The sequence below is a fragment of the Pseudomonas sp. NPDC086566 genome (genome assembly GCF_050280885.1).
In the GTDB taxonomy this organism is placed as follows: Bacteria; Pseudomonadota; Gammaproteobacteria; order Pseudomonadales; family Pseudomonadaceae; genus Aquipseudomonas; species Aquipseudomonas vlassakiae.
The window spans coordinates 1-41,041 of the sequence record NZ_JBNNWD010000017.1 but is presented as its reverse complement, the minus strand read 5'-3'; the positions used below and the strand labels follow the sequence as shown (position 1 = coordinate 41,041).

Annotated in this window: 41 protein-coding genes and 1 pseudogene; 16 read left to right on the top strand and 26 right to left on the bottom strand. The window is 63.4% G+C overall.

The features are described 5' to 3' along the window. Window positions 1-111: 111 nt before the first annotated feature. Entirely contained in the window at window positions 112-975 is an 864-nt protein-coding gene (locus ACQKPS_RS26290; protein ID WP_254484723.1) for a universal stress protein, read from the bottom strand. Between the two features lie 154 nt (window positions 976-1,129). Here ACQKPS_RS26290 and ACQKPS_RS26285 point away from each other — a divergent pair, with 154 nt between their 5' ends. Beyond that, window positions 1,130-1,747: a tRNA-(ms[2]io[6]A)-hydroxylase gene (locus tag ACQKPS_RS26285; RefSeq protein ID WP_254484725.1), complete on the top strand. Its 618-nt coding sequence runs from the start codon at window positions 1,130-1,132 to the stop codon at window positions 1,745-1,747. 3 nt (window positions 1,748-1,750) lie between these two features. On the opposite strand, the gene ACQKPS_RS26280 is transcribed toward ACQKPS_RS26285, so the two are convergent. Next, window positions 1,751-2,071 (bottom strand): DUF883 family protein, encoded by a 321-nt coding sequence (locus ACQKPS_RS26280; protein WP_254484727.1) that lies wholly within the window; start codon window positions 2,069-2,071, stop codon window positions 1,751-1,753. A gap of 129 nt (window positions 2,072-2,200) precedes the next feature. Between ACQKPS_RS26280 and ACQKPS_RS26275 the strand changes: the two genes are divergently transcribed. Beyond that, window positions 2,201-2,464 (top strand): hypothetical protein, encoded by a 264-nt coding sequence (locus tag ACQKPS_RS26275; protein WP_254484729.1) that lies wholly within the window; start codon window positions 2,201-2,203, stop codon window positions 2,462-2,464. Window positions 2,465-2,473: 9 nt separating this feature from the next. Here the strand turns inward: ACQKPS_RS26275 and ACQKPS_RS26270 are convergent, their stop codons facing one another. After that, entirely contained in the window at window positions 2,474-2,962 is a 489-nt protein-coding gene (locus ACQKPS_RS26270; protein ID WP_313201970.1) for an LEA type 2 family protein, read from the bottom strand. Between the two features lie 133 nt (window positions 2,963-3,095). Between ACQKPS_RS26270 and ACQKPS_RS26265 the strand changes: the two are divergent. From ACQKPS_RS26265 to ACQKPS_RS26255, 3 genes and pseudogenes are all read left to right on the top strand, one after another. Next, a pseudogene (locus ACQKPS_RS26265) lies at window positions 3,096-3,602 on the top strand (RNA polymerase sigma factor); the annotation flags it as partial. 4 nt (window positions 3,603-3,606) lie between these two features. Then, window positions 3,607-4,482 (top strand): FecR family protein, encoded by an 876-nt coding sequence (locus ACQKPS_RS26260; RefSeq protein WP_427606172.1) that lies wholly within the window; start codon window positions 3,607-3,609, stop codon window positions 4,480-4,482. A gap of 129 nt (window positions 4,483-4,611) precedes the next feature. Then, a complete protein-coding gene (locus tag ACQKPS_RS26255) occupies window positions 4,612-7,035 on the top strand; it encodes a TonB-dependent receptor (protein WP_427606176.1) in 2,424 nt (807 codons plus the stop codon). Window positions 7,036-7,148: 113 nt separating this feature from the next. Here the strand turns inward: ACQKPS_RS26255 and ACQKPS_RS26250 are convergent, their stop codons facing one another. After that, window positions 7,149-8,039, bottom strand: coding sequence for a LysR family transcriptional regulator (locus tag ACQKPS_RS26250; RefSeq protein ID WP_254484735.1), 891 nt, complete (start codon window positions 8,037-8,039; stop codon window positions 7,149-7,151). 102 nt (window positions 8,040-8,141) lie between these two features. On the opposite strand from ACQKPS_RS26250, the gene ACQKPS_RS26245 reads away from it, so the two are divergent. The 6 genes from ACQKPS_RS26245 (at window position 8,142) to ACQKPS_RS26220 (ending at window position 13,622) form a co-directional block, all read left to right on the top strand. Then, on the top strand, window positions 8,142-9,221 hold the full coding sequence (locus ACQKPS_RS26245) for a polyamine ABC transporter substrate-binding protein (RefSeq protein ID WP_254484737.1): 1,080 nt from the start codon (window positions 8,142-8,144) through the stop codon (window positions 9,219-9,221). A gap of 23 nt (window positions 9,222-9,244) precedes the next feature. Beyond that, window positions 9,245-10,207, top strand: coding sequence for an agmatinase (speB, locus tag ACQKPS_RS26240; RefSeq protein ID WP_254484739.1), 963 nt, complete (start codon window positions 9,245-9,247; stop codon window positions 10,205-10,207). Between the two features lie 136 nt (window positions 10,208-10,343). Beyond that, window positions 10,344-10,661 carry a hypothetical protein gene (locus tag ACQKPS_RS26235; RefSeq protein WP_254484741.1) on the top strand — a complete coding sequence of 106 codons (318 nt, stop codon included), beginning with the start codon at window positions 10,344-10,346 and terminating at the stop codon, window positions 10,659-10,661. Between the two features lie 32 nt (window positions 10,662-10,693). Further along, window positions 10,694-11,842 (top strand): PQQ-dependent sugar dehydrogenase, encoded by a 1,149-nt coding sequence (locus ACQKPS_RS26230; protein WP_427606169.1) that lies wholly within the window; start codon window positions 10,694-10,696, stop codon window positions 11,840-11,842. A gap of 76 nt (window positions 11,843-11,918) precedes the next feature. After that, window positions 11,919-13,028 carry a cell division protein ZapE gene (gene zapE / locus ACQKPS_RS26225; RefSeq protein ID WP_427606167.1) on the top strand — a complete coding sequence of 370 codons (1,110 nt, stop codon included), beginning with the start codon at window positions 11,919-11,921 and terminating at the stop codon, window positions 13,026-13,028. A 12-nt stretch (window positions 13,029-13,040) separates the two neighbouring features. Beyond that, complete coding sequence (locus ACQKPS_RS26220) at window positions 13,041-13,622, top strand: DinB family protein (RefSeq protein WP_254484747.1); 582 nt, start codon at window positions 13,041-13,043, stop codon at window positions 13,620-13,622. Here ACQKPS_RS26220 and ACQKPS_RS26215 read toward each other — a convergent pair. The 6 genes from ACQKPS_RS26215 to yegQ all read right to left on the bottom strand — a co-directional run bounded on the left by ACQKPS_RS26215 (window position 13,619) and on the right by yegQ (window position 19,413). Next, window positions 13,619-14,617, bottom strand: coding sequence for an alpha/beta fold hydrolase (locus ACQKPS_RS26215; RefSeq protein ID WP_427606164.1), 999 nt, complete (start codon window positions 14,615-14,617; stop codon window positions 13,619-13,621). The genes ACQKPS_RS26220 and ACQKPS_RS26215 overlap by 4 nt on opposite strands. A gap of 75 nt (window positions 14,618-14,692) precedes the next feature. After that, a complete protein-coding gene (locus ACQKPS_RS26210; protein WP_427606162.1) occupies window positions 14,693-15,130 on the bottom strand; it encodes a YqaA family protein in 438 nt (145 codons plus the stop codon). Then, on the bottom strand, window positions 15,130-15,558 hold the full coding sequence (locus ACQKPS_RS26205) for a DUF411 domain-containing protein (protein WP_254484753.1): 429 nt from the start codon (window positions 15,556-15,558) through the stop codon (window positions 15,130-15,132). Before ACQKPS_RS26205 ends, ACQKPS_RS26210 begins: the two co-directional genes overlap by 1 nt. 14 nt (window positions 15,559-15,572) lie before the next feature. Next, window positions 15,573-16,316: a copper resistance protein B gene (locus ACQKPS_RS26200; protein WP_427606160.1), complete on the bottom strand. Its 744-nt coding sequence runs from the start codon at window positions 16,314-16,316 to the stop codon at window positions 15,573-15,575. Further along, window positions 16,309-18,000: a copper resistance system multicopper oxidase gene (locus ACQKPS_RS26195; RefSeq protein WP_427606158.1), complete on the bottom strand. Its 1,692-nt coding sequence runs from the start codon at window positions 17,998-18,000 to the stop codon at window positions 16,309-16,311. Before ACQKPS_RS26195 ends, ACQKPS_RS26200 begins: the two co-directional genes overlap by 8 nt. Window positions 18,001-18,078: 78 nt before the next feature. Further along, a complete protein-coding gene (gene yegQ, locus ACQKPS_RS26190) occupies window positions 18,079-19,413 on the bottom strand; it encodes a tRNA 5-hydroxyuridine modification protein YegQ (protein WP_427606156.1) in 1,335 nt (444 codons plus the stop codon). A 129-nt stretch (window positions 19,414-19,542) separates the two neighbouring features. Here yegQ and ACQKPS_RS26185 point away from each other — a divergent pair, with 129 nt between their 5' ends. Continuing rightward, window positions 19,543-20,607: an AI-2E family transporter gene (locus ACQKPS_RS26185; RefSeq protein WP_427606154.1), complete on the top strand. Its 1,065-nt coding sequence runs from the start codon at window positions 19,543-19,545 to the stop codon at window positions 20,605-20,607. Window positions 20,608-20,614: 7 nt separating this feature from the next. On the opposite strand, the gene ACQKPS_RS26180 is transcribed toward ACQKPS_RS26185, so the two are convergent. After that, window positions 20,615-22,675, bottom strand: coding sequence for a TonB-dependent receptor family protein (locus ACQKPS_RS26180; protein ID WP_427606152.1), 2,061 nt, complete (start codon window positions 22,673-22,675; stop codon window positions 20,615-20,617). Between the two features lie 230 nt (window positions 22,676-22,905). Between ACQKPS_RS26180 and ACQKPS_RS26175 the strand changes: the two genes are divergently transcribed. The 3 genes from ACQKPS_RS26175 to ACQKPS_RS26165 are packed head-to-tail and all read left to right on the top strand — an operon-like array spanning window position 22,906 to window position 23,889. After that, a complete protein-coding gene (locus ACQKPS_RS26175) occupies window positions 22,906-23,154 on the top strand; it encodes a response regulator transcription factor (RefSeq protein ID WP_283724415.1) in 249 nt (82 codons plus the stop codon). Between the two features lie 8 nt (window positions 23,155-23,162). Beyond that, window positions 23,163-23,534: a head completion/stabilization protein gene (locus ACQKPS_RS26170; protein ID WP_254484767.1), complete on the top strand. Its 372-nt coding sequence runs from the start codon at window positions 23,163-23,165 to the stop codon at window positions 23,532-23,534. Continuing rightward, on the top strand, window positions 23,527-23,889 hold the full coding sequence (locus tag ACQKPS_RS26165; protein ID WP_254484769.1) for a hypothetical protein: 363 nt from the start codon (window positions 23,527-23,529) through the stop codon (window positions 23,887-23,889). The genes ACQKPS_RS26170 and ACQKPS_RS26165 overlap by 8 nt, the downstream gene beginning before the upstream one ends. A 2-nt stretch (window positions 23,890-23,891) precedes the next feature. Here ACQKPS_RS26165 and ACQKPS_RS26160 read toward each other — a convergent pair whose 3' ends face one another. After that, the gene (locus tag ACQKPS_RS26160) at window positions 23,892-24,278 is read right to left on the bottom strand and encodes a helix-turn-helix domain-containing protein (RefSeq protein WP_254484771.1); all 387 of its coding nucleotides are present in this window, start codon (window positions 24,276-24,278) and stop codon (window positions 23,892-23,894) included. A 201-nt stretch (window positions 24,279-24,479) separates the two neighbouring features. Here ACQKPS_RS26160 and ACQKPS_RS26155 point away from each other — a divergent pair, with 201 nt between their 5' ends. Next, window positions 24,480-24,785 carry an ogr/Delta-like zinc finger family protein gene (locus tag ACQKPS_RS26155; RefSeq protein ID WP_254484773.1) on the top strand — a complete coding sequence of 102 codons (306 nt, stop codon included), beginning with the start codon at window positions 24,480-24,482 and terminating at the stop codon, window positions 24,783-24,785. Window positions 24,786-24,828: 43 nt separating this feature from the next. Here ACQKPS_RS26155 and nuoN read toward each other — a convergent pair whose 3' ends face one another. From nuoN to ACQKPS_RS26085, 14 genes are all read right to left on the bottom strand, one after another. After that, window positions 24,829-26,298, bottom strand: a complete 1,470-nt coding sequence (gene nuoN / locus ACQKPS_RS26150; protein ID WP_427606148.1) for an NADH-quinone oxidoreductase subunit NuoN — start codon at window positions 26,296-26,298, stop codon at window positions 24,829-24,831. Between the two features lie 7 nt (window positions 26,299-26,305). Then, on the bottom strand, window positions 26,306-27,838 hold the full coding sequence (gene nuoM / locus ACQKPS_RS26145) for an NADH-quinone oxidoreductase subunit M (RefSeq protein ID WP_186603536.1): 1,533 nt from the start codon (window positions 27,836-27,838) through the stop codon (window positions 26,306-26,308). A 49-nt stretch (window positions 27,839-27,887) separates the two neighbouring features. Next, on the bottom strand, window positions 27,888-29,741 hold the full coding sequence (gene nuoL, locus ACQKPS_RS26140; protein WP_099815219.1) for an NADH-quinone oxidoreductase subunit L: 1,854 nt from the start codon (window positions 29,739-29,741) through the stop codon (window positions 27,888-27,890). Then, on the bottom strand, window positions 29,738-30,046 hold the full coding sequence (gene nuoK / locus ACQKPS_RS26135) for an NADH-quinone oxidoreductase subunit NuoK (protein WP_008096201.1): 309 nt from the start codon (window positions 30,044-30,046) through the stop codon (window positions 29,738-29,740). Before nuoK ends, nuoL begins: the two co-directional genes overlap by 4 nt. A gap of 3 nt (window positions 30,047-30,049) precedes the next feature. After that, window positions 30,050-30,550 (bottom strand): NADH-quinone oxidoreductase subunit J, encoded by a 501-nt coding sequence (nuoJ, locus tag ACQKPS_RS26130; RefSeq protein ID WP_254484777.1) that lies wholly within the window; start codon window positions 30,548-30,550, stop codon window positions 30,050-30,052. A 10-nt stretch (window positions 30,551-30,560) separates the two neighbouring features. Beyond that, on the bottom strand, window positions 30,561-31,109 hold the full coding sequence (gene nuoI / locus ACQKPS_RS26125; RefSeq protein WP_016488223.1) for an NADH-quinone oxidoreductase subunit NuoI: 549 nt from the start codon (window positions 31,107-31,109) through the stop codon (window positions 30,561-30,563). A gap of 11 nt (window positions 31,110-31,120) precedes the next feature. Beyond that, window positions 31,121-32,128, bottom strand: a complete 1,008-nt coding sequence (gene nuoH / locus ACQKPS_RS26120) for an NADH-quinone oxidoreductase subunit NuoH (protein ID WP_054884882.1) — start codon at window positions 32,126-32,128, stop codon at window positions 31,121-31,123. Then, window positions 32,125-34,839: an NADH-quinone oxidoreductase subunit NuoG gene (nuoG, locus tag ACQKPS_RS26115; RefSeq protein ID WP_427606145.1), complete on the bottom strand. Its 2,715-nt coding sequence runs from the start codon at window positions 34,837-34,839 to the stop codon at window positions 32,125-32,127. The genes nuoH and nuoG overlap by 4 nt, the downstream gene beginning before the upstream one ends. Window positions 34,840-34,973: 134 nt before the next feature. Continuing rightward, a complete protein-coding gene (gene nuoF / locus ACQKPS_RS26110) occupies window positions 34,974-36,338 on the bottom strand; it encodes an NADH-quinone oxidoreductase subunit NuoF (protein ID WP_152957151.1) in 1,365 nt (454 codons plus the stop codon). After that, on the bottom strand, window positions 36,335-36,832 hold the full coding sequence (gene nuoE / locus ACQKPS_RS26105) for an NADH-quinone oxidoreductase subunit NuoE (protein ID WP_003251433.1): 498 nt from the start codon (window positions 36,830-36,832) through the stop codon (window positions 36,335-36,337). The genes nuoF and nuoE overlap by 4 nt, the downstream gene beginning before the upstream one ends. A 2-nt stretch (window positions 36,833-36,834) precedes the next feature. Then, window positions 36,835-38,616: an NADH-quinone oxidoreductase subunit C/D gene (gene nuoC, locus ACQKPS_RS26100; protein ID WP_054884885.1), complete on the bottom strand. Its 1,782-nt coding sequence runs from the start codon at window positions 38,614-38,616 to the stop codon at window positions 36,835-36,837. A gap of 79 nt (window positions 38,617-38,695) precedes the next feature. Further along, window positions 38,696-39,373, bottom strand: coding sequence for a NuoB/complex I 20 kDa subunit family protein (locus ACQKPS_RS26095; RefSeq protein ID WP_027920598.1), 678 nt, complete (start codon window positions 39,371-39,373; stop codon window positions 38,696-38,698). A 10-nt stretch (window positions 39,374-39,383) separates the two neighbouring features. After that, the gene (locus ACQKPS_RS26090) at window positions 39,384-39,797 is read right to left on the bottom strand and encodes an NADH-quinone oxidoreductase subunit A (protein WP_011534614.1); all 414 of its coding nucleotides are present in this window, start codon (window positions 39,795-39,797) and stop codon (window positions 39,384-39,386) included. Window positions 39,798-40,178: 381 nt separating this feature from the next. Continuing rightward, complete coding sequence (locus tag ACQKPS_RS26085; protein WP_254484781.1) at window positions 40,179-40,841, bottom strand: lysoplasmalogenase; 663 nt, start codon at window positions 40,839-40,841, stop codon at window positions 40,179-40,181. Between the last annotated feature and the right edge of the window lie 200 nt (window positions 40,842-41,041).

The following is a 41,041-nucleotide window of genomic DNA, read 5'->3' as shown; positions in this document are numbered from 1 at the left end:
TGGTAGTGTGGGGTTTCCCCATGTGAGAGTAGGTCATCGTCAAGATTCATTTCGCAAAACCCCTATCTGCGCATGCAGGTAGGGGTTTTGTCTTTTTCGCCCAGTAAACCTTCAGCCCCGGGCCAGTTCCGCCAGGTGTGCCGTCGCTTCTTCGCTCTTGAGCACCAGCACATCGCTTTCCAGCGAATCGAGCACTACTTCAGCGGTATTGCCGATAAGGGCCCCGGAAATCCCTGTGCGTGCAACAGTGCCGATCACTGTGACCACCGCAGTGAGCTGCTTCTGCAAATGGGGAATCAACACGTCAGCTGGCCCTTCCGCGACATGCAGGCGGTCTTCACTGATATCGTATTCGGCCTGGAACGCACTGCAGGCCTCGCGATAGCGCTTCTCGATGGTTTCACTCAGCTGATAAACCGGGTCTGACGCCGACAGCATGGGGGAGGGGTGCGCACTGACGACATGCAGGTCGCCCTTGGCCAACCCGGCAATCGCATAACCGTGGTCGATAATGCTGGCATGCAGGCGGCGATGATCCTCGTCCTGGTTGCCGACATCCACCGCTGCCAGAATCACGCCACCGGTCCAGGGCCGTTCGCTCTTGACCATCAGTACCGCACAGGGGCACTGGCGCAACAGCTTCCAGTCGGTAGGCGTCAGCAGGGCTCTTTTCAGCGGGCTGTCCGGCCGGTGCTCTTTGATCACCAGCTCGCAACCCTCGGCCTGCTGCACGGCGATGATCGATTCATGCAAGCTCTCGTGCCAGTTCTGCTCATGGCTGACATTGTCATAGCCATCATCATGCAGTTGGCTGCTGAGCAAGCTGAGCAACGCACTGTGGTCATGCTTCTTGTCACACATCAGCAGGTGCAGGCGAGCACCGGTTACGCTGGCGATCAGCTTGGCCCGGGTCAGTGCACGGCTATGGGCATGTTCGGGGTCGAGGACAACGAGGATGCTGCGGACCGCTTGCATGGGTGTGAACTCCGTTCAAAGGTTGCAACCAATGCCTGACTATAGTCGGCGCTTCCCGCGTCGCCGTTTGATGTACATCAAGCATAGTCACTGGTGATACCCGCCGCCCTCGGTATAATCGCCGGTCTTGCCTGTCCAGTGTGGTTGCTCGCTTATGTCGCTGATCCCCGAAATCGATGCCTTTCTCGGCTGCCCGACCCCAGATGCCTGGATCGAAGCGGCACTCGCCGACCAGGAAACCCTGCTGATCGATCATAAGAATTGCGAGTTCAAGGCGGCCAGCACTGCCCTGAGCCTGATCGCCAAGTACAACACCCACCTGGACCTGATCAACATGATGTCGCGCCTTGCCCGTGAAGAGCTGGTGCATCACGAACAGGTACTGCGGTTGATGAAGCGTCGTGGTGTGCCACTACGGCCGGTCTCGGCAGGGCGCTATGCGTCTGGCCTGCGCCGCCTGGTGCGCGCCCACGAGCCGGTCAAGCTGGTGGATACGCTGGTGGTCGGGGCATTCATCGAGGCCCGTAGTTGCGAGCGCTTTGCCGCCTTGGTGCCGCACCTCGATGAAGAGCTCGGCACCTTCTATCACGGCTTGCTGAAAAGCGAAGCCCGCCACTATCAGGGATACCTGAAACTGGCCCACCAGTACGGTGACGAGGCGGACATAGCCCGGCGCGTCGCCCTGGTGCGTGAAGCCGAAGCCGAACTGATCCTGTCACCGGACCAGGAGCTACGTTTTCACAGTGGCATCCCGATGGCGCTAGCGGCCTGACACTCAGTAGCGGCGCCCCAGCAGCAGGCCGACCACCAGCCCAACGCCTGCGGACACGGCCACGGTCTGCCAGGGATGGCCACCGATATAATCCTGGGTGGCGTCCACCACTGGTTGCGCCTTGGCGCGCACCTGGCCGGCGGCCTGGCGAGCCTGGCGCAGTTTCAGGCTGACCTGCGCTCGCAGCGTTTCGGCTTCTTCGCCAACCAGTGCGGCGCTATCGTTAAGCAGTTTTTCCGATTCTTCGATCAATGCTTGCAGTTCACTGAACACTTGGTCCTTGATCTGATCGCTGTCTGCCAGTGCGGCGGTTTTACGGGCCATGAACACGTCCTCGTCGATGGGATTGTTAGAACAATGGATGCCTGCGCGCCGGGAAAGTTGCCAAGGCTTTGCCGAAGATCCGGCGCCAGGGTGTAAGATAGCGGCCATTTTCAGCAGGCAGGTACCTTCATGACTTTCAATCTGGCCAACATGAGCTTCGAGGAACGGGCACAGATCGAGGCGGAAAAGGCCCGGCTGTTCGAGCTGTGGCAAAACAACCTGGGCAAGGCCAAGGGTGAAGCTGCGCGACTGATCGCCGAAAAACCACGCCGCAAAGGCAAGTGGGCTGAGTGGGTGCGTGCCGAGCTGGACGCGATGTCGCCGCCAGAATTCGCCAGCATGGTCCGCAGCGAGGTCAACAAGATGATGGCTGCCGCCAGCGCCAGTCGCTGATCCCTCGCCCTACCAATACAGGCTGCCTTCCTTGGGCAGGTCCAGCTTGCCCTCGTCGGTGAAGCGCACGGTGCCAAACGGCCCGCCGGCCAGCTTGCCACGCAGCTTGTAAGGCATCCCTTGCAGTGAATCGAGCTTGCCCAGGCCATAGGCCTGGCGCAGGAAGGCGAACGCCGTGATGCTCACCGGCACCACGATCACGGCTTCGTCGTACCGGCCGATACGCCCTTGCTGATCACTGACCCCAGACGCCAACGGCTGGCCGTTCACCTCCAGGTTCAATGCAATGCCGCTGTAGTCGATGGCCGACTCGTTGGGGTTCTGCACTCTCATTTTCACCGCCATGCGCATTTCCAGCTCCTGCCCCGGCAGCGGCTCGATGCCGATCACGCTGATAGTGAGCGGGTCGCGCGCCTGGAACAGTGCGCAGGCGCTGAGCCCGCCGGCCAGCATCAGCACCAGCAGCAGGCGAAGGGAACGGCACAAATGGGCAGCCATGGAAGGTCCTTACCGGCGAAAGAGTGCCTTCAGTGTGGCAAAAGCACGGCAGCGTTGAAAGCACAGGGCGTTATGAAAGATACTGTTTCTCATTAACGCCCGATAATTTCTCCTACTGGCAGTGCTTTACCCCATGCTGACGTCTCCCGTGTCCGGTCTGCTGGCAAGTTTCCAGGAGCACTACGACGACCTGCTGCAGTTTCTCACCCGGCGCATGAGCGATCGGCAGCGTGCCGCCGACGTGGCGCAGGAGACTTACCTGAAACTGGTCAAGATCGACCAGCAGGCGGTGCCGGTGTTGCATGCGCGCAGCTTCATCTTCCGTGTGGCTGGCAACTTGGCCATTGATGCGCTGCGCCGCGAACAGCGTATCGCCGCCAGTCATGAGGGTAGCGATGGCGCAGGGGAGGTGGCCTGCCCGGCGCCGGCTCCGGAGGCGACGCTGCTGGCGCGGGAGCGCCTGCAGCTACTCGACGAAGCACTGCTGCAGTTATCCAGCAATGCTCGCCAGGCACTGCTGCTGAACCGTGTCGAAGGCCTGACCCAGGCCCAGATCGCACAACGGTTGGGCGTTTCCGAGAGCATGGTGGCAAAATACATCGGCCAGGCCCTGCGCCATTGCCGTGACTGGCTCAAGCACAACCATGACTGAAACTTCGACCATGCACGCTCCGCAGCCGATCAGTGACTTGTCCGACGATGCCCTCGACTGGCAGGTATTGCTGCACTCGGGCCAGGCCAGTGCGACCGATCGGGCACGCTATCGGCGCTGGTGCCAGCTCAGCCCGGCGCATGCCGAGGCGGCCCATGAGGCCGAAACGCTGTGGCAGGACCTGGGGCATACACAGGCTGCCCAAGCGTTCGAAGCCGCGCCCGCGCCCCGCAGCAAGCGCCACTGGGCGACAGGCATCGCTGCCTCGCTGGTGTTGCTGGTGGCAGGTTACAGCAGCTGGCAACAAGTGCCGGTGTGGCTGGCGGACTATCACACGGGCATGGGCGAGCGGCAGAGCGTCACCCTCGCAGACGGTTCGCGGGTACTGCTCAACAGCGCCAGCGCCCTCAATGTGGCCTTCAGCGCCAACGAACGCCGGGTGACGCTGCAAGCTGGCGAGGCATTGTTCGAAACCACCGATGACCCACGCCCCTTCGTCGTCGAAACCGCCGGTGAGGCCGTGCAGGGCAGTGCGGCCACCTTCAGTGTGCGCCGTGACGGCCATGTGGTGCTGGCCAAGGGCGCAGCCAGGCTCGGTGATCGCAACCTGGCCATCGCCGTCGACGCCAGCGCTCAGACGGCCTGGCAGCGTGGCAAGCTGATTTTCAATGGCAAACCGCTTGGGCAGGTACTGGCCGAACTCGAGCGCTACCAGCACGGCCGCATTCTGCTCTCTGACCCCACGCTCTCGGCGCTCGAGGTCAGCGGTGTGTTTGATTTGGACGCGCCGCAGGCCCTGCTGCGCACCCTGGAGCAGCGTTATGGCCTGAAGGTCACCTATCTGCCGTGGCTGGCGGTAGTGCACTGAGCCTGTAAAAAATAATCGGAATTTTTTTCATTTGGCGCTGCAAGTTCGTGCAACCCAGAACGTCGTAGTGGGACTGATCAGCCACCCATTCTCATTCACGACTTGTCTGGAAGCTCATTCGTGCCTCTCTTGCCCAAGCCCAACCACCGTCGCGGCGGTCGCCTTCACCATGCCCTGATGTCCTGCAGTGCCCTGGCCATGTTCGCCGGCCCCTTGCAGGCGTGGGCCGCCACAGACGTTGCAGCACAACTTCAGGCGCGCCAGGTTCAACTGGACCTGCCGGCGCAAACGCTGGATCAAGCCCTGACCGCATTCGCCGACCAGGCTGGCCTGCACCTGTTGTACACCACCGGGGATGTGGCAGGCTTGAACAGCCCGGCGCTGCAGGGCAGCTACGGTATCGAGCAGGCGCTACAGCTGCTGCTGGCAGGCAGTGACATGGCCTGGCAATTCAACGATGTCGGCACGGTCACCCTGCGCAAGACGGCGCCCGCCCCGCAGGCGATCAACCTCAAGCCCATCGAAGTCAGCGTTGCCTCGCGCACCAGCACCGCCATCAGCGAAATCCCCGGCACGGTGTGGGTGGTTGACCAACAGCAGTTGCGTGAACAGATCGACAGCGGCGTCAGCCTCAAGGAGGCCATCGGCAAGCTGGTCCCGGGCCTGGACCTGGCGCCCGAAGGGCGCACCAACTACGGCCAGAACATGCGTGGGCGCAATGTGCTGGTGATGATCGACGGTGTCAGCCAGAACAGCTCGCGCGGCCTGTCGCGCCAGTTCGACAGCATTTCGCCGTTCAACGTCGAACGCGTCGAGGTGCTGTCTGGCGCCAGCGCCATCTACGGCGGTGGCGCCACGGGTGGCATCATCAATATCGTCACCAAAAAGGGTGAAGCGGGCCCGGCACGCTTCGAGACCCAGCTCGGTGTCAGCAGCGGCTTCAACAACAGTGACGACCTGGCCACTCGTTTCGCCCAGTCGATCAGTGGCGGCAACGACCGGGTCAACGCGCGGCTGGGGATCTCCGGCGAACAGAACGAAGCCTTCTACGATGGCGCGGGCGAGCAGATTTTCATCGACAACACCCAGACCGACCTGCAGTACAACCGCACCCTCGATGTGCTGGGTACCCTCGGCCTGAAACTCACCGATGAACAAAGCCTCGACCTGCTGGCCCAGTACTACGATTCCGGCAACCACGGCAATACCGGCATCTACTTCCCCAATCTCGACTACAACGCCCCCTCGGACCTGGAGGACGCCGAACTGCGCAGTGGTTATTCCTCGGACCTTGAGCCACGCACCCGGCGCCTGTTGCTCAACGCCAACTACCACCACACCGACGTGCTGGGCCAGGACTTTTACTTGCAGGCCTCGTACCGCAAGGAAGACGACAATTTCTATCCGTTCCCGTACTACAACCGTGCCACGCCGAGCGGGTCGCGTGGCGTGTACTTCGCTGCCTCGCAGCAGAACTTCGAAGTCACCAGCCTCAAGGGGCTGTTCGCCAAGCAGTGGGACACGCTCAAGCTGACCTATGGCGTCGACCTGGATCGCGAGCGTTTCAACGCCGACCAGACCACGTTCGATGCGCTGACGTCCTCCGAGAGCGGTGGACTGGACCTCGATAAGCAAAGCAAGGCCGAGCGCTACCCCAGCTATCGGGTCGATGGCGTTTCGGTCTACGCCCAGCTCGACTGGCATGCCAGCGACAACCTGACCTTGTCCGGCGGCGCCCGGCGCCAGCAGATGGATGTGGATGTCAGCGACTTCAAGGGCGTACCCGGTGGCAGTAACGACTATGAGGTCAACCTGTACAATGTCGGCGCCATCTACGACTTCAAAAACGGTCATCAGGTGTGGACCAACTATGGTGAAGGTTTCGACCTGCCAGACCCGGCCAAGTACTACGGCAAGCCAGGCCTGAGCGTGGCGGACAACCCGCTGGCCGGCATCAAGAGCCGCCAGGTCGAGCTGGGCTGGCGCTATGCCGACCTCGACTGGGACGCGCAGGCCGCGCTGTACTACATCTGGTCGGACAAGATCATCAACGTCGACTCGCAGACGCTGACCATCGACGTCGAGGATCAGAAAAGCCGCGATTTCGGCTTTGAGGGTGCATTGACCCGGCACTTCCAGACAGGCTGGGAGGCGGGTGGAACCCTGCACCTGACACGTTCCGAGGAAGAAGATGCCGACGGCGACTGGATCAAGCGCGATGCCCGCTATGCCTCGCTGTCCAAGGCCACCGCGTTCGTCGGCTGGAAGGGCGATGGCCGCAGTGCGCGGCTGCAGGCCAACCACGCCTTCAGTCTGAAGGACGATGCCGATCATGAAATCGACGGCTACACAACCTTCGACTTGCTGGCCAGCCAGGACAGCGGTTTCGGCACTTTCAGCGCGGGGATCCAGAACCTGCTGGACAAGCAGTACAGCACGGTGTGGGGGCAGCGGGCGACGCTGTTCTACTCGCCGACCTACGGGCCGGCCTATCTCTATGACTATCAGGGCCGGGGCCGCACCTACACCCTGACCTGGAGCATGGCTTACTGATGGTCGTTGCCTGAGCCGGCCTCTTCGCGGGCACGCCCGCCCCCACAGATCATCACAGCCTTCAAGCCTTGTGCTGTACTTGTGGGAGCGGGTTTACCCGCGAAGAGGCCATGTCAGGAGAACGCTACCAGCAGATCCTCCACAAATGCCGCCTGCGCCTCCCCAGGCACCTGTGCCCGATGCCGAGCCAGGGTGAACGGCACCACGAAATCCAGCCCCGAATCCAGCGCCCGCAACATTCCCTGGTCTTCCCAGCTTGCCGCGCAGTGACAGGGCAGGTAGCCAATATGCCGCCCCGACAAAATGAATGTCAGCACGCTCTCGATCTGTTCCGCTACCGCCATGCTGCGCCGGCTCTGGAACGGCTCGCCGCCTTTGAGAAAACGGTACGGGTGGCGCACCTGGTCCGCCTCCAGCAACTGCTCGTGCGTCACCTCTGCCTTGTCGAACAGCACATGCCCCTTGCCGCAGTACAAGCGCTGGCGCTCTTCGAACAACGGCTGATAGTCGAACGCCGCCTGGTTGCCGGAAAAATAGCTGATGGCAAGGTCCAGCCGTTGCTCCAGCAGCAGTCTCTCAAGCTCCGCCGGTGGTGCGCTGATCAGCTCCAGCTGCACGGCTTCTTCGCGCCCGCGAAAGCGTGAGATGGCCGTGGCCAGGCGCAGGCTAACGGCCGCATCCTGGTTCTCGGCCATGCCCACCCGCACTGTCCCCAGCAAGCGCCCGGCGACGCCGTTGGCCTGCTGGCGGAACAACTCGACGTTCAGCAACAGCCCGCGTGCCGCCTCCAGCAGCAGCTCGCCCTTGTCGGTCAGACGAAAACCGCCTTTGCCGCGGCTGCACAGGCGGTAACCCAGGCGCGTTTCCAGCTGCGCCATGCGCTGGCTGATGGTGGGCTGACTCAGGCCCAGTACGCCTTGGGCGGCACTGAAGCCGCCGGCCTCTACTACAGTGACGAACAGCCGCAGCAGGTGCAGGTCGGGGTCGTGCAGTTGTCCGAGCATCACATTGCTCCTGAAGAATGTCAGCTTTACTAACTTGCCATTCTTGCAATGTTACCCGGATGGCATGCTGGCGGCATTCACCCACTTGCCGAGGTGCCCGTCATGCGTCCATCGCTGTGCCTGTTGTGTTTGATCCAGGCCCTGCCGCTGCAGGCCGAAGAAAAGGTCCTCAACCTCTACAGCTGGGCCGATTACGTCGCTCCGCAAACCCTTCAGCGCTTCGAAAAGGAAACCGGCTACAAGGTGCGTTACGACACCTTTGACACCACCGAAGTCCTCGAAACCAAGCTGCTCACTGGCGGCAGCGGCTACGACGTGGTGGTGCCGTCAGCCACCGTGCTGGCCCGGGCGCTGAAGGCCAATGCCCTGCAACCGCTCGATGCGCAAGGCATGCCCGGCTACGGCAACCTCGACAAGGACCTGCTGGCCAAGCTGGCCGAGACCGACCCCGGCAACCGCTACGCGGTGCCCTACACCTGGGGCACCTTGGGCCTGGGGGTGAATGTCGAGGCGGTGCGCCAGCGCCTGGGCGATGTACCGCTGGATAGCCTCGACCTGCTGTTCAAGCCCGAGTACGCCAGCCGCCTCAAGGCGTGTGGCATTGCCATGCCAGACTCGCCACAGGAAGTGATCGGTGTCGCTCTCAACTACCTCGGCAAGGACCCTTACAGCCAGGACAAGGCCGACCTCGCGGCGGCGCAGGACCTGCTCAACCAGTTGCAGCCGTCGATCAGCTACGTCGCCAATGGCCGGCAGATCAGTGACCTGGCCAACGGCAGCGTGTGCCTGGCGCTGACCTACAACGGCGACGCGGCCATGGCCGCCGACCAGGCGCGCCGCGCCGGCAAGCCGTTCGAGCTGATCTACCGCATCCCCCGTGAAGGCACGCTGGTGTGGCAGGACAACCTGGTCATCCCCAAAGACGCCCCGCACCCGGAAGCTGCCCGGGCGTTCATCGCGTTCATGTTGAAACCGGAATCGGTGGCTGCGCTCACCAATACGCTGTTCTTTGCCAATGCCAACCAGGCCGCGACGGCGCTGGTCGATGACGCCGTGCGCAATGACCCGGATATCTATCCGCCTGCCGAGGTGCGTGAGCGCTTGTATGCCGACCGCAGCATGGCGCTGTCCGACCTGCGTCAGCGCAACCGGCTGTGGACGGCCTTCCGCAGCCGCCAATGACCGATCAACAAAGGAGCCCAACCGTGGAACAAGCCCAGAACAACGACCAGGCCATGACCCGTGACAGCCTGTACGGTACTGCAGCGGAAAGTACCTACGCCGGTATTACCAGTTTCTCCCGTCGTCGCTACAGCCGCGACCTGCGCGGGGTGGACGTGGTGGTCAGCGGTGTGCCGTTCGACACCGCCACCAGCAACCGCCCCGGGGCGCGTTTCGGGCCGCGCGCAATCCGTGCCGCCTCGGTGCAGCAGGCCTGGGCGCGCCACTGGCCCTGGGCCTTCGACCCGTTCGACCACTTGGCAGTGATCGACTATGGCGACTGCGCTTTCGACAGCGGCACCCCGCAGTCGGTCCCGGCGAGTATCCAGGCCCACGCCGAGCACATACTTGAAGCCGGTTGCGCCATGCTTACCCTGGGCGGTGACCATTTCATCAGCTACCCGCTGCTCAAGGCCCATGCCCGCCGCCACGGCCCGCTGGCGCTGATCCATTTCGATGCGCACAGCGACACCTGGCCGGACGAAGAGGGCCGCATCGACCATGGCACCATGTTCTGGCATGCCGCCCGCGAGGGCCTGGTCGATCCGTCCTGTTCGGTGCAGGTCGGCCTGCGCACCACCAATGACGACAGCCAGGGCTTCGCCATCCTCGATGCCCGGCAGGTTCACCGCCAAGGCACCGAAGCGATCATCGCGGCGATCCGTCAGCGGGTCGGCGACCGGCCGGTGTATCTGACCTTCGACATCGATTGCCTTGACCCGGCCTATGCACCAGGCACCGGCACCCCGGTGTGCGGTGGTTTGAGCACGTTGCAGGCGCTGGAGATCCTCGCTGGCCTGCGCGGCATCAACCTGGTGGGGATGGACCTGGTGGAAGTGGCGCCGGCCTATGACCACGCCGATATCACTGCACTGGCCGGGGCCACCCTGGCCATGGAGATGCTGTGCCTCTACGCGGCACGGCACAAGGTCGATGCCGCCCGGTGATCGGCGGGCCTGATGCACCGTGCCACCAGGCCCATACTGAAACATCAGGAATCGCATTCACACTTTTGCCGCGAACCCTTCGCGCCTTAGGCTATCCAAACCCACATGGCGCGCTTTTTCGTACAGGAGGTGAAGCATGAAACTCAGGGTGCCAGCCTTGTTCTTCGGCTTGACGCTGGGCCTGTCGGTGCAGGCAGCGCCTGCGCATCCATTGCAGCTCGCCGCCAGTAACAACAACCCCTACAACAGCCCGATCCAGCGTGCCAACCCCAACAGCCGCCAGGGCAGCATGCCGGCCACACCGCCCGTTCGCGGCCCGTCCACCCAGCCAATCTACCGCACGCCAAGCCTGGACAACCGCGGTATCGGCAATGGCGACAACCTGCGCCGCCAGCAGCAAGCCCCCAAACCGGAGCCGACGCGGCCAGCGCGTGACAGCCAGCGTGTGCCCTGATCCATTGCCTGACCCACAGAAAGGAATCCTGCATGACCCGAATCAACTGGCTGACCATCTTGACCGCTGCTGCGCTGTTGCCACTGCTGGCCCACGCCGCCCCTGAGCAGCAATTTCCCAGCGAAGAGGGGCAACTTACCGTCAGCACCGTGGCCGATGGCTTGCGTAACCCTTGGGCGCTGGCTTTCCTGCCGGGTGGCAAGGACATGCTGGTCACCGAGCGCCCCGGCAACCTGCGGGTGGTAAGCGCCGAGGGCAAGGTCGGCCCAGCCATCAGCGGCGTGCCCAAGGTCTGGGCCGAAGGCCAGGGTGGCCTGCTAGATGTGGTGCTGTCGCCCGAGTTTGCCAAGGACCGCACGGTGTACCTGTCGTATGCCGAGGAGGGCAGTGATGGCAAGGCCGGCACGGCAGTGGGCCGTGGCCAGCTGTCCGAGGACCGTGCACGGCTGGAGAATTTCAGCGTGATCTTCCGCCAGCAACCCAAGCTCTCCGAAGGCAATCACTTTGGCTCGCGGCTGGTCTTCGACCGCGACGGCTTCCTGTTCATCGCCCTGGGCGAGAACAATCAGCGCCCGACAGCCCAGGACCTGGACAAGCTGCAGGGCAAGGTCGTGCGGATCCTGCCGGACGGCGAAGTGCCGAAGGATAATCCCTTCGTCGGCAAGCAGGATGTGCGCCCGGAAATCTGGTCGTTTGGCCACCGTAACCAGCAGGGCGCAGCGCTCAACCCGTGGACCGGCAAACTCTGGACCCATGAGCACGGCCCGCGTGGCGGCGACGAGATCAACATCCCGGTGCCAGGCAAGAATTATGGCTGGCCGATCGCTACGCACGGTATCAACTATTCGCTCATGCCGATCCCCGAAGCCAAGGGCAAGCATGTCGATGGCATGGTCGACCCGCACCACGTCTGGGAGAAGTCGCCCGGCATCAGCGGCATGGCCTTCTATGACAGCCCGACCTTCAAGGCCTGGGATCACAACCTGTTCATCGGCGCGCTGGCGACCCAGGAATTGATCCGCCTGCAGCTCGACGGCGACAAGATCGTCCACGAAGAGCGCTTGCTGGGAGCGTTGAAGGCGCGCATTCGTGACGTGCGGGTGGGGCCGGACGGCTACCTGTACGTGCTCACCGATGCCAAGGATGGGGCACTGCTGAAGGTCGGACTGAGCGAGGGCTGAACCCGCTTTTATCCTGCACTTGCCCGCGAAGGGGCCAGTGCAGACAATAGAGCGCTAACTGCCCAAGCCACCGACCATGCCCCTCGATCCGCAGTCTCTCTATCTCCAGGCACTCGCTGAGCAAGGCTTCGCCCATGACCCTGCTCAGGCCCAGGCTGTCACGGCCCTGCAAGCCTGTTTCGACGCCTTGGAAACTGGCTATACCACCAAGGGGCTCTACCTCTGGGGCCCGGTCGGCCGCGGCAAGACCTGGCTCATGGACCTGTTCCACCGCTGCCTCAGCGTCCCGTCCCGGCGCCAGCACTTCCACCACTTCATGGCCTGGGTCCACCAGCGCCTGTTCCAGCTCAACGGCACTGCCGACCCCTTGAAGGCGCTGGCACGGGAGCTGGCCGGGCAGATCCGTGTGTTGTGCTTCGACGAGCTGTTCGTCAGCGACATCGGCGATGCGATCATTCTCGGCCGGCTGTTCCAGGTGCTGTTCGACCACGGCGTGGTGGTGGTAGCCACCTCCAACCAGCCGCCGCAACAGCTGTACCGCGACGGTTTCAATCGCGAGCGCTTCCTGCCGGCCATCAGCGCCATCGAGCGGCACATGCAGGTGCTGCCGGTGGCCGGCGAACAGGACCATCGCCTGCACCCGGACATACAGTGCCAGCGTTACTGGGTGGCTGAAGCGGGGAGCAAAGGCGGCGCGCTGGAAGCTGTTTTCCTCCAGCTCAGCGCAGGTGAGCCCGGCAGCACTGCGCCTTTGCTGATTGGCTCGCGGCAGGTCGAGGTGATCCGGCGCAGCAACCAGGCCGTCTGGTGCCACTTCACCGAACTCTGCGAACGGCCCTTGGCCGCCATGGAGTTCATGGCCTTGTGCGATCAATTTCCGGCGATCCTGGTCGAGGGTATCCCGGCCCTGGGCGGTGAGCAGCGGGCCGGACGTATCGCCCGCGGCACCGAAGATGGCGCAGCGCGGGTCGTGGCAGGCGATCGGGAATTGCCGATGCTCTCACCCAAGGATGACGCCGTGCGCCGTTTCATTGCCTTGGTCGACGAATGCTACGATCGCCGTGTGGCCCTGTACCTGGAGGCGCAGGTGCCGCTCGATGCGCTCTACACTCAAGGGTATCTGGCGTTCCCGTACCAACGCACCCTGAGCCGGTTACGGGAGATGCAACTGCAACGCTTCGCCTGAAGGAGCCGAATCATGCAGCCGCTGTCGCATCATCTGCTGACCCAGGCCTACAACAATGGCTGGGCCAACCACCGCCTGTACAAGGCCTGCCTGCAACTGACACACGACGAGTTCGTCGCCCCCCGTTGCAGCTTCTTCCCGTCGATCAAGGCCACCCTCAACCACCTGCTGACGGTGGACTGGTTCTATCTGGACATGCTCGAGTGCGAGCAGCGAGGTGAAACGCCGAACCCTGACGGCGAGCGCTTTTTCGAGCCGGAGCAACCGTTTGCCACCTGTACCGACCTGCATGCCGAGCAGGCCCAGGCCGACCACCGGCTGATTTCCTATTGCAGGCAGTTACAGGACGATCAGCTGGCGCGCTACGTGAGCATCGTGCGGCCCGGGCGGATCCAGCGCGAACAGCGGTTGCGCCTGCTGGCGCATGTGTTCGAGCACCAGATCCATCACCGGGGGCAAGTGCATGCAATGCTCAGTGACACAGCGGTGCGGCCGCCGCAGCTGGATGAGTTTTTCTGTGAAGAGGAGGCCGACCTGCGCGCCCTGGACTTCGCCGAACTCGGCTGGAGCGAAGCGCAGGTCTGGAAGGGTTAGCGCCCTAGCCACTCCACCAGTGTCCGGTTGAAGCGCCGCGGCTCCTCGATCTGCGGCGCGTGCCCCATGCCCTCGAAGGTCACCAGTTCGCCTTGCGGAATCAGCTTGGCCACGTGCGGCCCGAGTTCCTTGTACTTGCCCAGCTTGGCCTTCACTTCAGGCGGGGCGATGTCGCTGCCGATCGCCGTGGTGTCCTGGTCGCCGATCAGCAGCAGGGTCGGCATCTTCAGGTCCTTGAACTCGTGATACACCGGCTGGGTGAAGATCATGTCGTAGATCAGCGCCGAGTTCCACGCCACCGCCTCGTGTCCAGGCCCCTTGTTGAGGCCCACCAGCATCTGTACCCAGCGCTCGTATTCAGGCTTCCAGCGCCCGGCGTAGTAGGTCTTGCGTTCGTACTCGCGCACGCCTTCGGCATCGAGCTTGAGCTCGCGGGCATACCACTGGTCCACCGTGCGGTAGGGCACACCGAGGGCTTTCCAGTCCTCCAGGCCGATCGGGTTGACCATCGCCAGGCGCGTGACCTGCTGCGGATACATCAGCGCATAGCGAGTGGCGAGCATGCCCCCGGTGGAATGGCCGAGCACGATAGCCTGCTTGACGCCCAGCTGTTCGAGCAGCGCATGGGTGTTCACCGCCAGTTGCTGGAAACTGTACTGGTAATGCGCCGGCTTGCTCGAGGTGCAAAAGCCGATCTGGTCCGGCGCGATGACCCGGTAGCCAGCCTGGCTCAAGGCGTCGATGGTGGTTTCCCAGGTGGCGGCGCAGAAGTTCTTGCCGTGCATCAGCACCACGCTGCGGCCATTGGCCTGGCCCTGGGCGGGCACATCCATGTAGCCCATCTGCAGGTGCTGGCCCTGGGACTGGAAGTCAAAATGCTTGAGTGGGTGAGGGTAGCTGAAGCCTTCGAGCTGTTTGCCGTAGGTTGGCGATTCGGCAGCGATGGCCGGGGCGCCGACGAGGCAGGCCAGGGCCAGGGCGGTTGCGCGCAGCATGGGGGCACTCCATGTAGGACCATGTAGGAATTGGCGACTGTAGCAGTCAGTGGACCACCTTAAACGTTAAAGGTGTTACCAGGCATGAAACCAGCCCAGGGTAATCATCGTCACGACGCCATAGCGCCCGCCCTTGGCCAGGGTCACCAGCAGCAGAAAACGCCACAACGGTTCACGCATGATGCCGGCAATCAGCGTCAGCGGATCGCCGATCACGGGCATCCAGCTCAGCAGCAGTGACCATTGCCCCCAACGCTGGTAGCGCCGCTGCGCGCTTTCCAGCTGGCTGGCGCTGAACGGGAACCAGCGCCGGTTGCGCAGGTGCTCGATGGCCCGGCCGATCAGCCAGTTGACCAGCGAACCGAGCACATTGCCCAGGGTGGCCACCAGCAGCAAGGTCATCCAGGCTTCAGGCTCACGCAGCAGCAGGCCGACCAGCACGGCCTCCGATTGCAGCGGCAGCAGGGTAGCGGCACCGAAGGCGCTGAGAAACAGCGCCCAGAGGCTCAGCATCAGTAGCTGGCGACCACGGTGTCCTGGCCATCCTGGGTCACGCCGATGACCTGGTAGGCATCCTTGTGGTCGCCCATTTCCATGCCGGGCGACCCCATGGGCATGCCCGGCACGGCCAGGCCCTTGAGGTCGTTACGCTTGGCCAGCAGGCGCACCTGTGCGGCGGGCACATGGCCTTCGACGAATTTGCCATCGATCACCCCGGTGTGGCACGACGCCAGGCGTGGTGCCACGCCCAGGCGCTGTTTGACGGCGCTCATGTTCGGCTCGACGTGGTCGTTGACGGTGAAGCCGTTGTCGCGCAGGTGGCTGATCCAGGCCTTGCAGCAGCCACAGTTGGGGTCGCGATAGACATCGATGGTTTCGGCGGCCTGGGCCAGGCCGGTGATGGCCAGCAGGCCGAAGGTGAACAGGTGTTTACGCAGCATGGTCGAACAACTCCTTAGAAACGCAGGCGAATGCCTGCCACCAGACGGGTCTGGCCGAGGTCTTCGCCGTCCTCGCGGGCCTGGCTGGCGCGGTTGCCGTGCAGGCGCTCGAAGCTTACCCCGACATAGGGCGCGAAGCCTCGGCTGATTTCGTAGCGCAGGCGCAGGCCCACTTCGCTGTCGGCAAGCCCCGCGCCCTGTTCGCGACCGGCATCGTTGCGGCCGTAGAAGTTGGCTTCCAGGTTCGGCTCGAGGATCCAGCGGTTGGTCAGCAGGATAGCGTAAGCGGCCTCCAGGCGCAGTGCGCTCTGTTGTCGCTCGCCGGCATAGGCGGTGGCTTCCAGCTCCAGGCCATACAGCGGGGTGCCCTGGATGCCGAAGGCGGCCCAGGTTTGCCCGCTGGCCGGCTTGAAGTCCTGTCGCAGGCCGCCGACCAACTCCCACCAGGGGCTGATCGCGTGGCCCCACAGCGCCTGCAGCTCTCCCTTGTGGGTATTGCCCTGTTGCCGTTCGCCCTCGGTGCGTAGCCACATGCGATCGATATCACCACCGATCCAGGCCGTGGCGTTCCACTTGAGAGCGCTGCTGCTTTCGAAGCTCTGGTACTCCAGCTGATCGACGATCACTGCCCAATTGACGGCGCGATCATGCACCTGATGGCCGGGCAGGGGCGAAGCAGCGGCCATGGCCCGTTCGCCTGCCAGCAGCGCGGCCAGGGCGACGCCCGTGACCAGGCGCCGGTTGCTGATCTCATTCATCGACCCGTACCTCGCGGAACATGCCGGTCTCCATGTGGTAGAGCAGGTGGCAGTGGTAGGCCCAGCGGCCCAGGGCGTCGGCGGTGACCCGGTAGCTGCGGCGGCTGCCAGGCGGCATGTCGACCGTATGCTTGCGCACCAGGAAGCGCCCGTGTTCGTCCTCCAGATCGCTCCACATGCCGTGCAGGTGGATGGGGTGGGTCATCATGGTGTCGTTGACCAGGGTGATGCGCACCCGCTCGCCGTAGGTAAGGCGCAACGGCGCGGCATCGCTGAACCTGACCCCGTCGAACGACCAGGCGAAGCGCTCCATGTGCCCGGTCAGGTGCAGCTCGATATCCCGTGAAGGTTCGCGGCCATCCGGGTCCGGGTAGGGGCTGCGCAGGTCGGCATAGGTCAGCACCCGGCGGCCGTTGTCACGCAGGCCGATGCCAGGGTCGGCCAGGTTGGCGCGCGGGGCCATGGTCTGCATGTCCACCAGCGGGTTACCGGCCTCAGTGGCGGGGTGGCCTTGCAGGCTGCTCATGCTGCCGTGGTCCATGCCGGCCATGTTGCCGTGATCCATCGCAGCCATGTTGCCGTGGCCCATGTCGGCCATGCTCAGCACGGGGCGCGGGTCAGGCTCCGGCACCGCTGCCTGCAGACCGTTGGCACGTGCCAGGGTGCCGCGGGCGTAGCCGCTGCGGTCCATGCTTTGGGCGAACAGGGTGTAGGCGGGCAGGTCGCCGACGGCCACCAGCACGTCGTAGGTTTCGGCCACCGCGATGCGCAGCTCGTCAACGGTCACCGGTGTCACCGGCAGGCCGTCGGCGGCGATCACGGTCAGCGTAAGGCCCGGGATGCGAAAGTCGAAGTAGCTCATGGCCGACGCATTGATCAGGCGCAGGCGCACGGTTTCGCCGGGCTGGAACAGGCAGGTGAAGTTGCCGTCCGGGGGTTGGCCGTTGAGCAGGTAGGTGTAGCTGGCGGCGCTGATGTCGGCCAGATCGGTCGGGGTCATGCGCATGCGCGCCCAGGCCAGGCGTTCGTCGACGGTAGCGCCCCAACCGTTGTCGGCAACATCGGTGACAAAGTCGCTGAGTGTGCGCTTGTGGTAGTTGAAGGCGTCGGACTGTTTCTTCAGGGTCGCCAGCAACGCTTCGGGTGCCTGGTCGGACCAGTCGCTGAACAGCAGCACATGGTCGCGCTGGTAGGCATGCGGCTCGGGCTCGCGTGGTTCGATGACGATCGCGCCATACACCCCGGCCTGTTCCTGCAGGCCGGAATGGCTGTGGTACCAGTAGGTGCCGCTCTGGCGCAGGGTGAACCGGTACAGGTAATCACCACCGGGTGCGATGCCGGCGAAGCTCAGGCCCGGTACGCCGTCCATGTCGGCCGGCAGGACGATGCCGTGCCAGTGGATCGAGGTGTCCTGGTCGAGGCGATTACGCACGCGCAGGGTCACGGTGTCGCCTTCGCGCCAGCGCAGCAGCGGGCCGGGCAGGCTGTCATTGATGGTCAGCGCGGTGCGTGGTTGGCCGGTAATGTTGACGGGCGTCTGGCCAATGAACAGCTCGAAGTGCTGGCCGGCCAGTTCGCGGCCATCGCTGGCCTGGGCCAGCGGCCGCCACAGGCCCAGGCCGGCCAGTGTGGTGGCAGCGCCCAGGCCTTTGACGAAGGTGCGGCGGGTAGGGTTGCGCAACATGGCGTGGTCTCGTGCGGGGGAGCCACGATCCTCGCCGGTTGTGCCTGTCAGCTGGCTGAGGCGCAGGTTACAGCCTTGTCAGGCAGCCTGTTCGGCATCGCCCAGGTCGCGCATCAGCAGGCCGTACTCCAGCGCAACCTGTTCGGGAATCGGCAGGTACACAACATGGCCGTCGCCTGGCGCGACCTCGATGGCGTGCTGTTGCCGGTCGAACAGGCGGTGCAAGTCGAAGTGGTAGTTGCCACGCGGGGTCATCAATTCCAGGTGGTCACCCAGGGCGAAGCGGTTCTTGACCTTGACTTCGGCCAGGCCATCGACGCGCAACCCCGTCAGCTCGCCGACGAACTGCTGGCGCTCCGAGAGCGAATTGCCACGCAGGTAGTTCTGGTATTCGTCGTGCACATGGCGGCGCAGGAAGCCTTCGGTATAGCCGCGCTGGGCCAGCGATTCGAGGTTGTCCATCAGGCCCATGTCGAACGGCCTCCCGGCTGCGGCGTCGTCGATGGCCTTGCGGTAGGACTGCACGGCCCGGGCGCAGTAGAAGTGACTCTTGGTCCGCCCTTCGATCTTCAGCGAGTGCACACCCATGGCCGCCAGGCGCTCGACGTGCTGGATGGCGCGCAGGTCCTTGGCATTCATGATGTAGGTGCCATGCTCGTCCTCGAAGGCGGGCATCTCGCTGCCTGGGCGATTGCTCTCCTGCAACAGGAATACCTGCTGGGTGGGCGCGCCCAGGCCCAGGGTCGGCTCGACCTCACGGACGATGTCGCCGGTGGCGTTTTCCGTGGCTGGGGTGGCCTGGTATTTCCAGCGGCAGGCATTGGTGCAAGTGCCCTGGTTGGCATCGCGCTTGTTCAGGTAACCCGACAGCAGGCAACGGCCGGAGTAAGCCATGCACAATGCGCCGTGAACGAACACTTCCAGCTCCATGGCCGGTACGTGCTGGCGGATCTCCTCGATCTCCTCCAGCGACAGTTCACGGGACAGGATCACCCGGCTCAGGCCTGTCTGCTGCCAGAACTGCACGCTGGCCCAGTTGACCGTATTGGCCTGCACCGACAGGTGCACAGGCATCTGCGGAAAATGCTGGCGCACCAGCATGATCAGCCCGGGGTCGGACATGATCAGCGCATCGGGTGCCATTTCGATCACCGGTGCCAGGTCCTTCAGGAAAGTCTTCAACTTGGCGTTGTGCGGCGCGATGTTGACCACCACGTAGAAGCGCTTGCCCAGGGCGTGCGCCTCGTTGATGCCCAGCGCCAGGTTGGCGTGGTCGAATTCGTTGTTGCGCACCCTCAGGCTGTATCGCGGCTGGCCGGCGTAGACCGCATCGGCACCGTAGGCAAAGGCATAGCGCATGGTCTTGAGGCTGCCGGCGGGGGCTAGCAGTTCGGGCTTGGCAGGTAGGGGCATGGGCGCACCGGGGCAAAGGCGCGGATGCTAGCGGCTGGCCGGGGCCATGGTATTGATTTGAATCAACATCAGGGTGGCACTTTTGCACAGGTGGCGTGCACTAATGACCATGACCCCTGAGGAGTTGCCATGAACCAAGACGCCCTGCAGAACAAAGCCCTGGCAGTACTCCTGACCCTGGTGACCATCGCCTTCGTGTGGATCCTGCTGCCGTATTACGGTGCCATCTTCTGGGCAGTGATTCTCGGCATCCTGTTCGCGCCGTTGCAGCGTCACCTGCTGATCCGCTTTGGCCGTCGACGCAACCTGGCGGCGGCCTGTACCGTGCTGGTGTGCCTGCTGGTGGCCGTGCTGCCGGTGATCATCACCAGTGCCTTGCTGGTGCAGGAAGGCGCCACGCTGTACCAGCGAATCGAGAGTGGGCAGCTGGACATCGCCGGCTACGTAGAGCGCGGCAAGGACATGCTCCCGGCCTTTGCCCAACACGGTCTGGACCGTATGGGCATGGGCAACCTGGACGGGCTGCGTGACAAGATCACCAAATGGGCGACCCAGGGTAGCCAGGTGCTGGCCAGCCAGGCGTTCAACTTTGGCCAGGGCACCTTCGAGTTCGTGGTGAGCTTCGGCATCATGATGTACCTGTTGTTCTTCTTCCTGCGCGAGGGGGCCGACGTGGCGCGCCGGGTGCGCCTGGCCGTGCCGTTGCCGGAACACCAGAAGCGCCGCCTGCAGTTGAAGTTCAACCGGGTGGTAAGGGCCACGGTCAAGGGCAATGTGCTGGTGGCCATCACCCAGGGTGCGCTGGGTGGTTTGATCTTCTGGGTGCTGGACATTCCCAGTGCGCTGGTCTGGGCGGTGCTGATGGCGTTCCTGTCGCTGCTGCCGGCGGTGGGGGCGGGGATCGTCTGGGCGCCGGTGGCGGCTTACTTCCTGCTGACCGGGGCGATTCTGCCAGGGGTGATCCTGACCGCGTTCGGCTTGCTGGTGATCGGCCTGGTGGACAACCTGCTGCGGCCGATCCTGGTCGGCAAGGACACGCGGATGCCCGATTACCTGATCCTGGTGTCCACCTTGGGCGGGCTGGCGGTATTCGGGCTCAATGGCTTCGTGATCGGGCCATTGATTGCGGCGTTGTTCGTTTCCAGCTGGGCGATCTTCGCTGCGACCAAGCCGCAGGTGCAGTTGCCGTCCTGAGGCGTTATCAGCGGAAGCTGTACGAAACCCCGGCGTACACGCCGAAGCCTTCGCCCGGTGTCGAGCGGGCAACGTCCTGGCCGGCATCGTTGTACCCCGGGGTCACGGTCGCTGCGTAGCGCTGGTTGGTCAGGTTGCGCAGGTCCAGCCAGGTCTGCCAGTCCTGCTTCGGCGAATCCCAGCCCAGCCGTGCGCCCAGCAGGGCGTAGGCGTCGGCGTGGTAGCTGTTGGCGTAGTCGACCTGCACCTTCGACGCCATCTGCGTGTTGACCCCGGCGTAGAACCCGCTCGGCCAGTCGTAGCGCAGTTCGGCCTGGTAGTAGTGCATGGGGATGCCGGGCAGGCGGTTGTCGCCGAATTTATCGTCGTCGCGGTAGTGAAAGTCGCTGAAGGTGTAGGCTTGGCGCAGGCTCAGCTTGCCCGTGCCGGGTTGCTCCCAGAGGAGGCTGTCCAGGCCGGCTTCGACGCCTTGGTGTACGGTGGGGCTGGCGTTGTATTCGCCAGTGATGCCTGGGGCCAGCTCCACTGCCAGCAGTTCGTGACGCACCTGGGCGTAGTACCAGGCCAGGTCCCAGCGACCAAGCAGTGATTCACCGCGGGCGCCGAACTCCAGCGTGGTTGCGGTCTGGTTCTGCATCTCGATTGGCTGGAACTTGGTGGGTGCGCTCCAGATCAGCGACCATGGGTGAGGCGGTTCGACCGAGCGGCTGAGATTGCCGTAAACCTGCAGGTCCGGGCGAATGTCGTAACGCAGGCCCACACGCGGGGCGTAATCCCAGTCATGCTGGCTGACTTTCCCGCCGTTGGCCGGGTAGGTCACATCGCTTTCACGGCGGGTATAGATCATCGCAAGGCCCGTGGTCAGCCACAGATTGGGCACCAGTTCCAGATCATTGCCAACGTGCAGCACGGTGTCCGAACCCTGGTAGGTGAAGTCACGCGTGCGCGCGCCGACCACGTCATTGACCCGTGAGAACTGCGAGGCGCCACTGTTGGGCAGATGCTTGGTGGTGCGCCAGCCAATGGTGGTCTTGCTCTCATGGCCGAGCAGGGTGTCACGCCGGAAGTAGTTCAGCGTGCCACTGACATCGGTGTAGGCCACCTTCAGGCGCATGGCGCCCTCGCGCAGGTCCATCGGGTAGTCGTGATAGACCAGCCCGGCTTCCAGGCGTGAGTCATCGTCGAGGAAGAAGGTGGTCTTGTTGCCTACCCAGGTGCTGCCGGGTTGCGGGCGGCTGTCGTTGCGCGACAGGTAACCTGGGTTGGCAGCGCGAGGATCATGCTTGATCTGGTCCTTGGTCAGGCGCCCGGCCAGTTCGTTTTCGGTTTCCCGATAACGCAGGTAGAAGCGGGTCTCCAGATTGGGGTTGAAGCGGTAGCCGACATTGGCGGCAATGCCTTTCGAGCTGCCGCTGCTGTGGTCCTGATAGCCGTCGTATTCCGAGTCGGTCAGGGCCACATAGTAGTCTAGGTCGCCCAGTACCTGCCCGGAACTGATCTGACGGTGCTGGTAGCCGCGGCTGCCCGCTTCATAGCGTACCTGCAGTGGCGCGGCGTCGTAGCCGGTGTGGGTCACGTAGTTGATGGCCCCGCCCAGGGCCAGCGAGCCTTGATCGAAACCGTTGGCCCCGCGCAGTACTTCTGCACGGCTCAGCCACAGGGGTTCGAACAGCTCGTAGGGCGTACCGCCCGGCCCCGTCAGCGGCAGGCCGTCGAACATCGTGTAGACCCCGGAACCATGGGCGCCGGGGGCACGATTGATGCCTGAACCGCGGACCGACAACTTGATGCCATCGTTACCCGCCGACTGCGCGAAGACGCCCGGCTGGTAGGCCAGCACATCCTGATTGCTGGCGACCCGGCCTTGCCCGACACGCTGCATGTCCACCAGGTTGCTGGCGCCTGGTACCGCTCGAAGGCGTTCGCGGGCGTCGTCCAGCTCGCTCTGTTCCTCATCGTTGATCAGCACCTGGCCCAGTTCGACGGCAGGCGCTGCCGTGGTGTGCTGGCTGACGGTAAAAAGGGCCAGCAGACCAAGGTAAGACGAGAGGGGTAAAACGGGACGCATCGTACAACTCCAGGCGATAGGCGGACGGACAACGGCGTTGTGACGCGCGAAAAGCCGATCGAAGCACGGCAATAGGGAATTTTCCTGTGTAGTTCGCTTAAGGCAGATGTGTAAGACGGTTCTTTACAAGTTGCAGCGCTGGAGCAGCCACGGCCTGCGTCCGTAAGGTGTTTGCACTGGCGGCAGCACTTCGCGCTGCCCATCCTGGCGACTACTTGGGGAACTCAGTAATGGAAACCAACCAGCGACGGATACCTGATTGCCATACCGAAGCGCCGATACACCTGACACCGCGCGAACAGCAAGTGCTGTTGTGGTGCGCCTATGGCAAGACCTCATGGGAAATCGGTCAGATCCTGCAGTGCAAAGAGTCGACGGTAAACTTTCACGTCTCCAACCTGCTGCGCAAATTCGATGTTCCCACGCGCGTCGCAGCCGTCATCAAAGCCATCCGTTATGGCATGTTGGCCGAGCAGTGAGGAACGACATGCGTGCCCAACCCATGACCCCGCAATCGCCAACCGAGCCGTCGTTCAATGCATGTCGGTTCCCTGATTGCCACGATCCCTTCTGGCCCCGCATCGAGCTGAGCGTGCTACGTATTCACCTGCAGTTGGGTGAGGAGGTCAGTGAAGCTCGCCTTGCCTTGGCCGTGCGCTGCGCCGCCATCGATGCCGCCAGGGAATTCGCCAGCTGGCGTAGCGCATTGCGTCGCCGTGGCTACCGGCGCCTTGAAGATGTGGCCGGGCATGCCAGCGGCAAGGCGCTGTCAGTCTGCTATCGGGCCTTCATCGCCGCTGCGGTAACGCGGGACGTGCTTGGCCGGCCGGCAGCTGGCGGAGGACCGGCTTATGGATGAGCCCTATCTGAAGGAAGCAGCCGTTGCAGCCTTCTACGAATTGCTGGATACCGAGGGCAGGGCGCTGTTCGGTGCGCTATTGGGGGCCTTGCTGGTAAGCGCCGCCCGGGACCGGTTCATCATCGTTTCGCGCAGGCGGCTGACGGCGCGCAAGCAGGTGCTGCTGGTGTTCCTGACGTTGGGCGTCGGTTACCTGTTCGAGCCGCTGTTGCACGCGATGGCGCCCATGCTTTCCCGCGGCATGGCGGCGTTCGCTGCGGCCGTGGTGGTTATTCCGATTACCTTGAAAGTGCTGGTCTGGCTGGACTCGGTAGACCTGCGCGAACTCATCCAGCGCTGGCGCCGCCGGGGCTGAGCTTACTTTGCCGCAGAGGAGCGTTCTGACAGCTCCAGCAATTGCCGCTCGAGCTGACGGATACGTTGCTTGTCTTCGATGTACAGCAACACCGATTGGCGGTCTGCAAGGGGAAGCTCGCGCAGCCGGTCGAGCATCTCGCTCTGCCAACTGTCCAGGCTTTGCAGCGCCTGGCGGTCATCGCGCTCACCCAGAAGCAGCCAATCCAGCGAGCAGCCGTGTTGGCGGGCCAGGTCTATGCAAAGTGAGTACGGGATGCTGTCGCGTACCTTCCAGCTGCTCAGGGTCTGCGGGCTGACTGCCAAAGCCCTTGCCAGCTGAACGTCGGTATCGGAGCCGGTCAGTAGCTTGAGGCGTGCCAGCACCGCTGTGAACAAGTGGCTACTCATAACAAATATCCATGACTGGTTTAACAACATTCCTTGGGCTTAGAATACTCGTTATGAATATTTGCCATTCGATTTGAGGAGATATCTTGGCATGAGAAATAAAATGATGAAAAAACATTCAAGAACCGTAGCTGATGCTAATGCCGGTTGCGGGTTTTTCCTACAGCTTCATGCTTCATGCAGCATGCGCAGGTACTTTGCGTGAGTACTTACAAGCTTGTGTGCCCCCACTGCAACAGCCGCATGCGCATTCGGACCAGTGAAGGTCGGCATATATTTCTGCGCGTAGCCTATTTGCAATGCATCAACGAGGCCTGTGGCTGGTCGGTGCGTGCAGAATTCGAAATGACCCACGAACTTTCCCCCAGTGGCATGCCCAACCCGGAAGTGCACTTGCCTTCGGCCAGCAAGGAACTGCGCAAGTCTGCTGCCCTGGCGCGCAATGAAGGCTCGCCGGGTAGCCCGGGGCTGGGAAAGCCCATCGAGGCAGCCACCAGACGCAGATAAAAAAACACCCCGCATGTGCGGGGTGTTTGTTTTTCAGCTGTGGTCAGCCAAGCAATTGCAGACCGGCGTGCTGGACCATGTCCAGCAATGGCTGCGGGTACACGCCCAGAACGAAGGCGAGGATGGCGATGGCCAGCAGCATCACGCCGCCGGTGCGCTGTTCCCACTTCAGCGGGGCGTCGTGGCGACGCAGGTTCGGCTCGACCAGGTACAGGGTGACCATGACGCGCAAGTAGTAGTAGACACCGATGGCGCTACCGATCACCAGCGCACCGACCAGCCACCACAGCTGGGATTCGACGCCGGTGGCGATGATGTAGAACTTGCCGATGAAGCCAGCGGTCAGCGGGATGCCGGCCAGCGACAGCATCATCACGGTCAGCACTGCGGTCAGGTACGGGCGGCGCCAGAACAGGCCGCGGTACTCGTACAGCGCGTCGGCGTCACGGCCGCCGTAAGGCGACGACATCAGGGTGATGACACCGAAGGCACCGAGGCTGGTGATCACGTAGGTGACCAGGTAGACGCCCATGGCTTCCAGGGCCAGGCCCTTGCTGGCGACCAGGGCGATGACCAGGTAGCCGAAGTGGGCGATGGACGAGTAACCGAGCAGACGCTTGAGGTTGCTCTGGGTCAGTGCCAGCAGGTTACCGATGAGGATCGACGCCACCGCGATCACCGCCAGGACGGTGCTCAGCACGCCGCTGCTGGCGGCAGGGGAGAGCATGAACAGGCGTACGACCACGGCGAATACCGCAACCTTGCTGGCGGTGGCCAGGAACGCGGCGACCGGCGCCGGGGCGCCTTCGTACACGTCCGGGGTCCACAGGTGGAACGGTACCAGCGACAGCTTGAAGGCCAGGCCGACCAGCATCATGCCCAGGCCCAACTGGGCCAGCAGGCTTGGCATGCTGGTGGCGGCCAGGGCTTTGCCCAGTTGGTCGAAGGTCAGGCTGCCAGCGTCGGCGTACAGCAGGGCCATGCCGAACAGCAGGAACGCAGAGCCTGCAGCCGACAGCACCATGTACTTGATGCCGGCTTCCAGCGAACGCTTGTTGAAGAAGGCGTATGCCACCAGGCCATAGACCGGTACCGACAGCAACTCCAGGCCGATGAACAGGCCGGCCAGGTGGTTGGCGCTGACCAGCACCAGCCCACCGAGGGCAGACATCAGCAGCAGCAGGTATAGCTCTTCACGGTTGCCCGGGAAGCCCTTGGCCCCTTCGCCGAGATAGGCGTGGGCGAGGGTGACGCAAGCCAGCGTGGCAACCAGGATGATCGCCATGTATAGGCAGGCGAACTTGTCGATGGTGACCAGCGAGGTCACCGCCAGTGGTGCGACCTTCAGTGCCGGCAGGATCGACAGCAGGGCCAGGTTCAGGCCCACGGTGGACAGCAGGAAGGTCTGCGAATGGTTGCGCTTCCAGGCGATTGCCAGCATCACCACCACGGTGGTGATGGTGGTGATCAGCATCGGCGCCAATGCGATGAAGTGTTGAGTGGTGAATTCCATAGCGCTCTTACCGGGCCGAAGCGAGTTGAGTGAAAGCGGAACCGAGCCACTGCTGCACGCCGGTCATGGTGGCTGCAGAGGTGTCGAGGAACGGCTGCGGATACACGCCCAGCAGGATCAGCAGTACCGCCAGGCCCAGCACCATGACCAGCTCGCGACCGTCCATGCCGGCCAGCACGGTGTCGGCCTTGGCCGGGCCGAAGTAGGCGCGGTGGATCATGATCAGCGAGTACACCGAACCGAATACCAGGCCGGTGGTGGCGATCACGGTGATCCACGGTACATGCACGAAGCTGCCGATCAGGATCAGGAACTCGCCGACGAAGTTGCCGGTGCCTGGCAGGCCCAGCGATGCGGCGGCGAAGAACAGGCTGATGGCTGGCAGGTAGGCGATGCGGTGCCACAGGCCGCCCATCTGGCGCATGTCACGGGTGTGCAGGCGCTCGTACAGCTGGCCGGACAGGATGAACAGCGCGGCAGCCGACAGGCCGTGGGCGAGCATCTGGATCACCGCGCCTTGCAGGGCCTGCTGGCTGCCGGAGTAGATACCGATCAGCACGAAGCCCATGTGCGAAACGCTGGAGAAGGCAATCAGGCGCTTGATGTCGGTTTGCGCGAAGGCCAGGAAGGCGCCGTAGAAGATACCGATCAGGCCCAGGGTCATGGCGATGGGGGCAAACTCGGCCGAGGCGTTCGGGAACAGCGGCAGGGCGAAGCGCAGCAGGCCATAGGCCGCAGTCTTCAGCAAGATACCGGCCAGGTCCACGGAACCTGCGGTCGGCGCCTGGGCGTGAGCGTCAGGCAGCCAGGAGTGGAACGGCACCACCGGCAGCTTCACCGCGAAGGCGATGAAGAAGCCCAGCATCAGCAGGTACTCGGTACCGGCCGGCAGCTCGGCCTTGAGCAGGTCGCTGTAGTTGAAGGTGATCACGCCAGTGTTGCTGTAGTTGACCAGCACCAGGCCCAGGATCGCCACCAACATGATCAGGCCGCTGGCCTGGGTGAAGATGAAGAACTTGGTGGCCGCGTAGATCCGGGTCTTCTTGCCATCTGCCGAGCTGTGACCCCAGAGCGCGATGAGGAAGTACATCGGCACCAGCATCATTTCCCAGAAGAAGAAGAACAGGAACAGGTCCAGGGCCAGGAACACACCGACCACGCCGCCGAGGATCCACATCAGGTTGAGGTGGAAGAAACCGACGTGGCGCTGGATCTCTTTCCAGGAGCACAGTACCGACAGCACACCGAGCAGGCCGGTGAGCAGGATCATCAGCAGCGACAGGCCATCGAGGGCCAGGTGGATGCTGATGCCGAAGCGCTGGATCCACTGGACTTTGTATTCCAGGGCCCAGGCAGGCTCGCCACCCGGGGCGGGCGCCAGGGTGTAGTCGCCGTTGGCCCACAGGTACAGGCCGATGCCAAGCAGCAGGGACATGGTCAGCAGCGCGATCCAGCGCGGCAGGGTGGCGCCGAAGCGCTCACCCAGCCAGCACAGCAGGCCACCGATGAAGGGAATCAGGATCAGCCAAGGCAAAATCATGACGGGTTGGTTTCCTTTCGCAGAGTCGCAAGGTTCGCAAAGTTCATGGTCATACCGCTGCCACTACCACAGCGCCGAGTACCAGCACTGCGCCAACGGCGATCGAAGCGGTGTACCAGCGCAGCTGGCCGGTCTCGGTCTTGCTCATGGCGACGTTGCCGCCGCGAGCCAGGCGCGGGATCAGGCCGATGCTGCGGTCAACCGGATCCTTGCGCAGGACGTGGCTGATCAGCAGGTAAGGTTTGACGAACAGCTTGTCGTAAATCCAGTCGAAGCCCCAGGCAGCGAACCACCAGGCCGACAGCACCCGACCGATGCCGCTGTTGGCGACCGCGCTGACGAAGCTGCGCTTGCCAAGGAACAGCAGGGCCGACAGCAGGATGCCGGCGATGGCGATGGCACCCGAGGTGATCTCCAGCGCGTGCTTGGCTTCGCCACCGGCATGGCCGGCGCTCTCCGGCAGTACACCGGCCAGCGGCGGGGTGATCCAGGCGCCGACGAAGGTCGACAGCACGATCAGCACGCCCAGCGGCAGCCAGTGGCTGATGCCGTGGCCAGCATGGGCTTCGGTCTTGGCTTCACCGTGGAAGGCGATGAAGATCAGGCGGAAGGTGTACAGCGAGGTCATGAACGCACCGACCAGGCCAGCGTACAGCAGGCCGGTGTTACCGCTGGCGAAGGCTTCCCAGAGGATTTCGTCCTTGGAGTAGAAGCCCACGGTCACGATCGGCAAGGCTGCCAGGGCAGCGCCGCCGACCACGAAGCTGGCATAGGCCAGAGGCAGTTTCTTCCACAGGCCGCCCATCTTGAAGATGTTCTGCTCGTGGTGGCAGGCAACGATTACCGCACCGGAGGCCAGGAACAGCAGGGCCTTGAAGAACGCGTGGGTCATCAGGTGGAAGATCGCCGCGTCCCAGGCGCCCACGCCCAGGGCGAGGAACATGTAGCCGATCTGGCTCATGGTCGAGTAGGCGAGGATACGCTTGATGTCGGTTTGCACCAGCGCGGCGAAGCCCGCCAGTACCAGGGTTACGCCACCTACCACGCCTACCAGGTGCAGGATGTCCGGCGCCAGCAGGAACAGGCCGTTGGTACGGGCGATCAGGTACACGCCCGCGGTCACCATGGTTGCCGCGTGGATCAGAGCCGAAACCGGGGTCGGGCCCGCCATCGCGTCGGCCAGCCAGGTCTGCAGCGGCAGCTGGGCCGATTTACCGACCGCGCCACCCAGCAGCATCAAGGTCGCCAGGACCATCCAGGTGTCGCCAGCCTGGAATTTCTGCGGCGCCAGCACCAGCAGTTCCTGCACGTTCAGGGTACCCAGCTGGGCGAACAGGATGAACAGGCCGATGGCCATGAACACGTCGCCGATACGGGTGACGATGAACGCCTTGAGCGCTGCGTTACCGTTGTTGCGGTTGCTGTAGTAGAAACCGATCAACAGGTACGAGCACAGGCCCACGCCTTCCCAGCCGAAGTAGATGAACAGCAGGTTATCGCCGAGGATCAGGAACAGCATGCTGGCGATGAACAGGTTGGTGTACGAGAAGAAGCGCGAGTAACCGGCTTCGCCACGCATGTACCAGGAGGCGAACAGGTGGATCAGGAAGCCGACACCGGTGACCACGCCGAGCATGGTGACCGACAGGCCGTCCAGGTACAGGGTGAAGTTCGGCGCGAAGCCGTCCACCGACATCCACTGCCACAGCAGCTGGCTGTAGGCGCCACCCTCAGGCGGGGCGACGTTGAACTGCCAGATGACGTAGGCGGCGGTGGCGGCCGATAGGCCCACCGAGCCGACGCCGATCAGGGCGGACAGGTTCTCCGAGAACCGCCCGCGCGAGAACGACAGCAGCAGGAAGCCGACGAGGGGGAAGACGAAAGTCAGGAAGAGAAGGTTCATCCGCGCATCTCACTGGCAGCATCGATGTCGAGAGTGTGGAAGCGGCGATACAGCTGCAGCAGGATCGCCAGGCCAATGCTGGCCTCGGCGGCTGCCAGGCTGATCACCAGAATGAACATCACCTGGCCGTCGGGCTGGACCCAACGGGCACCGGCGACGATGAACGCCAGGGCAGAGGCGTTCATCATGACTTCCAGGCTCATGAGCACGAAGAGGATGTTGCGGCGGACCATCAGGCCAACCAGACCTAAGCAGAACAGGATGCCGGCGACTGCCAGGCCATGCTCGAGAGGGATAGCACCCATGATTTACTCCTTCGCCTCGTTGCGGCCCAGGTGGAAGGCGGTGACCGCTGCAGCGAGCAGCAGCATCGAGGCCAGTTCGACCACCAGCAGGTACGGGCCGAACAGGCTGATGCCCACTGCTTTCGCGCTGACAGTGGTACCGCTGATGGCCGCGCCGCTTGGCGCGACGAACAGCACGTACAGCAGCTCCAGCAGCAGCAGGGCGGCCAGGATCACCGGCCCGGCCCAAATGCCGGGCTTGAGCCAGCCCCTCTCCTGGGCGACCGAAGCCGGCCCGAGGTTGAGCATCATCACCACGAACACGAACAGCACCATGATGGCGCCGGCATAGGCGATCACTTCCAGGGCGCCAGCGAATGGCGCACCCAGGGCGAAGAAGATCATCGCGACGGAAATCAGCGAGATGATCAGGTAAAGCAAGGCGTGCACGGGGTTGGTGCCCGTCACCACCCGGAGGGTGGAGACCACGGCGATCCCGGATGCGAAGTAGAAAGCGAATTCCATCTTTCTGTCCTTATGGGAGCAAGCTCTTCACGTTGATCGGCTCGGCTTCGTTCTGCGCAGCGCCCTTCGGCTTGCCAGCGATCGCCATACCCGCAACACGGTAGAAGTTGTAGTCAGGGTTCTTGCCGGGGCCGGAGATCAGCAGATCTTCTTTCTCGTACACCAGGTCCTGACGCTTGAACTCGGCCATTTCGAAATCCGGAGTCAGCTGGATCGCGGTGGTCGGGCACGCTTCTTCACACAGGCCACAGAAGATGCAGCGCGAGAAGTTGATGCGGAAGAACTCCGGGTACCAGCGGCCGTCCTCGGTCTCGGCCTTCTGCAGCGAAATGCAGCCGACCGGGCAGGCCACCGCGCAGAGGTTGCACGCTACGCAGCGCTCCTCGCCATCGGGGTCGCGGGTGAGGACGATGCGGCCACGGTAGCGCGGCGGCAGGTACACGGGTTCTTCGGGGTACTGCAGGGTGTCGCGCTTGCGGAACCCGTGGGAGAACACCATTGCCAGGCTGCGCAGCTGGGTGCCGGTGCCCTTAACGATGTCGCCGATATACTTGAACATGGGTCAAATCCTCACTGGGCCGCGACGGCTGGCGTGTTGTAGAGCACGATCGCAGCGGTCACCAGCAAATTGATCAGGGTCAGCGGCAGGCAGAACTTCCAGCTGAAGTCCATCACCTGGTCATAGCGTGGGCGCGGGATCGAGGCGCGCAGCAGGATGAACAGCATGATGAAGAACGCGGTCTTCAGGGCGAACCACAGGAACGACAGTTGCGGCAGGATGCCGAACGGGCCGTGCCAGCCGCCGAAGAACAGGGTCACCAGCAGCGCCGAGATGAGGATGATGCCGATGTACTCACCGACGAAGAACATGCCCCATTTCATGCCGGCATACTCGATGTGGTAGCCGTCGGCCAGTTCCTGTTCCGCTTCCGGCTGGTCGAACGGGTGACGGTGGGTCACGGCGACGCCAGCGATGAAGAAGGTGCAGAAGCCGAAGAACTGCGGAATGATGAACCACAGGTTCTGGGCCTGGTATTCAACGATGTCGCGCATGTTGAACGAGCCCACCTGCACCACCACGCCCATCAGCGCCAGGCCGAGGAACACTTCGTACGACACGGTCTGTGCCGAGGCACGCAAGCTGCCCAGCAGGGCGTACTTGTTGTTCGACGACCAGCCGGCGAACAGCACCGCGTAGACCGACAGGCCGGCCATGGCGAAGAAGAACAGCAGGCCGATGTTCAGGTCGGCGACGCCCCACAGCGGGGTGATCGGGATCACGCAGAAGGCGATCAGCAGGGCACTCATGGCCACCACTGGCGCCAGGGTGAAGATCATGCGATCGACGAAGGGCGGGTTCCAGTCTTCCTTGAAGAACATCTTCAGCATGTCGGCAGCGATCTGGAACATGCCGAACGGGCCGACGCGGTTCGGACCGTAACGGTCCTGCCACCAGCCCAGCAGGCGCCGCTCGACAAAGCTGAGCAGCGCGCCGCAGACCACCACCGCGAGCAGGACCACGATGGCCCGGACCACGGTGAGGATCACATCGATCACTTCGGGGGTGAACCAGCTCATTGTGCTGCCTCCTGCAGACCTTCGACGGATGCACCGAAGATGGCAGGCGGGATGCCGGCCAGGCCTTTGGGCAGGGCAACCAGGCCAGCGCCCAGTTCTTCATTGATGCGCAGCGGCAGGCGCAGGGCGACGCCTGCGACGTTCAGGCTCAGCAGGGCGCCGTCGTTGACGCCCAGGCGGTCCGCTTCGGACTTGGCCAGCGCCACGTAGGCGGCCGGGATGCGCTCTTGCACCGGGGCTGCGCGGGAAGAACTCTCTTCGCTGCCGAACAGGTGGAAGAACGGTACCGCAGTCCAGGTACCACGGGCCGGGTTGAACGCGCCAGGGATGGCGGTGAACCAGTTCAGGCGATCGCCTTGCGATTCGATCAGGCGCACGCCCGGGTCACCGGCACGCAGGTGACCCCCGACCTCGTCCTGAAACTTGTTCCAGGCTTGCGGCGAGTTCCAGCCTGGCGACCAGGCGAACGGCACCTGCTGGCGCGGTTCGGCCGAACCCGAATAGCCTTCCATGGAGAAGGCGAACGCGGTGTCCTTGTCCTGCGGGGTACGCGGCTCGTGCACGCTGATGTTGGCGCGCATGGCGGTACGGCCGGAGTAGCGCAGCGGCTCACGGGCCAGCTTCATGCCCTTGATGCGGAACGCGGCGCTTGGCGCGGCGTTGACGATGCCGGCCAGTTGCGGGGCGGCTTCGGCGCAGGCACGGGTGACGTGGTCCAGCTGGGTCCAGTCGACCGGCTTGTTGAGCAGGGTGGCACGCAGCGCGTGCATCCAGCGCCAGCCTTCGTGAACCAGGATGCTGCTGTCCAGGTATTGCGGGTCGAACACCTGGAAGAAGCGCTGGGCACGGCCTTCCTGGCTGACCAGGGTACCGTCGCCTTCAGCGAAGGATGCGGCTGGCAGTACCAGGTGGGCGCGGTCGACAGTGGCCGTCCTGGAGTGGTCAGCAACGATCACTACCTTGGCCGCAGCCAGGGCTGCGTCGACCTTGGCCGCTGGTACGCGGGCGTACAGGTCGTTCTCCAGCACGACAATGGCATCGGCCTTGCCGCTGATGACGGCGTCCAGTGCGGCATCGACCGACTCGCCACCCAGCATGGCCATGCCGAGGCTGTTGGCCTCAGGCACCACCAGGCTCAGCGATCCGTTCTTCTCGCGCAGCTTCAAGGCCTTGGCGATGTTGGCGGCAGCTTCGATCAGTGCCGGGTCGGCCAGCGAGGTACCGGCCACGACCAGTGGGCGCTTGGCGGCGACCAGGGCATCGGCGATGCGTTGGGCCAGGGCGCTGGCTTCGTCGTCCAGGCCGGTGACTGCCGGTGCGCTCGGATCGATGGCGTGGGCCACGGCGAAACCGATGCGGGCCAGGTCGGCCGGGGCGGCGTGCACGCATTCCTCGGCAACGTCGTCCAGCTTGGTTTCCGCCAGCGAGGCGATGAACAGCGGGTACAGCGCGTGCTGGCCGATGTTCTTAACGGCAGCGTCGAGCCACGGCTGAACCTTCATCGCTTCGGCCATGGCCTCGGCCTTGCCCTTGGTGGCCTGGCGTACGGCCAGGGCGACGCGGGCAGCGGTCTGGGTCAGGTCTTCACCGAGCACGAACACGGCGTCGTGGTCTTCGATGTCGCGCAGGGTCGGCACGGGCAGTGGGCTGTTGTTCAGCACGTTCAGGGCCAGGCGCACGCGAGCCAGTTCGCCAGCTTCCATGCCGGAGTAGAAGTACTCGGCGCCGACCAGCTCACGCAGGCCGTAGTTGCTTTCCAGGCTGGCGCGTGGCGAGCCGATGCCGACGATGGTGCGGCCGCGCAGCAGGTCGGCGGCCTTGTCCAGGGCAGCGTCCAGGCCCAGCTTGGTGCCGTCGGCCAGGTGTGGCTGGCGTGGGCGGTCCTTGCGGTTGACGTAGCCGTAGCCAAAGCGGCCGCGGTCGCACAGGAAGTACTGGTTGACCGAACCGTTGAAGCGGTTCTCGATGCGACGCAGTTCACCGTAGCGCTCGCCCGGGCTGATGTTGCAGCCGCTGGAGCAGCCATGGCAGATGCTCGGGGCGAACTGCATGTCCCACTTGCGGTTGTAGCGCTCGGAGTGGGTCTTGTCGGTGAACACGCCGGTCGGGCAGACCTCGGTCAGGTTGCCGGAGAACTCGCTTTCCAGCACGCCGTCTTCGACGCGGCCGAAGTACACGTTGTCGTGGGCGCCGTAAACGCCCAGGTCGGTACCACCGGCATAGTCCTTGTAGTAACGCACGCAGCGGTAGCAGGCGATGCAGCGGTTCATCTCATGGGCGATGAACGGGCCGAGGTCCTGGTTCTGGTGGGTACGCTTGGTGAAACGGTAGCGGCGCTCGTTGTGGCCGGTCATCACCGTCATGTCCTGCAGGTGGCAGTGACCGCCTTCCTCGCACACCGGGCAGTCGTGCGGGTGGTTGGTCATCAGCCATTCGACGACGCTGGCGCGGAACGCCTTGGATTCTTCATCGTCGATGGAGATCCAGGTGCCGTCGGAGGCCGGGGTCATGCAGGACATGACGATACGACCACGGGTGTCGTTCTCGTCGGTGTACTGCTTGACCGCACACTGCCGGCAGGCGCCGACGCTACCAAGCGCCGGGTGCCAGCAGAAATAAGGGATGTCGAGGCCGAGCGACAGACACGCCTGTAACAGGTTGTCTGCACCGTTGACTTCGAGCGCTTTGCCGTCTACGTGGATAGTGGCCATTGTTCAAAGTTCTTCGTTGGCCCGCGTGAGCGGGCGTGGCTAATGGAAATCGGTGAGCTTGCGACACGCCACGATCGACTCGGGCCGGCCGGCAAGCTGGCGAGTGGCACGGACCACCCGCCTCAATCATCTTGTTATGCGCCGACCACGATCGGCTTCGCCAGGTTCGGACGCAGCGCATCGCCAGCACCAGCTGGAGCGACACCGGCCTCGAATTCCGAGCGGAAGTATTTGATGGCACTGCCCAATGGCTCGACGGCACCCGGTGCGTGAGCACAGAAGGTACGGCCTGGGCCGAGGAAGTTGACCAGCCCCAGCAGTGTCTCGATGTCTTCGGCACGGCCCTGGCCTTTTTCCAGTGCGCGCAGCATCTTCACGCTCCACGGCAGGCCATCGCGGCATGGGGTGCACCAGCCGCACGACTCGCGGGCGAAGAACTCTTCCATGTTGCGCAGCAGCGAAACCATGTTGATGCTGTCGTCCACCGCCATGGCCAGACCAGTACCCATACGGGTGCCGACCTTGGCGATGCCGCCGGCGTACATCTGGGCGTCGAGGTGCTCGGGCAGCAGGAAGCCGGTACCGGCGCCGCCTGGCTGCCAGCACTTGAGCTTGAAGCCGTCGCGCATGCCACCGGCGTAGTCTTCGAACAGCTCGCGGGCGGTGACGCCGAACGGCAGTTCCCACAGGCCCGGGTTCTTCACCTTGCCGGAGAAGCCCATCAGCTTGGTGCCGTGGTCTTCGCTGCCTTCGCGAGCCAGCGACTTGTACCAGTCGTTGCCGTTGGCGACGATGGCCGGCACGTTGCACAGGGTTTCGACGTTGTTCACGCACGTCGGCTTGCCCCACACGCCAACGGCGGCAGGGAAGGGCGGCTTGGAGCGCGGGTTGGCGCGGCGGCCTTCGAGGGAGTTGATCAGTGCGGTTTCTTCACCGCAGATGTAGCGCCCGGCCCCGGTGTGCACGAACAGCTCGAAGTCGAAGCCCGAACCCAGGATGTTCTTGCCCAGCAGGCCTGCGGCCTTGGCTTCGTCGATGGCACGGTTGAGGTTCTTCGCCGCGGTGGTGTATTCGCCACGCAGGAAGATGTAGCCCCGGTAGGCCTTCAGGGCGCGGGCGCTGATCAGCATGCCCTCTACCAGCAGATGGGGCTGTTGCTCCATCAGCATGCGGTCTTTCCAGGTGTTCGGTTCCATTTCGTCCGCGTTGCACAGCAGGTAGCGGATGTTCATGGATTCGTCTTTGGGCATCAGGCCCCACTTCACGCCAGTGGGGAAGCCCGCGCCGCCACGGCCCTTGAGGCCGGAGTCCTTGACGCTCTGCACGATGTCGTCGGCGGACATGTCGGCCAGTGCCTTGCGCGCGGCGGCGTAGCCGTTCTTCGACTGGTACTCGGCCAGCCAGACCGGCTCGCCGTCGTCACGCAGGCGCCAGGTCAGCGGGTGGGTTTCGGCCGAACGCGCGATGCGGTTGGCCGGGCCGAAGGAAGTAATGGTCATACGTAACCCTCCAGCAGTTTGGAAACACCCGCCGGCTGCACGTCACCGAAGGTGTCGTCGTCGATCATCAGCGCCGGGGCCTTGTCGCAGTTACCCAGGCAGCACACCGGCAGCAGGGTGAAACGCCCGTCTGCAGTGGTCTGGCCGAGGCCGATGCCCAGTTCGCTCTGGATCTGGCTGACCACCGATTCGTGGCCGCCGATGTAGCAGACCATGCTGTCGCACACGCGGATGATGTGGCGGCCGACCGGCTGGCGGAAGATCTGGCTGTAGAACGTGGCCACACCCTCGACGTCGCTGGCCGGGATGCCCAGCACTTCGCCGATGGCGTGGATGGCGCCGTCCGGCACCCAGCCACGTTCCTTCTGGACGATCTTCAGGGCTTCGATGGACGCCGCGCGCGGGTCCTCGTAGTGATGCATTTCGTGCTCGATGGCCGAGCGCTCGGTTTCGCTCAGGGCGAAACGGTCTGTCTGGATAAGCGTGCTGTTCATGCTTAGCGGTCCACGTCAGCCATAACGAAGTCGATACTGCCCAGGTACGCGATGAGGTCGGCGACCATGCTGCCTTTGATCACCGAAGGGATCTGCTGCAGGTGCGGGTAGCTCGGGGTACGGATCCGGGTGCGGTAGCTCATGGTGCCGCCATCGCTCGTCAGGTAGTAACTGTTGATGCCCTTGGTCGCCTCGATCATCTGGAACGACTCGTTGGCCGGCATGACCGGGCCCCACGAGACCTGCAGGAAGTGCGTGATCAGGGTTTCGATGTGCTGCAGGGTGCGCTCTTTCGGCGGCGGCGTGGTCAGCGGGTGGTCCGCCTTGTACGGGCCTTCCGGCATGTTGCGCAGGCACTGGTCGATGATGCGGATACTCTGGCGCATCTCCTCGACACGGACCATGCAGCGGTCATAGGCATCGCCGTTGTGGGCCAGCGGTACTTCGAACTCGAAGTTCTCGTAGCCGGAGTAGGGGCGGGCTTTGCGCAGGTCGAAGTCGCAACCGGTGGCGCGCAGGCCGGCACCGGTGGTACCCCAGGCCAGGGCTTCCTTGGTGTTGTACGCGGCAACGCCGATGGTACGACCCTTGAGGATGCTGTTGCGCAGGGCGGCCTTCTCGTACTCGTCGAGGCGCTTGGGCAGCCATTCGACGAAGTCCTTGACCAGCTTGTCCCAGCCGCGTGGCAGGTCGTGGGCGACGCCGCCGATGCGGTACCAGGCCGGGTGCAGGCGGAAACCGGTGATCGCCTCGATCACGGTGTAGGCGCGCTGGCGGTCGGTGAAGGTGAAGAACACCGGGGTCATGGCGCCGACGTCCTGGATGTAGGTACCCAGGAACAGCAGGTGGCTGGTGATACGGAAGAACTCGGCCAGCATCACGCGGATGGTGTCGACCTTCTGTGGCACCTTGATGCCGGCCAGCTTCTCGACCGCGAGCACGTACGGCAGGTTGTTCATCACCCCGCCGAGGTAGTCGATACGGTCGGTGTAGGGAATGAAACTGTGCCAGGACTGGCGTTCGGCCATTTTTTCGGCACCACGGTGGTGGTAACCGATGTCCGGCACGCAGTCGACGATCTCTTCACCGTCCAGCTGCAGGACGATACGGAAGGCACCGTGGGCCGAAGGGTGGTTCGGGCCGAGGTTGAGGAACATGTAGTCCTCGTTGGCGCCCTGACGCTTCATGCCCCAGGCTTCCGGGTTGAAGCGCGCCGATTCCTCTTCAAGCTGCTGCTTGGCCAGGGTCAGGCTGTAGGGATCGAACTCGGTGGCGCGGGCAGGGTAGTCCTTGCGCAGCGGGTGACCTTCCCAGGTCGGCGGCATCATGATGCGGCTCAGGTGCGGGTGGCCGGCAAAGTCGATGCCGAACATGTCCCAGACTTCGCGCTCGTACCAGTTGGCGTTGGGCCAGATGCCGGTCACGGTCGGCAGGTTCAGGTCGCCTTCGCTGAGCGACACCTTGATCATCACGTCGCTGTTACGTTCGATCGACAGCAAGTGGTAGAAAACGCTGAAGTCGGCAGCGGGCAGGCCGCGGCGCTGGGTGCGCAGGCGCTCGTCGACGCCGTGCAGGTCGTACAGCATGCTGTACGGCTTGGCGACGCCGCGCAGGAAGCTCAGCACCTCCTTGAGCTGGGCGCGCTTTACCCACAGCACAGGCATGCCGGTGCGGGTTTCCTGGGCGACGAATGCGTCGGCGCCAAAACGGTTGTGCAATTCGACGACCACATCCTGGTCGTCTGCCTTGTAGGGCGGAATGAAAATAGCGTTGTCCGCTGTCATGGTCTCGGTCGCTTTGGGTCAGCGTTAAGAATGAAGCCAGGCCGCCGGCTCTTTCGGGAGCGGGCGGCAGGTCGCTGGATCAGACTTCGTCGGGGCTGCGCAGGTTGGTTACCGCAATGCGCTGTTCACGACGCAGGTCCTTCTGGGCTGGCATCTCGGCACGGTAGATGCCTTGATCACCAACCACCCAGGAAAGCGGGCGTCGTTCTTGGCCAATCGACTCCTGCAGCAGCATCAAGCCTTGCAGGAAAGCCTCAGGGCGCGGCGGGCAGCCAGGCACGTAGACGTCCACGGGGAGGAACTTGTCGACCCCCTGAACGACCGAGTAGATGTCGTACATGCCACCGGAGTTGGCGCACGAACCCATGGAGATGACCCACTTCGGTTCGAGCATCTGCTCGTACAGGCGCTGGATGATCGGCGCCATTTTGACGAAGCAGGTACCGGCGATGACCATGAAGTCGGCCTGACGCGGCGAGGCCCGGATGACTTCGGCGCCGAAGCGGGCGATGTCGTGGGGCGCCGTGAAGGCCGTGGTCATTTCCACGTAGCAGCAGGACAGGCCGAAGTTGTACGGCCAGAGGGAGTTCTTGCGACCCCAGTTGACCGCGCCACGCATCACATCTTCAAGCTTGCCCATGAAGATGTTCTTGTGGACCTGGTCTTCGAGCAGCTGGTCGGTGACGGTTTCCCGATCACCTACCGGGTACTGCTCGTTGGGCGCATCCGGATCGATTCTGGTGAGATTGTATTGCATTGCCAAAGCCTCATTGTTTCAGCTTCGCTTGCCGCTTGCGGCGACCTTCGGGTGCCCAGTCAAGGGCTCCGACGCGCCATAGGTAGACAAGACCAGCCAACAGAATTGCTATGAAAACGAGTGCTTCGACGAATCCGGTCCAGCCACTTTCGCGGACGGACACAGACCATGCATACAGGAAGAGGGCTTCGATATCGAAGATCACGAACAGCATCGCGACCAGATAGAATTTGGCGGACAGGCGCAGGCGGGCGCTGCCGACGGGCAGCATGCCGGATTCGAAGGGTTCGTTCTTGGCGCGGCCCCAGGCCTTGCTACCGAGCAGGCTGGACAGGCCGAGCATGAAGGCACACAGGCCGACGACACCCAGGAGGAAGATGGCAAAGCCCCAGTTGTGGGCGATGAGTCCTGCCGAATCGGACATGCTAGAAATCCTTATACAGAGACCCAGCTCTGCAGTCTGAAATAAGTAGAGCGGCGACGTGGTGTCGCAGGTGCAGTGACCAAATGTCGCAGCTGAATCAATCGGGCTGATTTTATGGGTAAACCCGGTGCAAGTAAAATTTCCATTGCAAATTTATTCGTAGGATTTAGAACAAAACCCGCTCCTAACTGGCTGAAAGCCTTGAGATTCGGGCATTGCATGCGGTTTTGTTAATTATGTTTCTTGCGAGTGGTAACGAATTACAAACTTCGTAATGATAATTGATATCATTTGATCTGATGCCTTTGAATTGGGCAGTTCTGTGCCTTGTAAAGTTCATCTGCAGATTCCCCCTACTTGTAAATGCGAAAGACTCGTGTTCTAGCAGCTTCCGATGCCACGCGTACCGCTCTGGGTCAATACTTCAGCGCTTGAGCCATGCTGGGCTGACGAAGCGATTGCCCACTGGCCCAGCCAGTAGGCAAGGATGATCAGGTAGGGCGCGGCAGCGAACGGGCTGACGAAGCGGTCGATACCGATCAGGCTGTCGGAGAAAACGAACAGGCAGGCCCCCAAAGCGGCAACCCTGCCGCAGGCAAGCGCGCGCCAGAGCATGGCGCTGATGGCCAGTGCGTAGACCGAGACCGGAAGCAGCAGCGGGCCAAGGCCGTGCCTGGCAAGCACGCCGAACAGGGTGATGCCGGTGATCGCGCTCACCAGTAAGGCGGGCAGGGCGGGGCGCAAGGTCTTGCCGCAATAGGCGCGCAGGTAGGCCAGGTGAGCACAGAGGAAAGCGGCCAGGCCGAACACGAACAGATCGGTGGGGACGGCCAGGAGGATGTCGCCGAGTACCGAGAAACCCAGGCCAATGCTGATCCAGCGGCGATAGGGGGTGACGGGGGCTATATATAGCCAGGCAATCAATGCCAGTACCGGAATCGGCTTGGCCAGCAGGCCAAGCAGGGCGTTGTCGCTGGCCAGTGCATATATATAGAGGGCAGCGGCGGCCAGGGCGAGCATCATCAGGTGGCGTGGACGGAGCATGGGCGGTCCTTGCTGCTGGGCTGCCACAAGCATAGCGCTGATCGCGAAATCTGCTTTGCTTGTACCGGCCCCTTCGCGGCTAAAGCCGCTCCTACAGGTACTGCAAAGCACTGTAGGAGCGGCGTTTTAGGGGGAGTATATAAGCGGGTATGGCCGGCGTGGCGGAAGTTGGGTTACGGCAGCCCAAGGCGGCAACGGTG

Excerpts from the sequence above, each read along its gene's own strand:
- ACQKPS_RS26220 (WP_254484747.1), top strand. The coding sequence starts at position 13,041 with ATGCAGCCGCTGTCGCATCATCTGCTGACCCAGGCCTACAACAATGGC.
- ACQKPS_RS26245 (WP_254484737.1), top strand. The coding sequence starts at position 8,142 with ATGCGTCCATCGCTGTGCCTGTTGTGTTTGATCCAGGCCCTGCCGCTG.
- nuoI (WP_016488223.1), bottom strand. The coding sequence starts at position 31,109 with ATGTTCAAGTATATCGGCGACATCGTTAAGGGCACCGGCACCCAGCTG.
- nuoL (WP_099815219.1), bottom strand. The coding sequence starts at position 29,741 with ATGAACCTTCTCTTCCTGACTTTCGTCTTCCCCCTCGTCGGCTTCCTG.
- nuoC (WP_054884885.1), bottom strand. The coding sequence starts at position 38,616 with ATGACAGCGGACAACGCTATTTTCATTCCGCCCTACAAGGCAGACGAC.
- ACQKPS_RS26285 (WP_254484725.1), top strand. The coding sequence starts at position 1,130 with ATGTCGCTGATCCCCGAAATCGATGCCTTTCTCGGCTGCCCGACCCCA.
- ACQKPS_RS26180 (WP_427606152.1), bottom strand. The coding sequence starts at position 22,675 with ATGCGTCCCGTTTTACCCCTCTCGTCTTACCTTGGTCTGCTGGCCCTT.
- ACQKPS_RS26085 (WP_254484781.1), bottom strand. The coding sequence starts at position 40,841 with ATGCTCCGTCCACGCCACCTGATGATGCTCGCCCTGGCCGCCGCTGCC.
- ACQKPS_RS26215 (WP_427606164.1), bottom strand. The coding sequence starts at position 14,617 with ATGCTGCGCGCAACCGCCCTGGCCCTGGCCTGCCTCGTCGGCGCCCCG.
- ACQKPS_RS26165 (WP_254484769.1), top strand. The coding sequence starts at position 23,527 with ATGGATGAGCCCTATCTGAAGGAAGCAGCCGTTGCAGCCTTCTACGAA.
- zapE (WP_427606167.1), top strand. The coding sequence starts at position 11,919 with ATGCCCCTCGATCCGCAGTCTCTCTATCTCCAGGCACTCGCTGAGCAA.
- ACQKPS_RS26185 (WP_427606154.1), top strand. The coding sequence starts at position 19,543 with ATGAACCAAGACGCCCTGCAGAACAAAGCCCTGGCAGTACTCCTGACC.
- nuoF (WP_152957151.1), bottom strand. The coding sequence starts at position 36,338 with ATGACCATTACTTCCTTCGGCCCGGCCAACCGCATCGCGCGTTCGGCC.
- ACQKPS_RS26280 (WP_254484727.1), bottom strand. The coding sequence starts at position 2,071 with ATGGCCCGTAAAACCGCCGCACTGGCAGACAGCGATCAGATCAAGGAC.
- nuoJ (WP_254484777.1), bottom strand. The coding sequence starts at position 30,550 with ATGGAATTCGCTTTCTACTTCGCATCCGGGATCGCCGTGGTCTCCACC.
- ACQKPS_RS26195 (WP_427606158.1), bottom strand. The coding sequence starts at position 18,000 with ATGTTGCGCAACCCTACCCGCCGCACCTTCGTCAAAGGCCTGGGCGCT.
- nuoE (WP_003251433.1), bottom strand. The coding sequence starts at position 36,832 with ATGAACAGCACGCTTATCCAGACAGACCGTTTCGCCCTGAGCGAAACC.
- ACQKPS_RS26175 (WP_283724415.1), top strand. The coding sequence starts at position 22,906 with ATGGAAACCAACCAGCGACGGATACCTGATTGCCATACCGAAGCGCCG.
- yegQ (WP_427606156.1), bottom strand. The coding sequence starts at position 19,413 with ATGCCCCTACCTGCCAAGCCCGAACTGCTAGCCCCCGCCGGCAGCCTC.
- ACQKPS_RS26200 (WP_427606160.1), bottom strand. The coding sequence starts at position 16,316 with ATGAATGAGATCAGCAACCGGCGCCTGGTCACGGGCGTCGCCCTGGCC.
- nuoG (WP_427606145.1), bottom strand. The coding sequence starts at position 34,839 with ATGGCCACTATCCACGTAGACGGCAAAGCGCTCGAAGTCAACGGTGCA.
- ACQKPS_RS26095 (WP_027920598.1), bottom strand. The coding sequence starts at position 39,373 with ATGCAATACAATCTCACCAGAATCGATCCGGATGCGCCCAACGAGCAG.
- nuoK (WP_008096201.1), bottom strand. The coding sequence starts at position 30,046 with ATGGGTGCTATCCCTCTCGAGCATGGCCTGGCAGTCGCCGGCATCCTG.
- ACQKPS_RS26205 (WP_254484753.1), bottom strand. The coding sequence starts at position 15,558 with ATGCTGCGTAAACACCTGTTCACCTTCGGCCTGCTGGCCATCACCGGC.
- ACQKPS_RS26230 (WP_427606169.1), top strand. The coding sequence starts at position 10,694 with ATGACCCGAATCAACTGGCTGACCATCTTGACCGCTGCTGCGCTGTTG.
- ACQKPS_RS26090 (WP_011534614.1), bottom strand. The coding sequence starts at position 39,797 with ATGTCCGATTCGGCAGGACTCATCGCCCACAACTGGGGCTTTGCCATC.
- ACQKPS_RS26160 (WP_254484771.1), bottom strand. The coding sequence starts at position 24,278 with ATGAGTAGCCACTTGTTCACAGCGGTGCTGGCACGCCTCAAGCTACTG.
- ACQKPS_RS26210 (WP_427606162.1), bottom strand. The coding sequence starts at position 15,130 with ATGCTGAGCCTCTGGGCGCTGTTTCTCAGCGCCTTCGGTGCCGCTACC.
- nuoN (WP_427606148.1), bottom strand. The coding sequence starts at position 26,298 with ATGGAATTCACCACTCAACACTTCATCGCATTGGCGCCGATGCTGATC.
- ACQKPS_RS26290 (WP_254484723.1), bottom strand. The coding sequence starts at position 975 with ATGCAAGCGGTCCGCAGCATCCTCGTTGTCCTCGACCCCGAACATGCC.
- nuoH (WP_054884882.1), bottom strand. The coding sequence starts at position 32,128 with ATGAGCTGGTTCACCCCCGAAGTGATCGATGTGATCCTCACCGTGGTC.
- ACQKPS_RS26275 (WP_254484729.1), top strand. The coding sequence starts at position 2,201 with ATGACTTTCAATCTGGCCAACATGAGCTTCGAGGAACGGGCACAGATC.
- ACQKPS_RS26250 (WP_254484735.1), bottom strand. The coding sequence starts at position 8,039 with ATGCTCGGACAACTGCACGACCCCGACCTGCACCTGCTGCGGCTGTTC.
- ACQKPS_RS26170 (WP_254484767.1), top strand. The coding sequence starts at position 23,163 with ATGCGTGCCCAACCCATGACCCCGCAATCGCCAACCGAGCCGTCGTTC.
- ACQKPS_RS26235 (WP_254484741.1), top strand. The coding sequence starts at position 10,344 with ATGAAACTCAGGGTGCCAGCCTTGTTCTTCGGCTTGACGCTGGGCCTG.
- ACQKPS_RS26260 (WP_427606172.1), top strand. The coding sequence starts at position 3,607 with ATGACTGAAACTTCGACCATGCACGCTCCGCAGCCGATCAGTGACTTG.
- ACQKPS_RS26270 (WP_313201970.1), bottom strand. The coding sequence starts at position 2,962 with ATGGCTGCCCATTTGTGCCGTTCCCTTCGCCTGCTGCTGGTGCTGATG.
- nuoM (WP_186603536.1), bottom strand. The coding sequence starts at position 27,838 with ATGATTTTGCCTTGGCTGATCCTGATTCCCTTCATCGGTGGCCTGCTG.